Origin of the sequence: Xanthomonas sp. WHRI 8932A (genome assembly GCF_035012785.1) — a bacterium.
Taxonomy (GTDB): domain Bacteria; phylum Pseudomonadota; class Gammaproteobacteria; order Xanthomonadales; family Xanthomonadaceae; genus Xanthomonas.
The window spans coordinates 171,743-229,413 of the sequence record NZ_JAYGQQ010000002.1; the positions used below are offsets into that span (position 1 = coordinate 171,743).

Consider the following 57,671-nt stretch of genomic DNA (forward strand, 5'->3'; position numbering starts at 1 on the left):
CCTGTTCGTGCTCAGCGCACTGGGCCTGCTGATCAGTGCCAGCTCGCACAGCTTTGCGATGTTGCTGGTCGGCACGATTGTCACCGGCGCCAGTTCGGTGGCGGCGCAGATCCTGGTGCCGTTCGCCGCCACGCTGGCGGCGCCGCACGAGCGGGGGCGGGTGATCGGCACGGTGATGAGCGGCTTGCTGCTGGGCATCCTGCTGGCGCGCACCGCTGCCGGGCTGCTGGCCGGCGTGGGCGGCTGGCACACGGTGTACTGGATTGCCGCCGGCCTGCTGCTGATCACCGCCGCGCTGCTATGGCGCGGGCTGCCGCGGCATCCGGGCAATGCGCAGTTGTCGTATCCGCAGTTGGTGGGATCGGTGTTGACGCTGCTGCGCGACGATGCGGTGCTGCGCGCGCGCGCGGTGCTGGGTGGGTTGATCTTTGCCGGCTTCAGCATGTTCTGGACCACGCTGGCGTTTCTGTTGTCCGGTCCGACGTATGGCTATGGCACCGCGGTGATCGGGTTGTTTGGCTTGATCGGTGCGGCCGGTGCGTTGGCAGCCAATCGTTCCGGGCATTGGTCCGACCACGGCCATGGCGATCGCGTGAGTTGGGGTGGGCTGGTGATGTTGCTGGTGTCGTGGGGGCTGCTGGCGTTTGCGCCGCACTCGATGGCGTTGCTGATCGTGGGCGTGCTGCTGCTGGATATCGCCGTACAGGGCGTGCACATCGCCAATCAGAGCGTGATCTATCAGCGCAATCCGGATGCGCGCAACCGCATCACCTCTGCCTACATCACCTGCTACTTCATCGGCGGCGCGCTGGGGTCGACCTTGAGCACCGCGGCGTACGCGCAGGCCGGCTGGAGCGGTGTGGTGATCGGCGGTGCGCTGCTGGCCGTGGCGGCGTTGGGCTGGGTGGGCTGGAGTGTGTCGCGCAACACCTGGAAGTAGCAGCGGCTAACACAGCGACTGCGCTTACCGTCAGGCGGGCGTCGCCGGTGCTCGGTGCGGTAGGTACCATCCGTGCATTCCGGTTCTGCGTGCGCCGTCCGCACGCACCTCAAGGCGGCTCGCTACGGTGTGTTAGCCGCTCCACGTGCTGCCGCTACGTAGTGACGCGTCCTTGCACGCTTCACGGATGCGAGCATCTGAAAAGCTTGGCTTTTGCGGTGTAGCGCGCAAGTGTTGCGCCAACGCCGCCGGGCTGTGCGGCGTAGTCGATACCGGCCGCACCCGCACTGTCGTTAAACGCCGCTAGTGTTTGCTCACCGCCAGACGCGCCGCACTCTCGGCTGGCGCATCGGTCACCGCCACCGCAGCAGCGCGCAGCTTGGGCAGCAGGCGCAAGGTGAGTGCGAGTTGGTCGCGCACCAGACGCTGCTTGGGCGGCAACTGCACGGCGTGCTGTTCCAGCGCATCGGCCATGGCCAGTTCTTCGGTTTCGTCATGCGCCGGCAGTGGGTGGCGTTGGCTCAATGCGGTAGCGATGTCGCCAAGGGCACGCTGCAGATAGTCGCCGGCCCGGGCGATGGTAGGGTCGTGTTCGCCATCGAGTGCGGCGCGGTGCGCGCCTAGCGCCGACAGGTAGCCCAGCAAGGTATTGGACAGTGCGAGGAAGCGGAAACCCGCATCCAGATTGCGTCGAAAGCGGCCCGGCTCGCGCAGCATGTTGGACAGCGCCACCGACAACGCCGCATCGGCGTTGTGCATGTCGCGGCGTGCGATGCGGTAGGGCAGATCGTCGCGCATGCCGCTCGCGTATTGCTCCAGCACCTGGGTGAGATAGCGCGCGCAGCTGGCCAGCACCGTGGCCATCACCTGGTTGAGCCGGCGGCCCTGCCAGTCGGGCAGGATCAGGAACGAGGCGGCCGCGGCGATGGCGCAGCCGATCACGGTGTCGATCAGCCGCGGCCAGATCAACACGAAACCATCGCCGAGCAGGTTGAAGCAGAACAGCGCCATGACCGTGATGCCGGCGGTGGCAAGCATGTAGCGATCGGTGCGCGCAATGAAGAACACCAGCGCCGCGACCAGGGCCAGCAGTAGCTGTACTTCGGTGCCGGGAAACAGCTGCATCAGTGCCCAGGTGGCGACCAGGCCGATCAAGGTGCCGGCGATACGCTGCACCAGCCGCAGGCGTGTGGCACCGTAATTGGGCCGGCACACGAACGCGGTGGTGAGCAGGATCCAGTAGCCGTTGTCGGCATGGATGGATTGCATCACCGCGTAGCCGGCGACCAGCGCGATGGCCATGCGCAGGCCATGCCGGAACAGCACCGAGCCGGGCGTGAGTTGCTGGCCGAGCCGCGCGGCCATTTCGCGCAAGGTGTGCGGCGAGGAATCGCGCAGGCGGGTGTCGAGGTTGTCGCTGGTGGAATCGGATTGCGCCGCTTCGGAGAGCTTGCGTTCGATGGTCTGCAGATTGGTGACCAGCAGTTCCAGCGCGCCGAGCAGGCGCGCCAGTGCGGGGTCGGCGCGCGCATGCAGATAATCCAGCGACTGGCGCAGGTCTTCGGTGGCCAGACGGCTGTTGTCGCCATAGTCGAACGGCTGCCGCAGCCGGATCGCCTCGCCCAACGCGGTGCAGGCCTTGCCCTGCAGTGCGAGCAGCCGCTGGCAGCGGTACAGCACATCGCTGTGGAAGAACGCATCGGTCAGCGCTTCGTAGGGATAGTGCGACGAACTGGCGCGTTCGTGGAATTCCTGCGCCATGTAATACAGGCGGAAATACAGGCCCGATTGCACGCCCGGCCGCCCCGAGCGCCCGAAGCGGCTGATGATCGCGGTCTTGGCGGCATTGAGTGCGCCGACGACCTTGGCGTTCTGTTCGGCCAGCGCCAACCGGCGCGCATGCAGGTCGCTTTGCCGCACCGGTTCGAACAGGTCGGCCTTGCGCTTGAGATAGAGGCCCAGCTCGAAGAACAGCCGCGACAGCCGCTCGCGCACCGGGCGATTGGCGAACAGGATGGTCCACAGGATCGACAGCACGCCGTACCAGGTGGCGCCGATCAACAGCAACGCCGCGCCATGCCAGGCCACCAGCGGATCGTGGCTGCCGTGCTGGTCCATGCCGATCATGGCGTAGATCGACAACGCCACCGTGGCCTGCGCGATGGAGGCGTAGCGCTCGCCCAGTGCGCCCAGCAAGGTCAGCGAGAAAGTGGCCACCGCCATGCCGATCACGAACGCCAGCGGGTACGGGAACAGCAGCGTCACTGCCGCCGCCGCTGCGGCAAAGCACAGCAACGACAGCAGCACCGATTTGATGCGGCCCAACCAGTTGTCGTCGGTTTCGGCGATGGCGCTGGCGATGGTGCCCAGAAACAGCGCCGGGACTGCGGTGAGTTGCTGCCAGTGCCAGCACACGCCCATGGCCACCGCCAGCGCGATGAACACACGTAGGCCGTAACTGGCCTTTTCATGGGCCCACAGGCGGCTGAGGCGGGATTCGAAGGAAGTGGTGGCCACGGTCTCTGATGGGCAAGCGTGCCCGGGCATTATTGCCGCAGGCACGCGCCACCGGTGTGGAGAGCGGCTAGTTCTTTGTCAGTAGCCGGCATGTGTGCGGACTGGAGCGGAGTGCGCGATTGCGCCGCCGCCCCGCTGCACGGCCGTCTACCGCGCTTGGCGACCTTGCAACCTGTGGTTGCGAATTTGAAACCCGCCTTGTGGCGACCACCAGCGAGCTGTTGCTCTGTTCGGCCGACAACCAGCGGATGTCCGTGCTTGCCCCCATCCGCCCTTCGGGCACCTTCCCCCGCCGGCGGGGGAAGGGCGCGGCTTAGCAACTAACAAAACTATTGCGCTCCCCGCCAGGCGGGCGCGGCCGGTGCTCGGTGCGGCATGTACCACTCGTACACTGCTGTTCCTCCGCGCCGCCCACGCCCACCTGACCACTGCTCGCTACGTTTTGTGAGCCGCTCTTAGCCCTGCGCCTCGTGCTCGCGGGCGATCGCACGCCAGCCGATATCGCTGCGCTGGAAGGCGTTGGGCCAGTGGATCGGCTGCAGGCCGTCGTAGGCGGTGCGCTGTGCGTCCTGCACGCTGTCGCCCAATGCGGCAACGCACAGCACGCGGCCACCGGCGCTGATCACCTCGCCTGCGGCATTCAATGCAGTGCCGGCATGGAAGACCTTGGCGCTGGCCGGTACCTGGTCCAGGCCGGTGATGACCTCGCCGGTGACCGGGGTTTCCGGATAGGGCTTGGCGGCGATCACCACGCCCAGCGAGGGGCGCGGGTCCCACTGCGCCTGCGCGGTGGCGAGTTCGCCATCGATGGCCGCTTCGAGCAGATCCACCAGATCCGACTGCAGCCGCAGCATCACCGGTTGGGTTTCCGGGTCGCCGAAGCGCACGTTGAATTCGATCACCTTGGGCGCGCCGTGCGCATCGATCATCAGCCCGGCATACAAGAATCCGGTAAACGGCACGCCGTCGGCGATCATGCCCTGCACGGTCGGCTCGACCACTTCGCGCATCACCCGCGCATGTACCTCGGGCGTGACCACCGGGGCCGGCGAGTACGCGCCCATGCCGCCGGTGTTGGGGCCGGTGTCGCCATCGCCGACGCGCTTGTGGTCCTGGCTGGTAGCCATCGGCAAGGCGTGGGTGCCATCGACCATGGAGATGAAGCTGGCTTCTTCGCCATCGAGGAATTCTTCGATCACCACCCGCGCGCCGGCATCGCCGAACGCATTGCCCGAGAGCATGTCGCGCACCGCGTCTTCGGCCTCGCTCAGCGTCATTGCCACGATCACGCCCTTGCCGGCGGCCAGACCATCGGCCTTGACCACGATGGGCGCGCCTTTCTCGCGCACGTAGGCGAGTGCGGCGTCCACTTCGGTATGCACGGCGTAGTACGCAGTGGGGATGCCATGACGGGCCAGAAAATCCTTGGCGAAGGCCTTGCTGCCTTCCAGCTGCGCGGCCTTGGCGGTGGGCCCGAAGATGCGCAGGCCTGCGGCGTGGAAGCGGTCGACCACGCCGAGCACCAACGGCACTTCCGGGCCGACCACGGTGAGCGCGACGGCTTCGAGCTGTGCCAGTGCGAGCAGGCCATCGAGGTCGTCGACCTTGATCGCGACATTGCGGCACTTGGCCTCGGTGGCGGTGCCGGCATTGCCTGGCGCCACGAGCACCTCGCTCACGCGCGCGGATTGCGCGATCTTCCAGGCCAGGGCGTGTTCGCGGCCGCCGGAGCCGATGACAAGGATTTTCAAGAGAGCTGCTCGCTAGGACGGGGGAAAGGGCGCGCTACTTGCAGCCTTCGCGCTGCAGAGCGTTGGGGAAGGGGTAGGTCCAGGTCTTGGGGTCGAGTGCGAACACATGCCTGGTGTCCAACGTCTGCCCGCAATCGCTGCCGTGTTCGTGGATGCGCAGCGGCCAGATGCGTGCCTGTGCGTTGCTGCTGTCCACGTCCAGGGTGAAGTCCACATCGAACGCTTCGGCCATGCATTGCGCCTGGGTTTGATCCGGCTCGCGGGCCTGGTCGTCGCAGTCCAGCCCGCCGCTATTGTCGATATGCGCGCGCAGCGAACCGGCGCCGACCAGCCCCTTGGGGCCGGGCACGACCAGATCCTGCGATTCCAGCATCAGGCCCTGACCCATCCAGAAACTGTGCACGATGAAACCGTAAAAATCGCTGCCCAGCCGTAGTACGTCCACGCTGCCAGGATTGCCATCGCTGCCAAAGGTGTCGGACAGTTTTTCGGCCACCACCTTGAACGTGTCGCCGTCGCTGCGCAGCACGAAAAAGTCGATCAGACCGGGATTGCCGTGGCCGCCATCGCTGAGGCTGTGGCACACCGCCAGCAGCTGCTGCACCTGCTCGCCGACCACCACCGGCTGCTCGGCGCAGACCTGGCTGTCGGCCTTGAAGCCATCCGCCTCGCCGCTCCATTGCGCGGCCAGACCGGCCTTGGCGCCATAGCGCGTGCGCAAAAAACCGTCCAGGCGCTCGGTGCGGCTCAGTTGCGTGGTGGCGGCCGCAGCAGGGGTGGGCGCTGCTGCGGCGGCGGGCGCTGCTGCAGGCGCGGGATCCTGCTTGCATCCACCGAGCAAGCCGGCAGCAGCCACCAGGGCGGCGAGGGAGCGCAATCGGTACATGGACCTGTCCTTGTCGTTCGGCTCAGTGCCGGAAATGGCGCACACCGGTGAACACCATGGCGATGCCGTGTTCGTCGGCGGCAGCGATCACTTCGCCATCGCGCATCGATCCGCCCGGCTGGATCACCGCCTTGATGCCGGCAGCAGCAGCAGCGTCGATGCCGTCGCGGAACGGGAAGAACGCATCCGATGCCATCACCGAGCCGGCCACTTCCAGCTTGGCTTCTTCGGCCTTGAGCGCGGCGATCTTGGCGCTGACCACGCGGCTCATCTGCCCGGCGCCCACACCAATGGTGCGGCTGTCCTTGGCATAGACAATCGCGTTGGATTTGACGTACTTGGCCACGCGCCAGGCGAACAGCAGATCGCCCAGTTCTGCATCGCTGGGCGCGCGCTGGGTGACCACGCTCAATTCGCCCAGCGACATGCCGCGGTTGTCGGCCGACTGCATCAGCAGGCCAGAGCCAATCCGCTTGGTGTCGTAGTTGTTGAGGCCGGCGCCGTGCGGAATCTTGAGCACGCGCACGTTGGCTTTTTTGGTGGCGTATTCGAGCGCGCCGGCCTCGTAGTCGGGGGCGATCAGTACCTCGACGAACTGGCGATCCAAAATGGCCTTGGCGGTCGCCGCATCCAGGGTCTTGTTGAAGGCCAGGATGCCGCCGAACGCGCTGGTCGGGTCGGTAGCGTAGGCCAGCTCATAGGCATCGCCGCAGGCCACGCCCACGGCTACGCCGCAGGGGTTGGCGTGCTTGACGATCACGCAGGCCGGCACATCGAACTGACGCACGCATTCCCACGCCGCGTCGGCGTCGGCCAGGTTGTTGTAGCTCAGCTCCTTGCCCTGCAACTGCTGGAAGGTGGCCAAGGTGCCCGGCACCGGATACAGGTCGCGGTAGAACGCGCCGGATTGGTGCGGGTTCTCACCGTAGCGCAGGTCCATGACCTTGATGAAGTTGGAATTGATCTGCGCCGGGAACGGGCTGCGCGTGGGGATGTTTTCCGCACTGTCGGCCACTGCCGAGAGATAGTTGCTGATCGCCGCGTCGTATTGCGCCACACGGTTGAACGCAGCCACCGACAGCGCAAAGCGCTTGGCGGCCGACAGCTGGCCGTCGTTGGCTTCCAGCTCGGCAAGCAGGTCGGCGTATTGCGCCGGGTCGGTGGCCACCGCCACGCGGGCGAAATTCTTGGCTGCGCTGCGCAGCATCGCCGGCCCGCCGATATCGATGTTTTCCACCGCGTCGGCCAGCGTGCAATCGGCCTTGGCGGTGACCGATTCGAACGGATACAGGTTGAGCACCAGCAGATCGATCGGCGCGATGCCGTGTTCGGCCATCACCGCCTCATCGATGCCGGCGCGGCCGAGCAGGCCGCCGTGCACCAGCGGATGCAGGGTCTTGACGCGGCCGTCCATCATTTCCGGGAAACCGGTCAGATCGGCAACGTCCTTGACCGGCAGGCCGGCGTCGCGGATCGCCTTGGCGGTGCCGCCGGTGGACAGCAGCTCGACCTTGCGCGCCACCAGCGCGCGGGCCAGGTCGATCAGGCCGGTCTTGTCGGAAACGGAGAGCAGGGCCCGGCGCACGGGCAGGAAATCGGAGGCCATGAGTGAGGGAACAGTCGTTGCGGGGCAGCCGATATTGTAGGCTGCGCCAGCGCTCGAATGGACTCAACCACTGGTATGGCCTCGATCTATGCTCTGAAAGGACGCTTCCAGGACCTGCTGCGGCCCATGGTCGGCGCGCTGTACCGCGGCGGCATCACCGCCAACCAGGTGACGCTCATCGCCGCAGCGGTGTCGGTGATGGTGGCCGCGGTGGTCTACCGCGCCGGCGCCAGCTGGCCGCTGCTGTATCTGTTGCTGCCGCTGTGGATGCTGCTGCGCATGGCGCTCAATGCAGTGGATGGCATGTTGGCGCGCGAGTTCGGCCAGCAGTCGCGCCTGGGCGCCTACCTCAACGAGCTGTGCGATGTGGTGGCCGATGCGGCGCTGTACTTGAGCCTGCTCGGCGTGCCGGGCGTGGGCGCGCACTGGCTGTGGATCTTTGCGCTGCTGGCGGCGCTGACCGAATACACCGGCGTGCTCGGGCTGATGGTCGGTGCCAGTCGCCGTTACGACGGGCCGATGGGCAAGAGCGACCGCGCCTTCGTGATCGGCGTGGTGGGGGTCGGCCTGGCCTGCGGGCTGCTGGGCGCGCGCGGCGTCACCTGGGTCGCCATTGCCTTAAGTGTTGCCTGCAGTGCCACGGTGTGGCGGCGGGTGCGCGCCGGGCTGGCCGAGGCAGCGGCGCGCTGATCGACATCGCGACGCGCCGTGCGCTGCCGCGTCTCATTGGCGCTGCACGGCTCTCAACTCTTTCTCACTGATTTCAGGATGATCCGATGCGTGATGTCGTAGAGCGCGAATTCGCCAGTTTCGATGGTGCGCAGCTGTTTTATCGGCACTGGCCGGCGCAGCTGGCAGGTGCTGCACCCAAGGCGGTGGTGTTGCTGCATCGCGGGCATGAGCACTCCGGCCGGGTGATGCATCTGGCCGAAGAATTGAATCTGCCCGATGCGCAGTTCTTTGCCTGGGACGCGCGCGGCAATGGCCGTTCGCCGGGCGTCCGCGGCGATGCACCGGGCTTCGATGCGCTGGTGCGCGACCTGGACAGCTTCATCGCGCATCTGGGCACCACGCACGGCATCGCGGTGCAGGACATCGCGGTGATCGCGCAGAGCGTGGGCGCGGTGGTCGCAGCGACCTGGGTGCACGATTACGCCCCGCCGCTGCGCGCGCTGGTGCTGGCCTCGCCGGCGTTCAAGGTCAAGTTGTACGTGCCGTTCGCACGTGCCGGGCTGGCGCTGATGCATGCGCTGCGCGGCAACTTCTTCGTCAACAGCTACGTCAAGCCGCAGTGGCTCACCCACGATGCGCAACGCGTGGAAAGCTATCGTACCGACCCGCTGATCACCCGTCCGATCTCGGTGCGCGTGCTGCTGGGTCTGTATGCAGCGGCCGACCGCGTGGTGGCCGATGCGCAGGCGATCACCGTGCCGACGCAACTGCTGGTGTCCGGCTCGGACTTTGTGGTGCATCGCGGCCCGCAGGATCGGTTTTACGAGAACCTGCGCTCGCCGATCAAGCAGCGGCATTGGCTGCCCGGTTTCTTCCACGACACCCTGGGCGAGCGCGACCGCGCGCTGGCCATCGCGCCCATTCGCAGCTTTATCGAAGCGCGTTTCGCACAGCCGCCAGTGCGCGCGGACTTGCGCGATGCGCATCGCGCCGGACCCAGCTTCGAAGAAGCCGAACGGCTGGCCTGGCCGCCGCAACGCAACAGCCTGCAGGACCTGCGCTGGCGCGGCGTGCGTGCCGGGTTGCGCCTGGGCGGCACGTTGTCCGAGGGCATTGCGTTGGGCCTGCAGACCGGCTTCGATTCCGGTAGCACGCTGGATTACATCTACCGTAACCAGGCGCGTGGACGTGGCCCGCTGGGGCGCATGATCGATCGCAATTATCTCGATGCGATCGGCTGGCGTGGCATCCGCATCCGTGGCGCGCATCTGGGCGAACTACTGCGCGATGCGGCAGGCCGCTTGCGCCAGGCCGGCCAGCCGGTACGCGTGCTCGATGTTGCTGCGGGCCACGGCCGCTATGTGCTGGAAGCACTGGGCAGCGGTACGCAACGTGCCGATGCCATCGTGCTGCGCGATTTCAGCCCGCTCAACGTCACTCAGGGCGGTGCGTTGATTGGCACGCTCGGCGCCGGCGACATTGCCCGCTTCGAACAAGGCGATGCGTTCGACCCGGCCGCATTGGCCGCAGTGCAGCCGGCGCCCACCCTGGCGGTGGTGTCGGGGTTGTACGAACTGTTTGCCGACAACGACCAGGTGGCGCGCTCGCTGGCCGGCCTGGCCGCCGCGGTGCAGCCGGGCGGCTATCTGCTCTACACCGGCCAGCCGTGGCATCCGCAGCTGGAATTCATCGCGCGCGCGCTCACCAGTCACCGCGATGGCGTGGCCTGGGTGATGCGCCGGCGCAGCCAGCAGGAGATGGATGCGCTGGTGGAGGCGGCAGGCTTCCGCAAGGTGGCGCAGCGGATCGATGCATTCGGCATCTTCACCGTGTCGATGGCGCAGCGGATCGACGCATGATGCACGGCGCGCGCCCGAGTGGTCGTGCCGCGCTGTGGTTGGCGCTCCTGGGGCCGTTTTTCTTCCTCAGTTATGGCCTGGCCAATACGCTGGCCGGGCGTGCGGTACAGGTGCCGTCGGTGGTGTTCGGCTGGGAACACGGCATGCCGTTCTGGCCGTGGACCATCGTGCCGTATTGGACGATCGATCTGTTCTACGCCGCCTCGTTCTTCGTCTGCCGGACTCGCCGCGAACTGGATACGCATGCGTTGCGTCTGCTCAGCGCGCAAGTGCTGTGCGTGGCCTGTTTTGTGCTGTGGCCGTTGCGGTACAGCTTCGTGCGCCCGGACACGGACGGTGTGTTCGGCTGGTTGTTCGCCGTGCTGCTGGGCTTCGACAAGCCGTTCAATCAAGCGCCGTCGCTGCACATCGTGTTGTTGGTGGTGCTGTGGGTGCGCTATGCGCAGCATCTGTCCGGTGTGTGGCGCTGGCTGTTGCACGGTTGGTTCGGCTTGATCGGCGTGTCGGTGCTGACCACGTATCAACATCATTTTCTGGATATCCCCACCGGCCTTGCCGCGGGTTGGCTGTGCGTGTGGCTGTGGCCGGAGCGGATCGCCGCACCGTTTGCGCAGGCGCACCTGGCGCGCGATCCGCGGCGTTGGCGTTTGGCCGCGTTGTACCTGGTCGGTGCAGTCGCCAGCGCCGTGGCGGCGTTGTACATCGGCGGCGTCGGGTTGTGGATGCTGTGGGTGAGCCTGTCGCTGGGCCTGGTCGCGCTGAACTATGCAGTGCTTGGCGCGCTTGGCTTTCAGAAACGCGCCGATGGTGGCTTGAGCCTGGCCGCGCGCTGGTTGTATGCGCCGTATCTGCTGGCGGCCTGGTGCAACTCGCGGCTATGGACCCGCCGCGACCCGCTGCCGCGTGTGGTCTGCGATGGCGTGTGGCTGGGCCGCATTCCGCTGCCCGGCCAGCGCGCTGCGTTCGCCGCAGTGGTGGACGTCAGTGCGGAGGTGTCCTTGTACGCAGCGCGTGCGCACGATCGCACGCTGCCGATGCTGGATCTGGTGGCGCCCACGCCCGCGCAGCTACGCGCCGCCGCCGACGCAATCGAATCCGCGCGCGTGCATGGCCCGGTGCTGGTGTGCTGCGCACTGGGTTACTCGCGCAGCGCCGCCAGCGTTGCGACCTGGTTGGTGCGCAGTGGCTGCAGTAACGATGTGGACGCGGCCATCGCGCAACTGCGTACCGCCCGCGCTTCGATCGTGCTGGGCGTACAGCATCGCGCTGCCATCATGGCGGCGTGCACGGGTCAGCTAGAGAACGACGGCGTGGCCATGCGGAGCCTCCAATGAATACCTCTCTGATGACCTTGGCAGCCATGCGCGCGGTGTTGCGCCAGGGCGCGGCACTGGACCGGTTCTCGTTGCTGCTGCTGGCCGCCGCGATTGCCTTGCTGGGCGTTGCCGAAGCGCCGCCATCGATACAACTGAGCTTTGCGCTCAGTGCAGCGGCCGGGCTGATGCAACGCTATTGGGCATTCCGCGTCGGCCTGGATGCCGACCTGCTGGAAGCCGTGATCGCACAGATCGCGCGCGGCAACGACGAGACAAAGGCTGCGCAACAACTCGATACGGCCCTGCATGCCATCGGCCTGCGCGCGACGCTGCCACCCACCCGCGATTGGTCGGCGCGCTGGAGCGGCATGCGCCGCTTGCTGGGCTGGCAACTGGCGAGCGTGGCGGCGCAGTTGCTGTGGATGGTCGCAGCACTGGCACTGCGGGTGTTCGGATGAGCAACGCGCACGCCTCCGGTCAGCCCGAACCGATGCAGGCCACCGCGGCGCAGCTGGCGCTGTGGCAGCGCTTGCAGGCGTACCGTTTCGGCAGCGGTGCCGATGCGTTGCCGGCGTTCGTGCGACGTGTCGCCAAGCAGGCCCACTGCAGCGTGGCGCAGGCGCAGCTGGCGGTGGACGAATACCGACGGTTCTGTTTTCTGGCCTGCAGCGACACCCACGATGTCACGCCCAGCCCCTTGGTCGATCAGGTCTGGCACACCCATCTCACCGACACCCGCGAGTACTGGCAGCAGTTCTGCCCGCAGGTGTTGCAGACCACGCTGCATCATCAGCCCGGACGTGGCGACAGCGACGACGCTGCGCGTTTCCAGACGCAGTATCGGCAGACCCTGGAGCGGTACAGCACGCACTTCGGCACTCCGCCGACGCAGGTCTGGCCTGCGCCACCGCCGCAGTCTGCAGCCACGCCAGCGCAGCAGCACGATGCCGAAGCCAGCTTGCGCGCCCTGCGCGGCGAGCCGATGCGCGCGCGGCGCGGTGCCGGCCTCGGTACGCTGCTGGTCTGGGCCGTGGCGACGCTGGTGATTGGCGTGGTTGCCGGCAACGGGGAGGCCGCCTCGCCGCTGCACTGGCGCGGCAGCAGTTTTCTGGCGTTGTTTGTGGCGGGCATCGGCCTGGCCTGGTCGGCTTCGGCGTGGTTGCGCCGCCAGTTGCGCAGCATCGGACGCGCCTCGCCGGTGCACGCGGTCGATACGATGGAACTGGCCTGCCTGAGCGGTGGCGCCGGGCGTGTGGCCGATCTGCTGTTTGCCCGCTTGCTGGCCTGCGATGCGGTGCATCTGCAGCGCGATGAAGATGCGCAGGCGCGCAAGTGGGTGCATTGCGATCCCACCGTTGCAGTGCCGGCGGCGCTGCAACCGGCACTGCAGTGCGTGCGCGATGGAGAGGATCCGGTGCTGGCATGGCAGACGCTACGCACGCTGGCCGCACCGGTGCAGCAGCGGCTGATCGACAAGGGGTTGTTGCTGGATCGGCGTATGGCGCTGCTGGTGCGCGGGATAAGCGCCGTGCCGGTGGCCGCACTGTGGACCCTGGGCGCGTGCAAGCTGGTGATCGGGCTGCAGGGTGGGTATCCGGTGGGCTATCTGCTGGCCTTGATGGTGCTGGTCAGCATGGTGCTGCTGGGATTTTTGCTGGTGCCGGTGCGCCGCAGCGGGGCCGGCGACGCGCGCCTGCACGAGCGCAGATCGGAAGTCAGGCCCGATGCGGCGCGCACTGGCAACGACCCCGGCGAAGCGGTGGCGTTGTACGGCACCGTCGCCTTGGTGGGCACGCCCTGGGTGAGCTACCACACGCTGCGCGCCCCCACATCCAGCAATACCGACAGCAGCGGCAGCAGTTGCAGCGGTGGCGGCGACAGTGGTGGCGGCGATAGCGGTGGAGACGGTGGCGGTGGCGGTGGATGTGGTGGGTGCGGTGGAGGAGGCGACTGATGCAACGCAAGCAGACCCTGTTGCAACGACGCCAGCGCTGGGCACGCGCCTTGCGCGGACGCGGTGCAACGCCCAATGGCGTGTCGTGGGCCGGCATCGCCTTCGCCGCGCTGGCCGGCGTGATGTTCTACATCGCCTTGAGCGCACCGGCGCGCGAAGGCGCCGCCCCCCTGTTGCTGGCCTTGCTCGGCCTGCAGGGGCGGCTGTGGTGCAACCGCCTGGATGGCGTGCTGGCGCGACAGGCGCGGCTGGTGTCGCGCGCCGGCGAGGTCTACAACGATGCGCCGGACCGGCTGTCGGATGTGCTGGTCTGCGTCGGGCTGGGCTACGGCTTGCAGGCCAGCGTGCCGTGGGCCGCGCAACTGGGCTGGGCGGCGGCATTGTGCTGTGTGGCCACCGCCTACGTGCGCATGCTCGGCCTGGCCTGTGGCACCGCCGAGCCACGGCAGGGGCCGATGGCGCGCGTGCAGCGCATGCACTGGCTGTCGCTGATGACCGTGCTGGCGATGCCGTTGCAGTGGATGGGCCAGCCGCGTATCGCGGCCTGGGTGTTGATCGGCGCGCTGGCGGTGTTGATCGCCGGTGCGCTACTGACGGTGGTGCTGCGGCTGCGCATGATCGTGCGCACATTGGAGTGGACATGATTGCCCGTTTGATTGCGCGTGCCTGCAGCGGCGCCATCCGTACCTTGACCGGCGCGCGCGCCTTGTGGCGCGGCTGTGCGCCGTCCAACGAGCGCCGCGTGTATTACGGCAACCACGCCAGCCATGGCGATTTCGTGCTGATCTGGTCCTCGTTGCCGGCCAGCCTGCGCCACGAAGTGCGCCCGGTGGCCGCAGCCGATTACTGGCAACGCACCGCGTTGCGGCGCTATCTGATCCATGCGGTGTTCAATGGCGTGCTGGTCGAACGCAACCCGGCGCAACGCACCCGCGACCCGATCGAATGCCTATGTGACGCGGTGGATGCCGGCGATTCGCTGATCCTGTTTCCCGAAGGCACGCGCAACCCGGACGAAGGCGTGCTGCCGTTCAAAAGCGGGCTGTATCACCTGGCGCGGCAACGCCCGGAACTGGAGTTCGTGCCGGTGTGGATCGACAACCTCAAACGCGTGATGCCCAAGGGCAAGTGGTTGCCGCTGCCGTTGTTGTGCACCACCACGTTTGGTGCGCCGCTGCGGCTGGATGCCGATGAAGACAAGGACGCGTTCCTGGCGCGCGCGCGCGAGGCGTTGCTGGCGTTGTCGCCGGACCAACTGGAGGCGCGCGCATGAATCCTTATGCCTTCAGCGGGCAGTTGCAGCAGTCCTCGATGCATCAGCAGACGCTGTGGTTATTCAGCGGTATCGCACTGGTGCTGATCATCACCACGCTGATTTCCGAAACGCTGCGTTGGCGTGCGCGCGAACGCCCGAGCGCGGTGCTGGACAACCTGGTGGCGCGGATCCGTGCGTGGTGGGTGATGGCGGCGGTGGTCGGCATCGCGTTCGTGTTCGGGCGCGCCGGTGTTATCGGCTTGTTCGCGCTGGTGTCGTTGTTCGCGCTGCGCGAGTTCATCACCCTGACACCGACGCGGCGCGGGGATTACTACGCGTTGTTGGCCGCGTTCTACATCGTGCTGCCGTGGCAATACGGGCTGGTGTGGACCGGCTGGTACGGCATGTACACGCTGCTGATTCCGGTCTACGCGTTCTTGGTGTTGCCGATCCTGGCCACCATCGGCGGCGATACCACGCGCTATCTGGAACGCACGGCCAAGGTGCAGTGGGGCTTGATGATCAGCGTGTTCTGCATCTCGCACGTGCCCGCATTGCTGAATCTGGAAATCCCCGGGTATGCCGGGCGCAATCTGTTGTTGATCGCGTTCCTGGTGATCGTGGTGCAGTCGTCGGACGTGCTGCAGTACGTCTGGGGCAAGTTGGCCGGCCGCCATCTGATCGCGCCGAAATTGTCGCCGTCCAAAACGGTGGAAGGCTTCATCGGCGGCGTGCTGTCGGCCAGCCTGCTCGGCATGGCGCTGTGGTGGATCACCCCGTTCGCGCCGTGGCACGCGTTCGCGCTGGCGCTGGTGGCCAATCTGATGGGGTTCTTCGGCGGTCTGGTGATGTCGGCGATCAAACGCGATCGCGGCATCAAGGACTGGGGCCACATGATCGAAGGCCACGGCGGCGTGCTGGATCGGCTGGACTCGGTGTGCTTTGCCGCACCGGTGTTCTTCCATCTGATCCGCTACGGCTGGGCGTAATCGCGCAGTAAAACTTTGCACAACAGCAGGTCAGCAACGCGGCACTGCTTCCACGATTCGCCAATCCCGATTCCCGGCTTACGTCAGCCCGTACTCTTTCAACTTCTTGCGCAACGTGGCGCGGTGGATACCCAGCATCGCCGCGGCGCGGCTCTGGTTGCCTTCGCAGTGATTGAGCACTTCGACGAACAACGGGATCTCCATTTCGCGCAGCACGATTTCGTACACATCGTCCGCGTCGCTGCCGTCCAGATCGCGTAGGTAACGGCGAACGGACTGGGCCACGTGTTCGCGCAGCGGCGACTTCGGGGCGCCACGACTGGTGTCAGGACGAGAGGGGGCTGCGTTCAAAGAAAGTTCCCAGTGTCACGAGGCCGGGGCGCGGGCCGGCGAGGGGGAGTGAGTCTAGCGCGTGACCTCACCGCTCGCCACGCCCATGTGGCGATCGGACGAGGTTGTGTCCGCTTAGCGGAAGTCGAAACTGAAGGCAGCGGTACTGGCAGCCGGTTCGCGCACGCGAAATGCCACCTGCACGGCCTGACCCGGCGCCAGCGTGTCGTGCTCGGCTGGCGCCTGGCCCAGGTACTCCTGCGGCGACAGCACCCGGGTGCCGATCACCCGCCCATCGGCATCGGACAGCGACAGCTGCAACCAGGGCCAGGCCTGCGCCCAACGCGCATCGTTGCGGAAACTGGCCTGGATCTGCAGCACGCCGGCGAGGCCCGGCAGCGGGCGCACATCGCGATTGAGCAGGGTCAGCGTGGCTGGTTCGCGCCACGCCGGCAGCGTGCAACGCATCACCGCGCAGGCAGCGGTGACCAGCGGCCGCCAACGCGCGTCGCCGGCCAGGTGCGCACGGTCGGCAATGACGATCTGCAGTCCCAGCAGCCCGACCAGACCGATCAACAGCACCCACTGCCGCCCGCTGGCGCGCAGCCGAGGGCGGCTGAGCCCGCGGCGTGCGAAGGCAGGCGCTGCCACCGCAGCGGTGGGCAAGGGGTGCAATTGCGCTGCGTGGGCGCGCGCCTCGCTGGCGCTGGTGTCGCGCTGCGCGTGGTCTGCGATGTCGGCAGTGGACGTGGCGTTGCTGTCGTCATCCAGCGCCTCACTGTCCTGCCGGTCTGCGGCGTCGCGTGCGCTGTTGGACGCGGTCTCGGCAGCGGTCTCGTAGAGCGTTTCGTCGGCCGCCTGCCGCTCGACCGGCAGCTGCGGCGCCCCGCGTTCAATCGGCGCGGTGTCCTGCAGCCCGGCGTCGTCTGCAGCAGTGCTGCCGTGTTCGTTGGTGGGTGGCGGCGTCTGCGGCAGCGCGGTGCGTGGCGCGCTCACGGCCGGCCCGCCTGGTGCAGCGGCCTCGGACGTCGGCGGCGCAGGCACCGGTTGCAGCACGGGCGCAGCTGGCGTCTCAGTCGCGGGCATCGGCACCACCTGCTCCGCAGGCGCGGTGGCCGGCAGCACCGGCGGTTGAATCAACGTCGGTGCAGGCGGCGGCGTTGCCCGCAGAAAGGTGGCAAGGGGGCGGCGCGGTGGCGGAGTCTCTGACATCGGCAGGCGTGCAGCGGGAAGACCGCTATTCAACCACGGGGACGGCGATGGGCGAACGCCCGGATGGGGAAGTGCGACGCGTGCTTCCTGGCGCAGTGCCTTGGCAACGATGCCGCGACGCTACCGAGGAAGACAGATTCACCGAAAGTAGGTGTCTGCGGCTCAGCGCTTTAGCAGCGATGCGGCGACGTCAACGAGGAACAGATGCAGGGCCAGTCGTTGTCTGCCTATGGCAAGCGCCAACACCACCGCAGCTCACGCCACGGCGCAGCAAACCGCTGTTTCGATTCCCGATTCCCGATTCCCAGCCTTACCGCCTGCGCCGTGTCTTGCCCTCGGCCAGCAACAGATCCAGCAGCCCGCTGCGCTGACGCGGCGCCAGGGTGTCGAAGCGCGCCAATAGCACGCGTTGCTGGTCGTCCAGGCGGCGGTACTGGGCCGGTTCCTCGGCAATCGCCGAGACCGGCGGGCCGAACACGCGATCGCCGCGGCCGGTGGCCAGGTATTCGAACGCCATGCCGCTGCGCTTGGCCAGACCGATCAGGTTCTCCACCGACGGGGCGGTGCCTTCGGCCATTTCCCACTGCGCCACCGCGCTGCGGGTAACACCCAGCTCGCCGGCCAGGGCTTCCTGGGTCAGCTTGGTGAAGCTGCGGGCTTCGCGTACTCGTTCGTACAGCTTGCTCACACGGCACCGGATGGGAGGCAGGCAGGGCCGGGAGATATAGCCCTAGCAGCACTTGGGGATAGTTCGTATGTCTTTCATATCGGCATATGTTTGCGATACTGTCGCGATGACATCGATGACGTGATCGCAGCGAACTCAAGGAGGATGTTCATGGTCGAGCCTGTCACTCCAACACCGGACCATCGCGATGGCCGGATACCGCCGCCAAGCGCGCCGTGGCCTGCCGATTCGCCACTGGATCCGGCGATCAGGCGCTTTCGCGGTGCGGCCTGCTATCAAGTCTGGCGACGCGCCCAGGATTGGGCCGCCATCGTCGAGGGCGTGCACTGGTCAGCGGCGCTGGCGCCCCGGGTCTGGGCGTTGCGCTATCGGCACTGGCCGTTGCTGGGGATGGGGGCGACGCTCGCTGGTTTGGCCGCAGGCATGGCGCTGGCCGGTGCGCAGGTGTGGTCAGCGTGGTCGGCGGGCGTCTGGGTGGCGCTGTTGCTGGCCGAGGTGGTGCTGCGTGTGTATGCGGCCCGGCATGCCGAGCGCTGGCGCAGTGCGGCGTTGCAGCGTGCCGGCTGGCAGGCGGTGACCCGCCTGCGTGCGATCAGTGTGGCCGATGCGGTGACCACCGCGCAGATTCGCGCCGGCCGCCCGCGCCGGTGAGCCGGCCCAGGATCAGCTGCGGCGAACGCCGTCGATGCGCATCCAGTCTTCGTCGCGTTCGCAACGCAGTTGCTCGAACCACGGTGCATAGCGCTGCAGCAGGTCGTCTTCCTGGCCGTGCAGGATGCCCGACAGGGCAATGCGGCCACCCGGCGCCACGCGCGCGGCCAGGGTGTCGGCCAGCGCATCCAGCGCCGAGGCCAGGATGTTGGCGACCACCACCGGATAGGTCTGCACCGGCTCGTCCTGGGGCAGATATACCGCCAGCTGCGCGGCCACGGCGTTGCGTTCGGCATTGTCGGCCGTTGCCAGCAGCGCCTGCGGGTCGTTGTCCACCCCCACGGCGCTGCTGGCACCCAGCTTCAGCGCGGCGACCGCCAGAATCCCAGAGCCGCAGCCGAAGTCCAGCACGCTGCGCCCCTGCAACTCGCCGCTGCCGGCCAGGCGATCCAGCCAGCGCAGGCACAGCGCGGTGGTCTGATGCGTGCCCGACCCGAACGCCAGGCCCGGATCCAGCCGCACCACGGCGGCCTCCGCTGTGTCGGCCGCCTCGGGCAGGTCGTGATTCCACGGCACGATGAAGGTGCGCGCACCGAACTGCATCGGCTTGAACAGATCCATCCACGCGCGTTCCCAGTCGCTGTCTTCGACCATGCGCAGCGCCACCTGGCTCCAGTCCAGCTCCGGGTCGAACGCTTCCAGTGCCGCAAGCACCTCCAGCGCGTCGCTCTCGCCATCGAACAGCGCGGTCAGCACCAGCGCATTCCAGAGCGGCATCTCGCCCACGCCGGGCTCCAGGATGGCGCGCTCGTTGCTGGTATCGGCATCGGCATCGAGCAGGGTCACCGCCAGCGCGCCGACTTCCTCTAGCGCGGTCTGGAAGCGGGACTGAGTGGTATCGGAGCAGGGCAGGGTCAGTTCAAGAAACGGCATCGTGGCAGTCGGCAATCATCAAGGCGTGCATCGTAGACGATTCGTGCCGACGGGCTGACACGGTGCCCCAGGCGGGGCGCACGGTTCGTTGGAGGATGGCGGCACCGGAATCAAGCAGCGATGCGCAAGATCGGTCAATCAAAGCTAGTGACCGATCTGCGTTGCTGTGGGCACCAGATGGCAATGTGTGCCTGAAGGGTGCTGCACGCACGTCGCAACAACGCCGCGCTCGGCTCGCGATCCGGGCAGTGGTGTAGCGGCCGCGCAAGCGTCATGCATCGACAACGCGCCAAGGCGGCGCCAAGCACCCAGTGCGCCACATCACGCGTCACCCATTCCGTCTGTCAGACCGATCCGGCTAGCGCGCCGGCTGCCACGCATTCCGTTTGTCAGGTAGAAACCTGCGAGTGCGCCGGTATCGCGACGTGTCTACATGCAATACGCACCTGCACCTGCACCTGCACCTGCACCAGGAGCGCGATGCGGCCAGACATCCGCGGCGCGCACGTAACAGGCGCATCGTGCGAAGAGCGCCAAGAAGTGCAGCGAGTGGCCGACAGGCGGATCTGGGCGCCCCGCAGAAACCGGTGTGTACGCGTGGTACCTGCCGCACCCAGCACCGGCCGCGCCCGGTTGGTGGTCCCGTAGTCGTTGTCATCGGTCGCTCTCGCGATCACTGCAGGCACAGCCTATCGGTACCGCACGCGCTGGCCGCGCCCGCTTGGCGGCCGCTGCCGACACAGCCGGGTGCTAGACTCCGCGCCGTTGCTGCGGGCGTCTTCCGCAGCTGGGTTGCCGCTGTCATGCCGCTTGTCCGTGCCCGCCATCTCTGGCTGTTGCTCGCTCCCGTCGCGCTCGCGGCGGCAGCCTGGTGGCAGCTGCGCGCGCAACCGACGGCGCTCGCCACTGCAGTGCCCGCCGCCAGTGCCACTTCCGCGCGCGCTGCTGCTGCAACGCCAGCGCGGCACACCTCTTCCGAACGCGGCAACGCGCTGCATCTGCCGTATCGCGATGCGGTGGATGCGCAGCCGGATCTGTATCGCTACGCGCAGCAGTTGCAGCAGAAGGTGCGCGCCGGCGATGCGCAGGCTGGCTGGCGCCTGAGCCGGGTCTACGATTACTGCGCGCCGTATGCAGACAGCCCGGCCGGCTACGCCGCCGACAGCGACTGGATCGCCGCGCACCAGACGCCTGGCGTGGCCGCGATGCATGCCGCGCGCGATCGTGTCGCGCAGCGCTGTGCCGGCTTCGCTCCCAGCGATGGGCTGAGCCCGCGCCTGGTGGCGCAACAACGGCTGCGCGCCGCGCGCGGTGGCAGCCTGGCCGCCGAAGCCGCGTTGCTGGCCCTGGGCGAACCGCTGCAGGCAACCCCCACCTACAAGCGCGCGCTGGTGCAGCGCGTGCTGGCCTCGCGCGACCCGGAGGCCTATCTGGCGCTGGCGCCTGCGATGGGCGCGCGTGCCAGCGGCGATGACAGTCTGGAAGGGTATGTGGCCGGCGATCAGTTCGCCGAACTCGCCTGGCAGGTGGCCGCGTGCCGCCTGGGTCTGGACTGCAGTGCCGACAGCACGCTGGTCACCAGTTATTGCGCCAACGCGGGCATCTGCTCGCGCGATAGCGCACAGGATTTTGTGTCGTTCGTATTCGACGCCGCGGTGCCGCGGCAGGGAGCAGACAGGGTGGATGAGATGGTCGATACATTGGTGTCCGATCCGGGAGCGCAGTCATGAATTACCGTCGGTTGGCGCATGGCGCCAAGTTCTGGTTCTGGGTGGCGTTATTCGTGGCGTATTCGGCCGCGGCGGTGGGCATCGTGATGATCGATACCGCTGATCACCGCTACCAGCCGCTGTCGATCAAATCGACCACGGTCGGCGCCGACGCGCAGCAGCGACAGCATGGCGCCAGCCAGGTGGCCGCGGTATATCGCGCCAGCAGCGCAATGCCGTTCTCCACCTTGTCGGCCGGCTCGATGTTTCAGGTGGTCTGGCCGGATGGCTCCACCGAAACCATGATGGTGGTCGACCCGGCATCGTCCAGCGGCATCGTGCCGGTACCGGGCAGCCAGCAGGCGCCTGCGCCGCGGCGTTGAACGATGCAGCGCATCGCGCCCGAATGCGAGCGTGATGCGCATCCGCGCGTACGACTGAAGGTCTGCGCAGCGAATCCGGTGGCACCCCGGATCCCGTAGGAGCGCACCCAAGCGGACGAGGTTCCACCGATAAAACGCGGTCGCGCCCGTGTGCGCTCCTACGCATCGGTCGGCTGGCCGCATGGTTTTGCCGGTGCGCGGGTGTCGTCGAGCTGCGTGCCTGGCCTGCGTGATGCACTGCCGGCGCGATGTACTGGGAACCAACGCAACAAGCCCGGTTTCCCGGGCTTGTTGCGTGGTGCAATGGCGCCTGCGATCAGGTCAGTGCAATCGACTTGTTCTTGCGCTCGGCCAGGCGTTTTTCCAGGTAGTGGATGTTCTGCCCACCGGCCTGGAAGCCCTTGTCGCGCATGATGCGCTGCTGCAACGGGATGTTGGTCTTGATGCCGTCCACCACCATCTCGCTCAACGCTACGCGCATGCGCGCGATTGCGGTCTCGCGGTCGGGCCCGTGCACGATCAACTTGCCGATCATCGAGTCGTAGTTCGGCGGCACCTTGTAGCCGGCATAGATGTGCGTATCCACGCGCACACCCGGGCCACCGGGCGGATGGAAGGCGGTGATCAGGCCCGGGTTGGGCATGAAGGTTTCCGGGTCTTCGGCATTGATGCGGCACTCGATCGCATGCCCGCGCAGCACGATGTCGCTCTGCTTGATGCTGAGCTTGTGGCCGGCGGCGATACGCAGCTGCTCGCAGACCAGATCGATGCCCGTGATGCGCTCGGTGACCGGGTGCTCCACCTGGATACGGGTGTTCATTTCGATGAAGTAGAAACGCCCGCCTTCGAACAGGAATTCGAAGGTGCCCGCGCCGCGATAACCGATGCGGATACAGGCATCCACGCAGACCTTGCCGATTTCAGCGCGCAGTTCTTCGGTGATGCCCGGTGCCGGCGCTTCTTCCACCACTTTCTGATGGCGGCGCTGCATCGAACAATCGCGTTCGCCCAGATGGATCGCACCGCCCTGGCCATCGGCGAGCACCTGGATTTCCACGTGACGCGGATTTTCCAGGAACTTCTCCATGTACACCTGATCGTTGCTGAAAGCGGCCTTGGCTTCGGACTTGGTGGTTTCGATCGCCGCCTTCAACGCCGCTTCCGAATGCACCACGCGCATGCCGCGTCCACCGCCACCACCGGCGGCCTTGATGATCACCGGGTAGCCGATCTCGCGCGCCACCTTGGTGTTGGCCACGATGTCATCGCCCAGCGGGCCGCCCGAACCGGGCACGCACGGCACGCCGGCGGCCTTCATCGCACGGATCGCTTCCACCTTGTCGCCCATCAGGCGAATGGTGTCGGCCCTGGGGCCGATGAAGATGAAACCGGATTCTTCTACGCGCTCGGCAAAATCGGCGTTTTCCGACAGAAAGCCGTAGCCGGGATGGATGGCCTGCGCATCGGTGACCTCGGCCGCAGCGATCAACGCCGGGATATTGAGGTAACTGTCGCTGGAGGCGGCTGGGCCGATGCACACCGACTCATCGGCCATGGCCACGTGCTTGAGGTTGCGGTCGACCGTGGAATGCACCGCGACCGTGCGGATGCCGAGCGTATGGCACGCGCGCAGGATGCGCAGCGCGATTTCGCCTCGGTTGGCAATGACGACTTTATCTAGCATGGGATTCGGGATTCGAGAGTGGGGATTCGTAGAAGGCGCCGGTCTCGCGGAGGTGTCGCGATTCGTCCAGCGTGCGGATCAATGCATTGAGCCTGGCAAATGTGCGATTCAACAGATCGAGCGTGGCCGCGTCGGGCGAACCGAACTGCAGGCGTGCGGCGATCTGCAGTTGCGTATCCAGTTCCGCCAGCGAGCCGCGCGCCATCGAGAGATAGCGCAGGTACTCGGCCGTGGGACGCCGTGCAGCGCCCTCGGCGATGTTGGACGGAACGCTGATCGCCGCGCGCCGCATCTGTGCGGTCAGTCCAAAGCGTTCCGAATCGGGAAAGTCGTGGGTCACCCGGTACATCGCTTCCACAAGCGACATCGCATCGCGCCAGACCATCAGGCGCTCGTGCGGTCTCTCTTGCGAATCCCGGATCACGACTCTCCAATCTCCGCCGCTCAGCCAATCACAAACAACGGCTGATCGAATTCCACCGGCTGGCCGGTTTCGCCGAGGATGGCGACGATGGTGCCGGAGACGTCGGCTTCGATCGGGTTGAACATCTTCATCGCCTCGATGATCGCCAGGGTGTCACCGGCCTTGACGGCCTGGCCCACGGTGACGAACACCGGCTTGTCGGGGGAGGGTGAGGTGTAGAACGTGCCGACCATCGGCGCGCGCAGCACATGGCCTTCCGGCAACGCGGCAGCCTGCTTTGCCCCCCCGGTGGAGGCCTCGGTGGGCGACTGCATCGCCATGGAGGCCGCTTGCGGCGGCGCGGCGGGGGCCGGTGCGTACTGCTGCATCGGCGCGCTCACCACCTGGGTGCCCTTGGGCACACGCGCCAGACGCACGCTTTCTTCGCCTTCCTTGATCTCGATTTCGGCGAGATTGGATTCTTCGAGCAGGTCGATCAGTTTCTTGATTTTGCGGAGATCCATAAGGGCCTCTTGAGGTGAATCGGTGGAGAGTGTCGGCGGGGTGCCGGCGGAATGGGGTCAGACCGTCGGCGTGGGCGCCGTGGTCGTTGCTGCAGGTGTCATGCGTCGCGCTCCAGGCGCGCGATCGCCGCTTCCAGCGCCAACCGGTAGCTGTCTGCGCCGAAGCCGCAGATCACGCCGTCGGCCTTGTCGCTGAGATAGCTGTGGTGGCGAAATGGCTCGCGCGCATGCGGATTGGACAGATGGATCTCCACGAACGGCAGGCCCACGCCCAGCAGCGCGTCGCGCAGCGCCACCGAGGTGTGGGTGAAGGCGGCCGGGTTGATCAGAATGTAGGCGGTGCCGTCCTCGCGGGCGGCGTGAATGCGCTCCACCAGCACATGCTCGGCGTTGGACTGCAGGCAGGCCAACGTGTGTCCGGCTGCCTGCGCGCGGTCCACCAGGGCTGCATCGATCTGCGCCAGCGTGGTGCGCCCGTAGACCTCCGGCTCGCGGGTACCGAGCAGGTTGAGGTTGGGGCCGTGCAGCAGCAGCAGGTGGGCCATGAGATCCAGCAGAGCGGAAAGGCCGGAAGTCTGCGCGATGTGGGCGATGCTGTCCAGATAGCAGAAGTTATAGCTGTTTTAAACAGTTGTTTGATTATTCCGCGGCGCCGTCGCTTTGGCAGGGCGTGCGGGTGCTTGACGCGGAACGGATATCGGTGCGCCGCTGGCTTTCCTGCGTCATGCCGCGCTTGATTGGAATCTTGCACCGGCTCCACCGGCACCGGAGCTCAACGAGTCGGCACTCCCCCGGTGGTTCGGTCTCGCCTTGCCTGCATCGCTGATGCTCATGCAGGCAAGGCGGCCTGCCTTTGACGCACGTTTGCTTGGAGTCAGCCGTGCGCTTTGAGTTGAAGCATCGGGAAATGCGCGTAGTGACCAATGCCTGCCCGAATGATCGGGTCCTGTGCGGTCAACTCGCTGATGTCCTGGTCGTCCTGAAGTTGCCAGAGTGCCACGCCATAGCTACCGGCAGGGTCCAGCACCGGGCCATGCGCAACGATCCTGCCGTTGTGCAGATGATCTTCCAGCCAGGCGCCATGCGCTTGCATTTGCCCGGCCTCCTGCTCGGTCATCGTCGGCAGGAAATCGGCGCGTGGCGGGATCCACTTGGTCAGGAATGCTTTCATTTTGATGTCCAGTTAGAGCGGAGGGAGGGGAGGGGGGGGGCGTGGCGCCTGGCTGGCGGATGCCTACAGGCCCATGATGGTTTTTACAATGGCGAACTGGCTTGGCCAGTAGTGGGAGTACTTGGGCAAATCGTCTGCAACATCGATCTTGCGACGGTTATAGAACGCATGCAGCTGGACGGGCGGCAGCCTGGCCTTTTCGACAACGTGCTGCGATGGCACAAATACCAACTTCAAAGGTCCGGCGCCCATCGTCTCCATGGCCGGCTTTCTGCAATTGGCGCAGACGGCGCGATCAAGATTGGGCGGGCGGCGGTACTTCTTGTGGACGAGTGCGTCGGCGCCGGTCATGGTGAGCTGATGCGCCAGCAGCACCGAAACATCGGAAAAAGCCTCGCCTGTGAAGTTCTGACAGAACAAGCAGTGGCAAATGAAACGGGCGCGTGGTGCCTGACTGGCCACGTACGAAAACTGTCCGCATGCGCAGCGGCCATGCAGATGCGGTTGGGTGTGTCGGCTCATGTGCGTTCTATCCGAATGAAGTGGAAGACAACAGGGATGTGATTGCAGGGGCGCAGGGTGGATGTAGCGGCCGCCCTGTCCTGGATAGAAGCGCAGCACGTGCGCTGCATTCGCGTGCAGATGCCGTTGGCGCGACGGCATGCGGACTGCCTTGCGGGCGGCAGTGGATCAGTCGTCTCCACCGCCGGCATTCGGCGCTGGCACCTCTCGGAAATTCAGTACATCGGCATTGCCGGTGCGGTCGATCTGTATCGCTTTCATCGAGGTGCACTCAGCAGATCGGTGCATGACGCGGGTGTCCAGCTGCGGGCACCCGCGCGTGTCGGTTTTGCGCTTTGGTTTTGTGCTTAGGCAGGAAACTCGTTGAACTTGCGCAGCGTGCTGTCGACCATCCGCTCGGGCATGAAGCGGCGCAGCGTACTTACCTGCGTGGATTGCTTGCCGGCCGAGTAGCGCAGTTTCGGTTTGGTCGCCGTGGCGGCCTTGACCACGGTGTCGGCCACGACTTGCGGCAGATCGCCCGATTCCACCCACTTGCGCATCAGCGTTTCGCTGCGCGCGCGCTCGGTGGCGTAGACCGGCAGCGGCTGGTCGGCGCGGGTCAGGTTTTCTTCGAACGCGGTGCGGGTCACGCCGGGCTCCACGAGCAGGGCGCGGATGCCCAAGGCGCGCACTTCGTGATCGAGCGATTCGGTATAGCCCTCGATGGCGTGCTTGGTCGACGCGTAGTAGGCGTTGAACGGCGAGGGGATCAGGCCAAGGATGGAGCTCATATTGATGATGCGGCCGCTGCGCTGCGCACGCATGATCGGCAGCACCGCATTGACCACACGGGCAACGCCGAACACGTTGACGTCGAACAGGCGCTGGGCCTGGGCAATGGACGAATCTTCCGCGGCGCCGATCAGGCCGATGCCGGCATTGTTGACCACCAGATCGAGACGGCCGGCTTGTTTGACGATCTCCTGGATCAGCGTCTGCACCGAGGTCTCGTCGGTGACGTCGCAGACCAGCATGGTCACGCCCGGCGTGCTGGTTGCCGGCTTGCGGCTGGTTCCGAAGACGCGGTAACCCGCAGTGACCAGTGCCTTGGCGGTGACTTGGCCGATGCCGGAGGAGGCGCCTGTGACCAGGGCAACTGCATTTTTCGCGTTGTTCATTTGTCGAGTCTCGGATGAGGTGTGGTGGTTCCGGAGCGGCGACGCCAGTCCGGTGAGTGATGTAGGTAAGCGGGTCGCCGCAGGTGATCGGATGAGTCGAAGCACCTCAGTTGGCCTAATGATGTCGGTAGTAATCTAAGTTGTCAATAGTTTGATTACGATCAACATCAATGAAATACTGACTGCCCTTGTCGTCCATCGCAGAGACATCCACTCATGAAAGTCACCAAGGCCCAGGCGCAGGAAAATCGCGCCCATATCGTCCAGACCGCCGCCGCGCTGTTCCGGGAGCGGGGCTACGACGGGGTGGGGATTGCCGAACTGATGTCTGCCGCCGGTTTCACCCAGGGCGGGTTCTACAAGCACTTCCGTTCCAAGGCCGACCTCATGGCCGAGACGGCGGCCAGCGGCATCGCGCAGCGCCTGGCCAACGACAAACATGCGGATCTGTCGGCGTTCGTCGATTCCTACCTGTCCCGCGACCACCGCGACGATCGCGGCGCGGGTTGCACGATGGCGGCACTGAGCGGTGACGCTGCGCGCCAGGGCGAGGACATCCGGGCGACGTTTGCGCAGGGCATCGAGAACAGCCTGGCGAACTTCGTCGACAGCGAGGCGGGCCCGCAGGATGCGGGCCAGGCGCGGGAAACGATGCTCGACACGTATGCGCGCGTGGTTGGCGCGGTGATGTTGTCGCGCGCGTGTCCGGACGACTCGGCGCTGGCCGAGGAGATCCTGCAGGTCAGCCGCGCGCGCATCCTGGCCGCTCTCGGAGCGCAGCAGGACGGGTGAGCGTGGAATCGGCCGACGTGGGCAATGCGCCGCTCACGCGGGGCGCATCAAGCGCCTTTTTCGGCGCAGCAGGCTGTTTTCAGCGCGCCGCGCGCAGCAGCGCATCCTCGGTGATCGCGTTGGTCAGCACCGTGGGCAGGATGGCCGGCGGGGCGCCGGGGCCGTACACCACGTACAGCGGCACGCCGACTGCCTGGTGCTGGTCGAGGAAGGTGCTGATGGCAGGGTCGACATTGGTCCAGTCGCCTTTCATGTAGACCGCGTCCACGCGGCGCAGCGCATCGCGGAACTCGGCGCTGCCGAGCACGTTCTTTTCGTTGGCCTTGCAGGTCACGCACCAGTCGGCGGTCATGTTGACGAACACCACCCGGTTGTCGGCGCGCAGACGGTCCAGCAGCTGCGGCGAGAACGCGACCGCGCCTTCGCTGGCAGCGGTGGCGGCCGGCAAACGCAGGCGGGTGACGCCCACCACCGGCACGATGGCCAGCACCAGCATCGCCACCGCCAGGCGCATGCCCGCGCGGTTGCTGTTCCAGCGGCTGCGTTCGAAACACCACAGACCCAGCGCCAGCAGGGTGGCGCCGACCAGCATCAGGGCCAGCGCATCCACGCCGCGCTGTTTGCCCAGCACCCACAGCAGCCAGATCGCGGTGAGATACATCGGGAACGCCAGCACCTGCTTGAGCGTTTCCATCCACGCACCGGGCGTGGGCAGGCGCCGCGCCAGCGACGGGATGAAGCCGATCAACAGGAACGGCAGCGCCAGGCCCAGGCCCAGCGCCAGAAACACCAGCATCGCCAGCAGCGCAGGCGCGGTGAAGGCATAGGCCAGGGCGGTGCCCATGAACGGGGCGATGCAGGGGCTGGCGACCACACAGGCCAGCACACCGGTGAAGAAATCGCCCAACGGGCCATTGCGCGCGGCCAGCGACTGGCCGATGCCGCCCAGATTGCTGCCCAGCGTGAACACGCCCGACAGGCTCAGGCCCACCGCAAACATCAGATACGCCAGCGCCGCCACGAACCACGGCTGTTGCAGCTGGAAGCCCCAGCCGGCCGCCTGGCCGGCCGCACGCAGGGCGATCACCAGCCCACCGATGGCGGCGAACGACACCAGCACGCCCAGCGAATACCAGATGGCATGGCTGCGCGCGTGGCTGCGACTCTCGCCGCTGTGGGCCAGGCCCAGCACCTTCAGCGACAGGATCGGCAGCACGCACGGCATCAGGTTCAGCACCAGCCCGCCGAGCAGCGCCAGCGCCAGCATCGCCAGCAGGCCCTTGTCGGTGTGCGGCGGCTGGGTGCGCTGCGGGTTGTCGGCTGCCGCTGTCGGCGCGGGCTGCGTCTTGCCGCCCGATGCCGTTGCCGGGGCGGGCCCGGGCGGCGTTTGCCCGGCGGCCAGCGGCGAGATCATCAGCGGAGCGGCTTGCGCCTGGTTCTGCGGCGACACCGTGCCGGCGGGCAGGTCCAGCGTCACGCGGCGGGTCATCGGCGGGTAGCAAATGCCATCGGTCTGGCAGCCCTGGAAGGTCGCCACCAGGGTCACCCGCGCCGGGTCGGCACGCTCGCGCAGCAGCGGCAAGGTGACTTCGGCCTGGTCGAAATACACCACCACATCGCCGAAGTGTTCATCGCGGTGGGTCTTGCCCTGTGGCCAGCGCGGCAGCCCGGTGCGCACGCCACTGCTGCCTTCCACCGCCAGCGAGGTGCGGTCGCGGTAGAGGTAATAGCCCGGCGCCGGGGTGAAGCGCAGCAGCAGGCTGTTGCCGTCGCCGACGATGGCTTCGAAGGTGAAGGCTTGCTCGGCCGGCAGCGGCAGTGCATCTACGCCGGCAGTCTGGCCGGGCGCCCCGAACAGGCGCGGGCCGGGCGCGGCGCGCGGCACCAGCGCCCCCAGATTCTCGCGTTGCGGCGTGGAAGCGGCTGCACCACCCGCTTGCGCGCCGGGCAGGGTCACGCGGATCTCGCGCCGTTGCGGCGGGTAGCACACCCCGGCATCGGCGCAGCCCTGGTATTGCACCTGCAGGACCGCGGTTTTCAGCGCCGGATCGGCCTTGCCGGACAGGGTGGCCTGCAGTTGCTTGCGGTAGGTCTGCACCTGGCCGAAGAACTCGTCGTGCTTGCTCTCGCCTTCCGGCGGGGTCAGGTCGCCGGCAGAAAAGCCTTGCCCGGATTTGACGCTGATGCGGTGCCGGTACAAGTAATAGCCGGGCGCGATTTTCCAGGTCAGGCCGATGCTGTCGCGGCTGTCGGCCTGGGCGCTGAGCACGAAAGCCTGGTTGACCGGCAGCAGGTCGGCCTCGCTTACCGCCTGCGCGGCAGGTGCCACCAGTGCGAGCGAGGCGGCGATGACAGGAGCGGACAGCAGTGCGCAGCGGGCGATCCAGCGGGACAAAGACTTCATGGACGTCAAATTTCCTTGCGGGTGTCGGCCCGGACCCAATCGAGATACGCCGGCAGCCCGGCGCTGGCTTGGACAGCGACCGCCTCCGGCAGTTCATACGGATGCAGTGCCTGCAGGCGCGCGATGGCGTCTGGCAGGCGGTCTTCCCAGGTCTTGATCAGTAGCTGCACTTCGGTGCTGCGCGCGATCGCCCCGTTCCAGCGGTAGAGCGATTGTGCGCCGGGCAGCTGGGTGACGCAGGCGGCCAGTCGTTCGTCGAGCAAGGCATGCGCGATGCGGTCGGCGCTGTCGGCGTCCGGGCAGGTACTGAACAACAGATGGAGGGAAGAGGCGTTCATTCGGCCCGGCAGTGTAATCCCCTGCCTGCGGGGGATCGACCGCACATTCCGGAACAAGGCGTCAACTTCGCTGGATTGCCGCTGCAGACGGGCGATGCGTTAGCGCCGCCGTGGTCGTTGGGTAGCCAAAGCGGCGCGCTGGGCTGCTTTGAGGGCATCGGCATGCACGCCGACGAACGCAGTACGTCGGGTGACTCGCCAGCGTTGAATGCAGCGCTGTGCGATGCGTGCCTGGACCGCGCGCCGCGCCAACACCAGGTTCGCGCAGAGCAGCGAGGCGACGAACAGCTAGCAAACCGACTGTGCTCGCCGCCAAGCGGACGCGGCCGGTGCTCGGTGCTGAGTGCGGTATGGACCACGCGTGCACTCCGGTTTTGAGCGCGCCGCCCACGCCTATCTGACCACTGCTCGCTACGTGGTGTTAGCCGCGCCAATCCGCGATCAGCAAGAGAGCCCCGCTCCGACAGCAGAGATGGGTTGGAGCGACCAACGTCCCAGGTCCGGCAGGGCTGCGTGCCGGGTCTGCGGACTGCATGACCGACTGGCGCTAACGCCGGTATTCGCGGCACCTGCGCCATCGGCCAACGTGCACTGCAGGGCGGCAAGGGACGTGCGATTGGCGAGATGCTGCCGGTCGACGATCGCGGGCACTGGCACTGGCACTGGCACTGGCACCTGGACAGCGCGCCGTCGCTGTCGGTCTCCGCTGAAAAGCGCTCCAGCCACACCGGCCCGACGCAGCACGCGCCGGGCCGGTGGGTCTCAGTTGGCCAGCTGGCAGCTGGCCGGCTTGGCCGAATTGAACAAGCCGGCGGTAGCCCATTCGGGGTGATCGACGAACGGGTTGCGGTTGCCCTGGAAGCTGAAGACCACCTGGTTGCGCGCACGCTCGGCATCGTCCGGCGGGTCGGCCTGGTGCCAGGCCAGTAGCGTCGACAACAGGCCCATGTACGCTGGCGAGGACGAGGTCTGCACGATCCGGCTGCGGTCGTCGGTGAGCTCCAGATCCGGTTCGGACTGGCCGGTGGACGCGTCGGTGCCGCCTTCGTAGCGGATCGCCATGTACATCACTGCGCGCGCCATGTCGCCCTTGCGCCGTCCCCACACCTCGAAGGTGCCGCCGTTGCCGTCGGGCGTGCGTACCCAGTTGGAATTGCCCGGATAGCGCCCGCTGCCGCCGCCACTGCCGTCGTTGACCTCGGTTACCCGCTCGCCGCAACTGCTGGTGCAGGTGGCGTAGGGCTTGTTGCCGCGGTCGGCGTTGAAGGTGGTGTCGGTCAGATACAGCATGTGGGTGTCGGTGTAGGGCGCATACGGCAGGCCGCGGTCGCCGGTGGCGCTGCCGAAGCCCAGCGAGTTGGGCCAGGTGTGCTCGCGGTTGTAGGTCAGGCCGCTGCCGGTGCCGGCCCGGTCGCTGACTTTGGCGTAGCTGCGGTTACGGTAGGCGTCCAGGATGCGGCCGCTGTTGTTGGGGTCCTCGTCGGCCATCTCCAGGATGGTCCAGGTGCTGGTGCCGGTCCCGCTGTAGGGATAGACCGTGTGGCCGCGAATGGTGGCATTGAGCGAGCAGCGCAACTGGCTGGGGCTGGTGGTGTTGACCCGCGAGTAGTAGCCGGTTCCGCCACCGCCGGCGGTCGCCACCGTGAAGGCGATCGACTGATTGGCCGCCGGGCTCAAGCCGCTGGCATCGCGGATGGCGCTGGCGGTGATCGCCAGGGTGCAGCGCTCGCCGCCGACCAGGGCGGTGTTGGTGGACAGGGTGAAGCGGGTGCCGCTGGTCGGGTAGCTCAAGGCCACCGTCCCGGAGGTGGCGCAACTCAGCGCAAAGGCGCCGCTGCTCAGCGTCACCGCCTCGCTGAAGCCCACCGCCAGATCGCCGGCCGCCGGGAAGCCGCTCGCGCCCTGGGTCGGCGTGGTGCTGGTGATCGTCGGTGCGCCGGTGGTGCCGCCACCGCCGCCGCTGCCGTTGAAGGTCTGGCCGCGGTTGCAGGCGCCGAAAGTCTGTGCCGCCGAGCCCGCCCAGCTGAAGTTGGCTGCCGCACTGCCGGTGCCGGTGAGCTGTAGCGAACTGCCGACCGCGCTGCTGTTGCTCTCGCTGACCGGCAGGTTTTGGCTGGTGACGCCGGCCGCCGGGCCGCCGCTACCGGTGATGGCGCCTTCGTAGCTGAGGAACTGCACCAGCTGGCCGCTCGGGTCCACCAGCGCCACGCCGTCGTTGGGCCCGTTCTGCACGCCGTTGCTGGCGTAGCTGACGGTGGCAATGCGCACCTGGCTACCGCAGCTGACCAGGCTGCCGGCCGGCACCGCCGTGTTGGCGTAGCTCACCGCTGCGCTGGGGGCACTGCCGTTGTACAGATGGATCCGGTAGCCGCTCAGCGATTCGCCGGCGGTGGCCACCACTTCCACGCCTTCGCCGGTATCGCCGGAGGCGCCCGCGTCGTCGTAATGCAGTTCGTTGATGAACACCGCGGCGTGGGCGGTGGGGACGGCCAGGACAATGGCGCAGGCCAGTGGAAGACTACGGAACGGCAACCTCATCGACAGCTCCTTGTGATCGGGGAATGCTGTCCCGACTGTAGAGCCTGTGCATGACAAACGGTGGAACCTGGTTCCATTTTTAGAGCGAGTAGCACCGGCTGCACAAACGGCCGGCGGGCGCAGCCGCTGCCCGGACTCGGCACGTGGCGACAGTCACCGGCGCTCTGTGGCGTTGGGTCGCACATCCAGCTCCTGCACGCCGCTCACGTTCGCCCCGACGACGGCTTGCTCGGTGTTTTTGCCGCGGTTCGCCCGCCGGATGAGACGGCCAGATGAAAATTTTTTGCCGCCAGCCCTTGAAAGCTGCCCGCCCAGCACAATCTCTGGCCCGCACCCGCTCTGTCGGGTTTTTTCCGCGCGCTGTGCTGGCAGTCGTCATATACGAGTGCTAACATCGCCGATAATTTCCAGACCAATCAATCACTTAAGAGGGTCTTATCTATGAGCATCAAGCCGCTTCACGACCGCGTTGTAGTCAAGCCGATCGAAGCCGACGAAGTTTCCGCCGGCGGCATCGTGATTCCTGACTCCGCCAAGGAAAAGTCCACCAAGGGTGAAGTCATCGCCATCGGCGCCGGCAAGCCCCTGGACAACGGCAGCCTGCGCGCGCCGGTGGTCAAGGTTGGCGACAAGGTCATCTACGGCCAGTACGCCGGCAGCAGCTACAAGTCCGAAGGCGTCGAGTACAAGGTGCTGCGCGAAGACGACATCCTGGCAGTCATCGGCTAATCAGGCGCTATGCGCCGGGAATCGGGAGTTGGGAATCGGGAATGAGCAAAGCGGCTAACGCCCTTCGCCATCCCACCCCGCCCCGATTCACGCTGTTGATCTACCGATTCCCCATTCCCTATTCCCCATTTCCGGAGTTACATACAAATGGCTGCTAAAGACATTCGTTTCGGTGAAGATGCACGCAACCGTATGGTGCGTGGCGTCAACATTCTTGCCAATGCCGTCAAGGCGACCCTGGGCCCGAAGGGCCGCAACGTCGTGCTCGAGAAGAGCTTCGGCGCCCCGACCATCACCAAGGACGGCGTCTCCGTCGCCAAGGAAATCGAACTGGCTGACAAGTTCGAGAACATGGGCGCGCAGATGGTGAAGGAAGTCGCGTCGCGCACCAACGACAACGCTGGCGACGGCACCACCACCGCCACCGTGTTGGCTCAGGCCCTGATCCGCGAAGGCGTCAAGGCCGTGGCTGCCGGCATGAACCCGATGGATCTGAAGCGCGGTATCGACCAGGCCGTCAAGGCTGCGGTCGTCGAGCTGAAGAACCTGTCCAAGCCGACCACCGACGACAAGGCAATTGCCCAGGTCGGCACCATCTCGGCCAACTCGGACGAATCGATCGGCAACATCATTGCCGAAGCGATGCAGAAGGTCGGCAAGGAAGGCGTGATCACGGTTGAAGAAGGTTCGGGCCTGGAAAACGAGCTGGACGTGGTCGAGGGCATGCAGTTCGATCGCGGCTACCTCTCCCCGTACTTCATCAACAACCAGCAGAGCCAGTCGGCCGACCTGGACGACCCGTTCATCCTGCTGCACGACAAGAAGATCTCCAACGTGCGCGACCTGCTGCCCGTGCTGGAAGGCGTGGCCAAGGCCGGCAAGCCGCTGCTGATCGTCGCTGAAGAAGTCGAAGGCGAAGCGCTGGCGACCCTGGTGGTCAACACCATCCGCGGCATCGTCAAGGTCGTGGCCGTCAAGGCACCGGGCTTCGGCGACCGTCGCAAGGCGATGCTGGAAGACATGGCCGTGCTGACCGGCGGTACCGTGATCTCCGAGGAAGTGGGTCTGGCGCTGGAGAAGGCCACGATCAAGGACCTGGGCCGTGCGAAGAAGGTGCAGGTCTCCAAGGAGAACACCATCATCATCGACGGCGCTGGCGATTCGGCCGCGATCGAGTCGCGCGTCGGCCAGATCAAGACCCAGATTGAAGACACCTCGTCCGATTACGACCGTGAGAAGCTGCAGGAACGCGTGGCCAAGCTGGCCGGTGGCGTTGCAGTGATCAAGGTCGGCGCATCGACCGAAATCGAAATGAAGGAAAAGAAGGCACGCGTCGAAGACGCCCTGCACGCTACCCGTGCAGCCGTCGAAGAAGGCGTGGTCCCGGGCGGCGGTGTGGCCCTGGTGCGTGCGCTGGTGGCCGTCGGTAACCTGACCGGTGCCAACGAAGACCAGACCCACGGCATCCAGATCGCCCTGCGCGCCATGGAAGCCCCGCTGCGCGAAATCGTGGCCAATGCCGGCGAAGAGCCGTCCGTGATCCTGAACAAGGTCAAGGAAGGCACCGGCAACTACGGCTACAACGCCGCCAACGGCGAGTTCGGCGACATGGTCGAGTTCGGCATCCTGGACCCGACCAAGGTCACCCGTTCGGCGCTGCAGAACGCAGCCTCGATCGCCGGCCTGATGATCACCACCGAAGCCATGGTGGCCGATACACCGAAGAAGGACGAGCCGGCAATGCCGGGCGGCGGTGGCATGGGCGGCATGGGCGGCATGGATTTCTGATCCAGCCGGCTTACGCCGACACGCAACACCGCAGTCAAAAGGAGCCCCGCAGCGATGCGGGGCTTTTTTTTTGTGTGCACCGCGACGCTCATCCCGCTTGCATGACGATGCGCTATCAGTGGCGCACGTAATGCCAGGCGCAGGAGCCATGGTCAGCCGCTCACTGACTGTTTCCGCCCGGTGGATCAGTTCTCCATGCGTCGCTCAGCAGGTCGATAAACCGACGGATCTTGGGCGACAGGTGACGCTTGCTTGGATAGACGACACGGATAGGCTCAGGAGCGGGCTCGAATGTTTCCAAGATCCTGACCAACGTTCCCAATGCGAGGTCATCTCGGATGAGATAGTCGGGAAGTTGGGCGATGCCCAGCCCTGCACAGGCTGAACGTTGCAAGGCTTCCCCACTATCCATGACAAGTCTGCTTGTACCCGAAAAGGATGTATCGCTTTTTCCAGTTCGGAACGTCCACGGTCTTGGTCGCCCTTCGTCTAGAAAGAAACAGCAATGATGCTGAGACAGATCGGGTGGGGCTTCTGGCGCGTTGTGCTTCGCTAAGTAACTGGGCGATGCACACGTCACCATGCGTTGGTGCGTGACGGTTCGACTGAAGATGCGCGAGTCTTCGCGTGCAGGTCCGGTGCGCACTGCAATGTCGATACCATCTTCAATCAGATCCACAAAGCGATCGGAATACTGCACAACTGCGCTGACGTTTGGCCAGGTGTCGATGAACTGCTCCACTACCGGAAGCACATACCTCATTCCCAGTGTTACAGGAACACTGATGGCTAGGCGGCCATACGGGGCTTCCGAACGCAGCGCCATCGCGGTCTCTGTTTCCTTCAGATCCTCAAGGATCAGAGAGCTTCTCGCATAGAGAACGTGCCCATCGTCCGTCAGGCTCAAGCTCCTTGTCGTCCGGTTCAACAGACGCATACCCAGTCTTTCCTCCAGACGAACAACGCGCTTGCCAACGGCCGAGCGGGTCAACCCCAAACGTTTGGCGGCCAGCGTGTAATTACCGCTATCAACGACTGTAACGAACGCGACAATGTCGTTGATGTTCGTGAGTTCCATCGAGGCCTCTAGGGATTGATCACCGGATCAGTGGGGAAACACATTCCCCAATCATGCGCCTAATCTTGGCATACCGGTTTTCAAGAACCAATGATCGACTGAGGGAGCTTCTGTGAACGAGAACGTCAAGGCAAGCGTCAGAGAGTGGGCTCAGAGCTTGGCAGAACTTGCCCCGGTAGTGACCGGGGAAAACAAAGAACTCACGATGAAACAAATCCGCGACAGTTACGTAGACATGCTGGCCAAGCAGTTGCCGCCAGCAGACGTGAGTTTCGAGAAGATCGATCTGAACGGCGTGCCCGCGACACTGGTGACTCCGGCAACGCAGAACACCGATGCCGTCCTGTTTTATATTCACGGCGGCGCCTATATCGTCGGTGCCCCGGATGGATATCATGGAATAGGCGGAAATTACGCGCAGATGCTGGGTGCACGGGTCTACATGCCCGATTACAGGCTTGCCCCCGAGTATCCTTTTCCCACGCCAATTGACGACACGCTAGCGGCCTATAAGGGACTTCTTGCGTTGGGCATCCCAGCCCAAAAAATCGTTTTCGCCGGCGAGTCGGCTGGCGGCGCGATGGTGATTTCCGTCATGGTGGCGGCACGCAACGCAGGCTTGCCTCTTCCTGCAGCCGGCACTGCGATTTCGCCTTGGGCAAATCTGGAGCACACCGGGGCATCGGTCACCAATCGCGAAGGACTCGATCCGCTGAATACCGGAGCGGGATTACGCTTCTTGGCTCGCACCTTCTTGGGCGATGCATTGCCGAATCATCCGATGGCATCTCCTGTGTTTGCCGATGTCACTGGCCTGCCACCGATCCAGATTCAGATCGGCGAGAACGAGTTGATGTTGAGCGACGCGATGCGCCTGGCGACTCATCTGGGCGACAACCGTGTCCGCGTCGATCTTGAAGTCTGGCCGGGCATGTTCCATGCGTGGCACTTTTTTGCAAACGCACTTCCAGAGGCTCGCCAAGCACTTGCGAGCTCAGTGCGATTCTTGAATGCGCAGCTCGAAAAGACTTCAAGCTAACGCTGTAAGGATGACCTCGCAGAAGATGCATGCTTGCAATCGACTGATGCTGCTGTTTCAGCACGCTGCTATCGGCGAAAAAGCCGGTAGCAGAGCGGCGTTGGATAGGAGGTTGCTGGCAAGTTGGCGTGACGCTGAGTGGCCAATTACCTTCACCATCCGCTGTTATGCGATGTCTGAGTCATCGATCTTTCATTGACTGCCAAGCGCGAAAGCTTCGCCTCGGTGACAAGCGATCCGCTGCTCGTGCGACGTACCCATTTGAGCGCAGCGCTTCATCGCATCCACACTTTCAAACATTTATCTTTCCAGAAAATTTTCAGGAGTTCTGTCTTGCACAGCCCATCTCGCAGCGATACGCCTGAAGGCACGGACAACGCTCGCATTGTCGGTGAGGAGCATGTTCGATCGGCTTGTGCGGACGCGCAGCAATTCCCTTGGTCTGATGCAAGCCTGCCAGCAGAGGTGCGCGCGTGGCTGGTGGTTCAGGCGATGACCGAGGACGAGAAATTTGCATGGTTGTCCGGGCCAATGGCAATTCCGATTGCAGGCAGTGACAAACCGGAAGGTGCGCTCGGATCAGCGGCCTACTACCCGGCAGTGCCGCGTTTGGGCATTCCTGCGCAACAGCAAACCGATGCAAGCCTGGGTGTAGGCAATCTGGCCAATGTGCGTCCTGGCGACAACGCCACAGCGCTGCCGTCGTCGTTGTTGCTGGGGGCGACCTTTAATCCAATCATGGCGCGCGAAACGGGCGCGATGGTTGGGCAGGAAGCCAGGGCCAAAGGGTTCAATGTGCAGTTGGCGGGCGGGGCGAATCTGGTACGTGAGCCACGTGGTGGACGCAACTTCGAATATGTCTCCGAAGACCCGCTGCTCACTGGTGTGATCGCTGGCAACTCCGTTGCTGGTATTCAGTCGCAAGGCGTGGTTTCGACTGTCAAACACTTTGCGCTCAACCCGCAAGAAACCGGGCGCGTGGTGGTGAACTCGCACATCGCCGATCAGGCGCTCCACGAGTCGGATCTGCTGGCATTCAAAATCGCGATTGAGATTGGTGAACCAGGCGCCGTGATGCCTGGCTACAACTTGGTCAACGGAGAGTGGGCCAGCGAAAATGCCTACCTCATCAACACCGTATTGAAGGGGGAATGGGGCTATCCGGGTTGGGTGATGTCCGACTGGGGGGCGACACACTCGGTGGAGAAGGCCGCACTTGCCGGGCTGGATGTTCAATCCGGAGCGAACCTGGACCCTGAACCCTATTTCGCCGAACCGCTGCGAACCGCCGTTAGCAATGGCTTGGTCCCCCAATCGCGTATCGACGACATGGTGCACCGTCAGCTGCGTAGCCTTTTTGCTGTCGGCGTCATCGACACTCCGCCCAAGCCAGGCGCCGCGATCGACTACGCCGCGCATCGCCTGTTGGCGCAGCGGTCTGCTGAGCAAGGCATCGTATTGCTAAAGAACCAGGCAGATGTACTGCCACTTTCGAGAGGCGCTAACCGCATCGTCGTCATCGGCACGCAGGCGGACATCGGCGTCGTGGCGGGCGGCGGCTCGTCTGCTGTCACTCCGATCGGCAGCGTGACCAAGCCTGGTTTCGAGTTCATGGGAACGGTGATGGAGAAGGTCTACCATCCCAGCTCGGTCTTGAACGCCATCAAGGCCGAAGCCTGCGCGGCGCAGGTTGTTTATGTGAGCGCGAACGATGCAGCCGCAGCCGTCACAGCGGCGCATGGTGCCGATGCGGTCATCGTCGTTGCCGAAGAATGGCGCTCGGAAGGTCAAGATGCCCAAGGTCTCTCGTTGCCTGATGATCAGGATGCATTGATCACTGCCGTGGCCAAGGCCAACGCAAACACCGTGGTCGTGCTGATCTCAGGTGGCCCGGTCACGATGCCTTGGTTAGACGACGTCGTTGGCGTGGTCGCAGCGTTTTATCCTGGCCTAGGCGGCGGAGAGGCCATCGCTGGCATCTTGTTTGGCCGCGTCAACCCTTCCGGGCGCCTCCCCATCACGTTCCCACAGAGTGTCGAACAGTTGCCGCATCCTGAGCAGCGAGATCCGTCGACCACGACGTCCAATCCGGGGGAGCCGATCAAGGGCGAGATCTTCTGCATGGATTACAACGTCGAGGGCGCCGACGTAGGCTATCGCTGGTTCGACGCGCGCTCGCTAACACCGCTGTTCCCGTTCGGATACGGGTTGTCGTATACGCGCTTTGAAACCCATGACTTTCACGTGAGTGACGAAGGTGGCAGGTTCGTCGCTCGCTTTGTTGTCAGCAATTCCGGCGACCTGACGGGAGCGTATGTAGCGCAGGTGTATGTGGCGGGCGAGGGCGCGATTAAGTTTCCAAAACGGCTTTGTGCCTTCGAGCGCGTCGAGCTTGCGCCGGGTGAGAGCAAAAAGTTGGAACTTGAGATCGATCCAAGATTCTTCGCCAGGTTCGACACCGCAGCGCGTCAGTGGGCGATTTCGGAGGGCACATACAGCGTTCGCTTGGCGGAAAACGCAGCCGATCCGGGGAAGTCTATGTCGTTGAACGTGAGCGCTCGCAACGTCAAGCCTTAGAAACACAAAGGTGCAAATCGGCGACTGTGGTCGCAGGCCGAACAAAAGCCCTAGCAAGCCGGCTACGGCACCCGCAACGCGCGTGCTTGTTTCCCGCACCGAGCAGCGCTGGGATCCAATGCTGTTTGTGGTCGGCACCTGGTCGGGCACAGTGCCTTCGGGTACTGGACAGCCACGACACATCCGACCGCGTGCTAGCCGTGCACGGGTCCTGCCGCAGTAGCACGCAAGCCGTTGTCGGGAAGGACCTGCAGACCAAGTGAAGGCAGCGTCGGCGCAGACCGTATGCTGCCTGGCGTGATCGCCCAACTCGCCAGGCCAGCTCCAGGAGAACGCCGATGCCCCGTCTGACCGCCCAGGATGTTCATCCCGCACTGCTCGAGCTCTACGACGGCTATGTGCACGGCACGCTGAGCCGGCGGGAGTTTCTCGATCGCGCGGCCGCTTTTGCGGTGGCCGGGTTGAGTGCGGCGGCGATCCTGGAATCGATGAGTCCCGACTACGCGCTGGCCACCCAGGTGGAATTCACCGACCCGGACATCGTGGCCGAGTACATCCGGTATCCCTCGCCCAACGGGCATGGCGACGTACGTGGCTATCTGGTGCGCCCGGCCAAGACCAGCGCGCCAGTGCCGGGTGTGGTGGTGGCGCACGAGAATCGCGGGTTGAATCCGTATATCGAAGATGTGGCGCGGCGCGTGGCCAAGGCCGGCTTTGTCGCGTTGGCGCCCGATGGCCTGAGTTCGGTCGGCGGGTATCCCGGTAACGACGAGAAGGGCCGCGCGCTGCAGCAACAGGTCGATCCCACCAAGCTGATGAATGATTTCTTCGCTGCCGTGGAGTTCTTGATGCGCCGCGAGAACAGCACCGGCAAGGTCGGCATTACCGGCTTCTGTTATGGCGGTGGGGTGGCCAATGCAGCGGCCGTGGCCTACCCCGAGTTGGCCGCCGCCGTGCCGTTCTATGGCCGTCAACCGACCGCCGAGGAGGTCGCACGCATCCGTGCGCCGTTGCTGCTGCATTACGCGGCGCAGGACGAGCGCGTCAACGCCGGCTGGCCGGCCTATGAGGCCGCGCTCAAGGCACAGCACAAGGTGTACGAGGCCCATCTCTACCCTGGTACCAATCACGGCTTCCACAACGATTCCACGCCGCGCTACGACAAGGCCGCCGCAACGCTGGCATGGGACCGAACCATTGCATGGTTCCGCCGCTATCTGGCCTGAGTCGATGGCGCGCGTCGCCATGCGGCGTTCGTTGCCCGGGCCCAGCGCCTGCACCCTGGCGTAGCTGCTCGATGCGGGCACATTGAGGCTGTGAGGGATCGGGTTGTCGCGACGACGCCAGACTGCCGGCAGAAGCGACGCACCGGGATTGCCGGCTGCTGAGCTGTCAGTCTCCTGGTCTGTGTGCGCGTCTCGTGCGCACTGTCAAACGCCAAGCGATCAGGAATCAATCGAATCTTGTCATTCAGAGGGCAGGCGGCCAGGCGAATAGCCGACCAAGCAGCCGACCAAGCAGCCGACCAAGCAGCCGACCAAGCCGAAGCGTGCGACGCATCCCCTGCGGAGTGCGCCGCACTTCGCGCAATCGCGATGCGAGCGCAAGCGTGTCCAGTGGGTTCGCAAACCCAGGATCGCGACCCAGATCACACTTGCGTGACAGTGTGTTGACACCGATGTCATCGCAGCTCTAGCGTCGCTGGGCAGGCGTTTGCGCCGCGTGGTCGGGGGGCCATCGGACAGGGGCGGCGGTGCATGCATCGCTGGCAGACGTCGTTGCAGCGCACTGCCACGCCGGCCGCGTCCGGCTTCTCCCGGGGATCTTATGAACTGCCGCAGTCATCGTCTTGCCTTGTCGATTTCCGTATCTCTTGCCCTGACGGCTGCCGCAGCGCCGCCGCTCATGGCCCAGCAAACCGAGCCGGACACACCGCGCGCTACCTCCACGCTGGACGCGGTCAGCGTCACCGGCTCGCGCATCAAGCGCGCGCAGGTCGAAGGCGCGCAGCCGGTGGTCACCATCTCTGCGCAGCAGATCCAGCAGGAAGGTTTCGCCACCGTCTACGACGTGCTCAACAGCATGAATCAGCAGGGCTCGGTGGAAGCCGATACGCAATGGGGCTCGCACACGCCCAACGCCTCGCCGATCAATCTGCGCGACCTGGGGCCGGGGCGCACCCTGCTGCTGGTCAATGGTCACCGCGTCGCCGATTACCCGCTGCCTTACGGCGGCGAAAGCAACTTTTCCAACTACAGCAACATCCCGTCTGCGGCGGTGGAGCGCATCGAGATCCTCACTGGCGGCGCCTCGGCGATCTACGGCTCGGACGCGGTGGCCGGCGTGGTCAACGTGATCCTCAAGCGCGACTACCAGGGCGACCAGGTGCGCCTGCGTGGCGGCACCGCCACCGAAGGTGGGCGCGACAGTTTCGATGTGTCGTGGGCGGGCGGACGCACCGGCGAAAACTGGAGCGTGACCTACGCCCTGCAGGCCACGCGGCGCGACCCCTTGAGCGGCCGCGATCGCCCCGAAATGGACGACTCGGACGACATGTCCTATTCCAACTGGACCGGCCAGAACCGCCTGTACGGCTTCAATCCATTCACTGGCCTGAGCCTGGTCGATGCCAACACCAACCAGCGTCTCGCCCCGCCTGCGGGCACCTGCGCGCGCTTCGGCGGCGAGTTCGTCGATGCGCAGCGGCTGAGCTACGACCAGAACAGCGGTGCGCTCACCAATACCGGCAACTATTGCGGCGTGGCGCGCGATTACGGCGACTGGGGCCTGGTCACCGGCAGCGAAGATTATTCGGCGTATCTCTACGGCACCTGGAAGTTCGGCGAGGCCACCGAGGCCTGGGCCACGCTGTCGGCCAACCGCAGCATCGGGCGCTGGACCTACGACCCGCCATACGCGTATCTGGGCCCGTTCCAGGACGCGGCCACCGGGCGTTCGTTGAACCTGATCCGTCAGCTCACCCGGCGCGAAGCCGGCGGTTGGGACCGGCTGGCCAACTACAACAAGGAGCAGTCCTGGGATCTCAGCGCCGGCCTGCGCGGGGTCTGGGCTGACCGCTTCGATTGGGAGTTGAGCGTGGGCCGCTCGCGCTACACCGTGGACGAATACATCCGCACCGTGGATACCGCGCGTGCCACCGAATACTTCCTCGGCAGCCCCACCGGCACCGCCGCCGATGGCTCGCCCATCTACGCGATAAACGAAGCGCGCCTGTACGCACCGCTGCCGTCGGACCAGTACGACGACCTGGTCGCCAAATCGCACAACGCCGCGTATTCCTGGGTAAATCAGGCCAGTTTCAGCCTCAGCGGCGATCTGGTGCAGGGCTGGGCCGGCCCGATCCGCTTCGCCACCGTGGCCGAAGTCGCCAAGCAGGGCTATCAACTGTCGCCGGACCCGTGCGCCAACGAGTGCTACCCGGTGGATGTGGTCGATAGCGGCGGCGGCGAACGCGTGCGAAGCTCGGCCGGCCTGGAATTCCAGATCCCGTTGCTGTCCACGTTGAGCGCGAATGTGGCCGGTCGCTACGACCGCTATGGCAGTTACCGGTCGTCGGCCGCCATCGCCACCGATGTCGGCACGCAAAGCGATACCACCTGGAGCGCGGGGTTGGAATGGCGCCCGGTCGAGAGCCTGTTGTTGCGTAGCACGCTGGCCACCAGCTTCCGCGCGCCGGACATGCACTACGTGCTCGGCGAACCCAGCTCCACCAACCAGACCGTGATCGATCAATACCGCTGCATTTCCTCAGGCGCCTACCTCACCGGCGGCTGCAACGACGAAAACAACGATATCTACTACACCGTGGATGTGAATCGTCGCGGCACCCCGGATCTACGCTCGGAAACCGGCCGCTCGTTCACCGGCGGAGTGGTGTGGGATATCGCGCAAGGGTTGTCGCTGAGCGTGGATTACTACCGCATCCAGCTGGAGGAAATGATCAAGGATCTGGACCGCGACGAGATCCTGTCGGCCGAAGCCGGCTGCCGCACCGGCACCACCGTCAGCGGTGGCGCCTGGAACAATCCCGGCGGTGCGGGCTATTGCGACACCATCACCTCGCGCGTGGTGCGCAATGCCGACGGCACCATCGCCAGCATCGAGCGCGGCCCGATCAACCTGGCGCAGATGGAAACCTCCGGCATCGATGCATCGTTGAAATATCGCCTTGCCACCGCGGGCTGGGGCAACTTCCAGCTGTCGCTGGATTACAACAACCTGATCGCCTATCGCGAACAGATCTACCGCACCGACAGCGACGAAAACCGCCGCGACGAACGCGTGCGCAGCCGGGTGCGTGGCAGCGTGCATTGGGACAACGGCGGCGCCTGGGATTGGACGGTGTACTTCCGCCGCCTCGGCTCGATGCGTGCGGTCAATTGGGGCACCTGCGCGCGCTTCGACGATGGCTACCAGCCCAGCGCATCGGACCAATGCCTGGTAACCGACACCGCCAACGTGCATCTGGGCGAGAGCAGCAAGCGCTACTTCGGTCGCGTGGGCCCGGCGATCTACTGGAACCTCAGCACCGGCTACAAGATCACCGACCACGCCAAGATCAATTTCTACGTCAACAACGTGTTCAACGAAGTGGGCTACGAGAACAAGGAGCGCTTCTACGGCTACGGGTTCTACAACACCACCTTGTTCAACCCGATCGGCCGCGAAGTCGCAGCGGAGTATGTGTTTACGTTTTGAGTGATGCAGGTAATGCATCGCACGTCACGGCATGAGTGCCGTGGCGTGTGATGCGTTGTTGATGCGACATGCTCAGGCAAGACGCGACGCCGTTCGCCGCAGGCTGGCCAACGCGCGCGTGGCGATTCCACGCATCTGTTCGCTCAGCGTGTCATTGGCGATGGCTTGCTGCCAGAACTGCTCGGCCATCGCGGCCGCGCGTCGCCACTGCGCGAATTGACCGACGGTGGGTGGCGGAATCTCGATATCTCTGTGCACCACTTCGCCACTGGATGCCGGCCGCAATGCCATTGGCAGCATGTCGTACACCGGGGCAAGCTGCAGCGGCAGGCTATCGGCGAGTATCAGCGCGGCATTGCCCAGGTGCATGTCGGTATTGCCGATGAGGGTGCCGAACCAGCTGATGACCTCCAGGCGCTCGGCATCTTCCGGACTCAGCCAACCATCGCGCTGGAGCAGTGGGGCAAGTGTTCGCCAGGTGTTGCTGTCCGCATCGCCGTAAAAAGCGGCGAAGAGCGACATCAGCGAGACGAATCCGCGCCGGCCTAACGCAGCAGTTCGATCAAAGCGTGTCGATTCGAGAAAGACGCGTCCGCCCGCCTGCACGATCTGCGTCGCCGCTGCAGCGATGCCACCGGCGATCAGGACTTGGCTCGCAAGGGATTCCAGGTACAACAGATCGGCCCAACGCCGCCCGGTCGGGTGATCGATCCGGTCGGAGAACTTGACGATCACGGGGCGACACGCGCCATGTTCTCTTAGCACTGCAGTGAACTTCGGCTGCTCGCCAGCGGCAGACGAGCCAACGGCCTCGCCGCGCAATGCCGCTTCGGCGCGGCGCAGATATGCATCAGGGCGAGCCTGCAGGGGGATGCACTCAGGCTGCTCGATCGCCTCCAAAGCCAGAGCCAGCGCGCGCTCGCCGATCAGCAGGTCGCCAAGCTGGTCGTGACCATCCGACAGCATGGACACCAGGTTGTCCCTGGGCGACCACAGCGCCAGATTGGCAGGCAGGTGCAATGGACCGGAGACACGCTGTGCCAAGTTGCGGCCGAGAAATCCTTGCGGCCGTTGGTCATCGATAAACCACGGCAGCGACTCGAAGATGCCGGTGTCCAAGGGTGGATGCAGCAGAACGGGGTTGCCCTGCAGGAGCTCCACAAAGAAATGGTCGTTGTGGAGCGCGAGCAGTTGGCCCAGTGGTACAACGCGGGCATCGGGATCGATCCGATAGAGCGGCCACACGCGCTCGCCCCGTATCTCACTGGTGGCCACGTAGCCGGTAGCGCGCGCCTTGCCATAACGCAGCACTGCAGTGCCTGCGCTGGCGACCAGGCGAGAGAGCGTAGGGCGGCTCACACCCAGACGCCTTGCCAGATCCGCCCCGCGCATGGGGCCGTTGACACGTAGCGTGGTGATCAGGCGGTCGACTGCGTCGAGGGAGGGCATGAGAGCCTTGCATGGTAACGATATGTGAAACGATACTAATTCATCTAGGCGGAGTTAAGCTTCTGATTAAAATATATTTTTTGCATTTTCGACCAGATTCTAGCGCTGGTCGATGAAACGATACAGAAAGCGCGGTGCCGGTTCGTGCACGGCTAGCGATCGGGTTGACGCTTGACTCCGATCCTGAGCTTTTCGTGCGGGTAATTGTTCGGCGTGACACCAGCAGAACTGGTCGTGGAGCTGTTCCAACGACGCATGCTGCCCGGCATCGTTTGTCGCAGTCGAGCGCACCCCAAATGCGGCAAGGGTTCAGCGCTTTGGTCGCAGCGACGTTGCTCGCATGACAGCCACGTGGGGTGACGATGTTGCTGGCAGGATCAAGCGATGTGCGCGTCATGCGCAACGACCTGAGCGGTGCCGACCGGCGCGGAATCCACGCCTGCACATGGTGGAGCATGTGCATCGCCAGCCGCGCCGCTGCAACGTTCCGTTGCCGATGAAACAGTGGCAACGCGCAAAAACGCGTGGTATCAATGCAACCCATGAACGCACCCCGCAGCCAGTTTTATTTTTGGTACTACGGTTTTCCGATGCCGCTGGCGGAGGAAGGATTGCGCTCACCCTGAAGGAAACTTCAGCAGCATTCCCGAAAAGCCGCCAGCGCACACTGGCGGCTTTTTTGTTGCCGCCTCGCCTGGCTCCCCGATGCAACCGCCGACCCGAGACACTGTTATGCCGCCTGTGACCGATGACCTGCGTATCCGCAAGATCGAAGCCCTCGCACCGCCTTCGCAGCTGCTGTCGCTGCTGCCCTGCGATGAGCGCGCCTCCGAAACCGTCACCAACTCGCGCGCCGCGCTGCACGAGATCCTGCATGGGCGCGACGACCGCCTGGCGGTGGTGATCGGGCCCTGCTCGATCCACGACCCGGTCGCGGCGATGGAGTACGCACACCGGCTGCGCCCACTGCGCGAGCAGTTCGGCGATGCGCTGGAGATCGTGATGCGGGTGTACTTCGAAAAGCCGCGCACCACCATCGGCTGGAAGGGCCTGATCAACGATCCGGACCTGGATGGCAGCTTCCAGATCAACAAGGGGCTGCGCGTGGCGCGCGGCTTGCTGCGCGACATCAACAACCTTGGATTGCCGGCCGGTGTGGAGTTTCTCGACATCATTTCGCCGCAATACATCGCCGACCTGGTGGCCTGGGGCGCAATCGGCGCACGCACCACCGAAAGCCAGGTGCATCGCGAAATGGCTTCGGGTCTGTCGTGCCCGGTAGGGTTCAAGAACGGCACTGGTGGCGACGTCAAGATTGCGGTGGACGCCGTAGGCGCTGCCTCGCATCCGCATCATTTCCTGGCCGTGACCAAGGACGGCCAGACCGCGGTGGCAGCCACGGCAGGCAATCCGGATTGCCATGTGATCCTGCGCGGCGGCAAGGTGCCCAACTTCGATGCGGCCAGTGTGGAATCGGCCAGCCAGGTGCTCAACACCTCCGGTCTGCCGGCACGGTTGATGATCGATGCCAGCCACGCCAACAGCGGCAAGAATCCCGACAACCAGCCCAAGGTGATCGATGACATCGCGCGGCAGCTGGAAGGCGGCGAGACGCGCATCGTCGGCGTCATGGTGGAAAGCCATCTGGTCGGCGGCCGCCAGGAACTTGTCGCAGGCTGCGAGCTGACCTACGGCCAGAGCATCACCGACGGCTGCCTGGATTGGGACACTTCGGTACAGGTACTGGATCGTCTGGCGACTGCAGTGCGCGCCCGGCGCGCGCGGCGGATTGCCGAGGCTGCGTAAGCGTGCGACATCGCGTTCGCAGGCCGATGCGACGTGTTGGTTGGCTTACGGATGCGGCACCAAGTGTCGCCCGGACCCGCATCCGGCGCGACGCGCCACCTTCTCCCTACGGGAGAAGGCCAGGAGCGTTGCTTATTCGGACAGGATGAAAGCAGCGCGCATCGACAGGATGAAAGCGCCTTTTGTCCGAGAAAACCAAAGCCACTGTGCCGGCGGGAGATGGTTGGGGTGACGTTGCTACGGTGCGGCGGAAAAAACGCATCCATCGCCTGAGCCGCCACCCGTGCGGCAAAAGAAAAACGCCGGACCGGCGCAGGGAGCCGGTCCGGCGGATTGAACAACACCACCCACTGGTGACCCGCCGCTGCGGTGGCTAGGAGGGAGAGACGTTCTGCACTGCCAGCGAGCGGGTAGGGACGTTATCGCCCCGGGGCATGGCCTGCGCATGTCGCTGCGTGGCGCCGGCAGACATGAAGTTTCGAAAGAGTTAAGCGGTGCCGCAGCGGTGCTTCACTTGCGTACATCGCTGCATGCATGGCCACGTAACCCAATAACCTGTGCATGCATGCAACGTCAGCCCAGCATGTCGCCAGGGTCGAGCCAGCGCTGGCGCCGCGCCAATGACTTAGTCAGCGTAGGCGGGGTGTGCGTGCCATCGCTATCGTGATTGGCGCATGCCATCTAGTGTTCCAGTGCATTGCGATAGCGCGGGGACACGCGATGTAACCCAATAACCTGTGCATGCATGCAACGTCAGCCCAGCATGTCGCCAGGGTCGAGCCAGCGTTGGCGCCGCGCCAATGACTCAGTCAGCGTATGCGGGGGTGTGCGTGCCATCGCTATCGTGATTGGCGCGTGCCACCTGGTGTTCCACTGCATTGCGATAGCGCGGGGACACGCGATGGTCGAGCGATTGGCGCGCGTGCTGATTGGGCGTAAGCACGCGCAGGTTGGCCACTGCTTGCCTTGTAGGTTCGCCGCTTTGATCCGCTGCGCTATCGCTATCGGCACCGCCTTAAGTGCCGGTGTCGATGAAGCCGCTCGTCGCCATGGCCTGGCCCGGTTGGCTCAGCTCGGCTGTCGCCACGGCAGACACCCCTCGGTCGCGCAGCAGCGCGTACAGGATGCGTTGCTCGGACAAGGCGGGCACAGCGGCAACGGGATGCCCGTTATCGCCCGCTGCAGGCATCTGGCTGCGTGCGACCTTGATGCAATGGTCACTGGCGTCTGCTGCCAGTGAGCACGCCATCTGGAATCGCTGCGTCCATTGTCAGCCGAACGCGGCCGCGAAGCGTCACTAGGTGCCGCGCATGCAGAGGCTGCAGCGGGCGTTCCAGAACCCACCTGACAGCGCCTCCACGGTGTCGCGCACCCTCAGCGTTCACGCCTCGCCGTCGGCGCACCCCCGATAGTGGCGGCAGACTCTTCCTCGCCTGCGCCCATGCCCTCTCTTCGCGAACGCTTTCAGCGCTGGCCCCGGCCGTGGCGGCTCGCACTGCTGGTGCTGTTGGCGCTGTACGCGCTGTATCTGCTGGCCGGCAATGTGTTTCTCAACACGCCGTTGTTCGATGCCACTACCAACCGGCAGCCGCACAAGTTCACCATGCAGACGGGCCCGGCACTGACGCTGTTCCCGGGCGAGGTGATGGCCTGGAATGTGCGGATGCGCGGGCAGGCCAACCGCACCGTGTATGTCTTCCATGCCGATCGCGCGCATGCACGCATCGCCCTGCTGGCCCTGTTCCGGCGTGAGGTCCGTCTGCCGTGGCTGCATGCCACCGGCCTGAGCGCGGACGTGGAAACCTCCGATACGCCCATCCCGCCGCCGCCACGTGGCGACCAGGGCTGGACGCTGCGCTTCGATGCGATCAGCAGCGACAGCATCCGCAGTGCGCGCGTGGGGAAACTGCTGATCGCAGGCAAGGGCCACGGTACGGTCGGCTTTCTGAAACAGCTCAAGGGCGGGCCATCGGAGCTGTTTCCATCCGAGGCCGGCTTTACCGATGCGGTGGTCAGCTTCGATGGGGTGCAGGTCTTCAATGGCGCGCAGCTGGATGCGCAGTTCCAGTTTCCGCGCCACTACCGCGATGAAGCGCCCGGCCTGCGCAAGCTCGGTATCACCCATGCGCGCCTGCAGTTGAACGCCAGCACGGTGGCGTTGAAGATCGATACCGGTGCCCCGCACGTGGACATCCGCAGCGGACCATCGGTCGCGCGCGTGGAGGCGGACATCACGCTGGACCGCGGCGCGCTGCAGCCGGGCAGTCACGCGGTGTGGCGGCTGCCGTTGTTGGCCGGTGTCGGTGCCACCGACCGCGGCATGCTGGCGTTGCAGCTGGACGTGGCGCAGGACATCCGCGTGCAGGCGCGGTTGCCGCGCGATGCAGACACCGGCAGCGAACTGCACGCCGATCTGCGTATTGCCGGCCGCAGCATTCCCTTCCAGGAGCCGGTGCAGATCTTGCCGCGGCTATCGGGACAGGTGCAGGGGCGCTGGAAGTTCGAATCCTTGAACTGGATCGCCGAGCTGTTCGTGCGTAAGCCGTGGTTTCAGCTGGAAGGCGGCGGCCTGGTGGAAGCCGATCTACGCCTGGCGCAAGGTCGGCTGACCAGCGGCAGCAGCCTGGAGATTCCACGCGTGGAGGCAGTGGCGCAGGTGTTCGACACGCGTTTGACCGGCATCGCCAGGGCGCGTGGCCGCATCGACGATGCCGCCACCCCGCAGGCGCATCTGGATGTGAGCATTCCAACGTTCCGCGCCGCGCCACGCGATGCGCCCAAGCAGATTCTGCTGGATGGTCGCGATCTGCAGCTGGCCATGCATGGCGATGCGGAACTGGCGCGCCTGCGCGACACGCTCAAGGCGCAGCTGCGTTTCAGCGATGCGAAGGTGCCCGACCTGACGGTCTACAACCGCTATCTGTCCGGTAAGGCCGTGCGCCTGCTCGGCGGCAGCGGCAGCCTGACCGGCGATGTTGCGCTCAACGCGGCCGGCGATGTCGGCAGCGGGCATGCGCATCTGCGTGGGCAGGGCGCGCATCTGGCGCTGGCCGGCGTGCAGATGCGTGGCGATGCCGACCTACAGGCGCAGCTGCAACGCGCCGACTTCAAGAACAAGTTCTTCGACCTCAGCGGGACGCGCGTACGTCTGCGCAACATGCGCGTGGGCGAGGACACCGCCGATACCAACTGGTGGGGCGAACTGCAGGTCGGTGCCGGCACCATCCAGGCCAGCGCACCGTTTCAGCTGGATGCCGACGCAGCGCTGCGCATGCGCGATGCCGCGCCGCTGCTGTCGGTCTTCGCGCAGCGGGCCGACTATCCGCGCTGGGTGGTGGGCTTGCTGGATTCGGGCGAGCTCGATGCCACCGGCCGCGTACGCTGGCGTAAGCAGCAACTCACGGTCGACGATCTGCAGGCAGAAAATGCGCGACTTTCGTTGCGCGCGCGCCTGGCGCTGGACGACGACACGCGGCGCGGCAATCTGTATCTGCGTTGGGGCGTACTCGGCGCCGGCATCGAACTGGATGGCAAGCAGCGGCAATGGCATCTGGCCGGCGCGCGCGAGTGGTACGACAAACAGCCAGGCCTGCTGCCGCCGGTATCCAGGCGGAAGTAAGCGCTTGGCGAAGCGTGCTGGCGTGGCCTGATGATAGGTGTGGCATCCATCTTGTGCGATGGCGTGTAGACCACAGTGCGGGCCGCGCGGCGTGTGCATCAGATGGCGAAGAGCGGCTAACAAAGCGGCTGCGCTCACTGCCAGGCGAGTGCGGGCGATGCTCGGATTCGGCATGGTGCACTCGTACATTCTGGTTCCTGTGCGCCGCCCGGACCCATCTGACGACTGCTCGCTACGGTGTGTTAGCCGCTCTAAGTCGTCCGGTTGCCTGATCAAGCATTGAGCGGAGCGTTCAACGCGTGGCGCCCACGCCAAGCGGCAGGCCTCGCCATCGCCATCGCCACGCGCCTACGCGTGCGCAGCCATGTGCCCACGATGCGCACCGCACTCACGGTCTGCTTGGCACACTGCGCGGCGCCGCCTGCGCGGTCTTGAAGGAGCCTGCCGTCATGACGATGCCTGTTCGCGCCCGCTGGCGCGCATTGCCCCGCGCGCTGCGTTGGCCGTTATCGGCCGTGATCGCGCTGTACGTGGGCTACCTGCTGCTGGGCAACCTGCTGCTCAACACCCCGCTCGGGCCGGCAGCGCTCAATCGCAAGCCGGACACCTTCGCCATGCAATGGGGCCCTGGCCTGACCTGGTGGCCGGGACGGGTGATGTTGTGGGATGTCGATCTGCAAGGCCGCTCCACCCGCAACCGCTGGAGCGTCAGTGCGCAGCGCATGAGCGGGCAGATCCGCATGTTGCCCTTGCTGCATCGGCAACTGCTGGTGCCGGAACTGCATGTGCACGGTGTGCGTGCCGGCCTGCAGTTGGCACCGTCCATGGCGGATGCCGTGGGCGCAGCTCCCGCTGCTGCCGCGGTGGGTGCACAGCTGGCAACCACGGCGATGGACACAACATCGAATGCATCCGCGACCGCTGCACCCGAAGAAGCCGCAGCGAATGCAACGCGCGCGACAGCAGCGCCTTCGACAGCAACAACAGCGAAAGCAACAACAGCGACAGACGCAGAACGTGTGAAGCCGACAGTAACAACAACAGCAACAGCGTCATCTCCATCGGATCAGGCGCGCAGTCCGCAATCCGCTAAGCCCCCTGCAAATCCAAACCCCGCCGCGCCGACCTGGACACTGCAGTTCGACCGCATCGATGCCGCGCAGGTACACGCGCTATCGCTGCGTCAATTGCGGATCGAAGGCCACGGCCAGCTGCAGCTCGGTCTGTTCAAGCAGCTGCGCGGCGGGCCGATGGAACTGTTCCCATCGCGTGCGGTGTTCGACAACGCACGCGTGCACTGGGGCAAGAGCGAACTGCTGCGCAACGGGCAGCTGCGCCTGGAGGCGAGCATTGCGCGGCATGCGCCCGACCAGGCACGCGGGCTGGCCTTGCTGCAGCTGACCGATGCGCTGGTGGCCGTGCATGGCGACACCGCCGCGCTGGATGTCATCCGTACTGCGCAGGGCCGCCACACGGTGACCACGCGGCCGGGTAAGGGGCGTGCGGATGGCGAGTTGCGCTGGACGCGCGGCGCGTTGCAACCGGGCAGCCAGCTGCACTGGCGTGCGCCTCTGCACGACAGCACGCGCACGCCTGCCGCCTTGTTGGGCGAGCTGGCGGCGCAGCTGCAAGTGGACGACAACATGCGTTTGACCGTGAGCATGCCCGAGCCTGCCGATGCGGGGTTGACGCTGGATGCCGATCTGCGCGTGCAGGGCCGGCAGTTGCCGCTGCAATCCATGCGCGACCTGCTGCCGCGCACCTCCGGGCATGCACGGCTGCATTGGCAGCTAGCCTCGCTCAGCTGGATTCCTGCGCTATTTCCGGATGTGGACTGGCTCACCCTGGAGGGCGATGGCCTGGTCGATGCGGACCTGCGCATCGCGCGTGGCCAGCTCGGTGCCGGCAGCCGGCTGCGGGTGCCGCATGTGCGCGCGCATGTCGGCGTGATGGGGCACGCGATCGATGGCCAGGCCAGTGCGGATCTGCGCGTGGATGCCGATGCCAACGGCCAGCTGTTGCCCGCGCTCGCACTGCAGATGCAGCAGTTTTCAATCGCGCACAGCGACGCACCTGCGCGTCCGTTCGTGCAAGGCCGCGATCTGCGTCTGGATCTGCAGACGCGCGCCGATGCACGCAACCTGGCGACATTGCGCGATGCCACGCGTGCGCATCTGACCTTTGCCAATGCGCGTGTGCCTGATTTGCGCGCATACAACCGCTATTTGCCGCAGCAGCAGCTGCGGTTCGATGGTGGCAACGGGGTGCTTAGCGGCGATCTGCAGATCGAGCCCGGTGGGCGTATCGGCAAGGGCGGATTGCGTCTCGGTGCACGCGCGGCGCGCCTGCAGTTTGCCGGGCTCGCATTGCGTGGCGACGTGGATGCCGATCTGCGCCTGCAGCGTGGCGATCTGCGTGCAGAAAATTTTCGCCTCGATGCCAGTACGGTGCAGCTGCGCAATGTCGGATTTACCGGTCCGGATGGACAGCGCCGCGATGGCTGGTGGGCACGCATCGTGCTGGACGACACGCGTATGCAGTGGCGGCAGCCGGTCGGTGTAGATGGACGCGTGCGTATCCAGGTACGCGACCTGGCGTTTTTGATGGCGCTGTACGCGCGCGACCGCTCCATTCCCAACTGGATGCTGCGGTTGGTGGATGCAGGGCAGGCGCAGGTCGTCGGTCGTGTGCATTGGCAAGGCGATACCGTCATCGTCGATCGACTGCAGGCGCGCAACGCACGTTTCCAGGTCGATGCACGCTTGCGCCTGCAAGGCACGCAGCGCAGCGGCAGCTTGCTCGCGCGCTGGGGTGTAGTGAGTGCGGCAGTCGGCCTGCGCAACGACACCCCCGAGTGGCATCTGCTACGTGCGCCGGAGTGGTATCAGGCGCAGCCGGACCTGTTGCGATGACAACCGGACGCGGCAGCGTTACGTGAAGAAAACTGGGCCAGTTCTGTACCGTCTGGTGTTGTTTTGCAGTGCAGCGTGCAAGTCGGATTCGGGGCGCGCACTATGATCCTGCATCCCGACGTGGGGGAGGGAGCAAAGCCCGCTGGCAGTTCGCTGCAAGCGGGCTTTTTTATTGCCTGACGTTTGACTAGTCAAGCATTTGCAGCTCCGCAAAGTCCGGGATTTACCGCAGTTCCCGCATCCACAGCGTGCTGCCGCCGCTGATGAACAGCCGCCGCTGATCCTGATCGAAGCTGCAGTGACGCGGTGCGCGGGGTCGGTACCAGCCCCAACAGGTGTCCCTCCGGAACGAAGATGCACGCGCCTGCGTCGGAGCTGCTCCGGAGCCATCCTTGCCGGTCCACCCAGAAGGCATCGGCCAGGCCGTTCGGCACCCCTGCAAAGCGGCGTCGATCGTGCAGTGCACCATCGCACCAATCCAATGCGGTGATCTCGAGCTCGCCAGGGCCGTCCTCAGGGGTTTGCGACACTTACAGCACGCGCGTCGGGCGAAGACGTCAGGCCATTGGGGTGATCCAGCCTGGTCATGCGCTGCAGCGGGCCAGCATCGGGCGGCCGCCGATAGACCGCCGTGGTGGTCCAGTTCCTGCGGGCCAGGGTAGCTCTGGCGGGCTTGAGCAGGCCAAACGGTGGGCCGGCGAACCAGATCGCGCCGCCACGCGCCACGCTCGGCGCGTTGGGCGACTTCAACCGTTCGCCCGCGAAACGCCCGACCAGCAAATGCGCCCGTCCAGCCGCATCGCTGCGGGTGATTGCGCGGCGGCCATGCGCGCAAGGCACCAGCCGTTGTTGCGCATCCACCGCATTGCCGTTGCTGAAGGCGATGGCGTCCAGTAGCACGCCCACTGCGCCGTCTTCGCGCCAACCGAGCACGCCGCGGTCCGCCACCTCGCTCCACACCAGTGTGCGTTGCGCCTCGCATCACACCGGGCCTGGCCTGGTCGTACAGGTTTGCAGGCGCACTCGCCTGCGTCACGCATCGCGCAGGCGAATGCGCAGGCAGCACGCCGCATCCGGATGATGGCGCGCGCACACATGCCGCCACCGTGCAGGGATGCCAGAATCGACGTATGTCGCTGCCCATCACATCTGCTTCTCCTGCGCTCACCGCTCTGATCGAGCGGGCCGTGGCGCGTGTCCGCCAGGCTGTCCCTGCCGAGCAGCCGTGGCCTGGCGGCGATCTTGCGCAAGCGCTCGAACAGGTCGCGCTTGTCAGCGACTTCGCGCTAGAAACCCTGGCGCGCCAGCCGGCACTGCTGCTGCACCTGGCCCAGGCCGATCCGCCACCGCTGCCGGTGCCAACGCTCGACCCGGCGCAGCCACAAGCCTGGGCGGCGCAGTTACGGCGCTACCGCGCCGCTGAATCCACCCGCCTGGTGTGGCGCGACGTGCTGGGCCTGGACAGCGTGGACGCCACACTTGCCGGTGCGACCCGGTTGGCAGAAGCCTGCCTGCAATGTGCGCTGCAGGCGCTGGAGCAGCAGTTCGACAGCCGCCATGGGCAGGTGATTGCCGAGGACGGCAGCGTGCAGCAGCTGGTGGTCTTCGGGCTGGGCAAACTCGGCGGCGGCGAGCTGAATTTTTCTTCGGATGTGGATCTGGTCTACGCCTACCCGCAGGGCGGGCAGTCCACTGGCGCGCGCCCGTTGGCGGCCGAAGAATACTTCGCGCGATTGGGCCAGCAACTGGCCAAGTTGCTCGACGAAACCACCGCCGATGGGTTCAGCCACCGCGTGGACCTGCGCCTGCGCCCGTTCGGCACCGCTGGCCGCGTGGCGTTGTCGTTCACCGGCATGGACCAGTACTTCCAGCGCGAAGGCCGCGACTGGGAACGCTATGCCTGGCTCAAGGCGCGCGCCGTGGCCGGGGACATCGCTGCCGGCGAGGCCTGGCTGGAAACACTGCGGCCGTTCGTCTACCGGCGCTATCTGGATTTCACCGCACTGGACGGCTTGCGCGAAATGAAAGCCGCCATCACTGCGGAAGTGGCGCGGCACGACCGGCTGGACGACATCAAGCGTGGGCCCGGCGGTATTCGCGAGATCGAATTTCTTGCGCAATCGCTGCAGCTGATCCGCGCCGGACGCGAGCCCGCGCTGCGCGAGCGGCGGCTGTTGCCCGCATTGCAGGCGCTGGTTGCAGCAGGCCAGATCGAAGCGGACAACGGTGCGGCCTTGACCGAGGCGTATCGCTTTTTGCGCCGTCTGGAAAACCGCCTGCAGATGTTGCGCGATGCGCAGACCCATGCGTTGCCGCAGGCGCCGCTGGACCGCGAGCGGATCGCATTGGGCTTGGGCCATGCGGACTGGCCGGCGCTGCTGGACGCGCTGGCCCCGCATCGCAGCCGGGTGGCGGCGGAGTTTGCCGAGTTGCTGGCGCCACGCGTGCGTGCCACCGCGCCGGATGCGCTGGCCGATTACTGGCGCGCACTGCCCGAGGGCGACGCGGCGCCGCTGCTGGGCATCGGCTTGCACGATCCCGCCAACGCGCATCAGGTATTGAGCGATTTTGCGCAGTCGTCCGGCGTGCATGCACTGTCCGATAGTGCGCGCGTAAGGCTCGATCGCGTCATGCCGGCACTCCTGCACGCAGCCACGCGCGCCAGCCAGCCCGATGCGGCCGTGCGGCGCATGCTGGGTCTGTTGCAGGCCACCTTGCGCCGCACCAGCTATCTGGCGCTGCTGGACGAACAACCCAGTGCGCTGGCA

At 65.5% G+C, this 57,671-nt stretch carries 45 protein-coding genes and 4 other RNA genes (2 of these 49 running past the window's edge); 27 read left to right on the forward strand and 22 right to left on the reverse strand.

Annotated features, from left to right (window positions below; genetic code table 11):
• Together VC212_RS03560 and VC212_RS03565 are read left to right on the forward strand one after the other, a co-directional pair.
• Positions 1–940, forward strand: partial view of an MFS transporter gene (locus VC212_RS03560; RefSeq protein WP_323514472.1) — the 3' portion only. Its footprint begins 251 nt before the window's first position; the window shows 940 of its 1,191 coding nt (coding positions 252–1,191); its start codon lies off the left edge, out of view; the stop codon is at positions 938–940.
• A 61-nt stretch (positions 941–1,001) separates the two neighbouring features.
• Positions 1,002–1,078: non-coding RNA, sX9 sRNA (locus VC212_RS03565), on the forward strand.
• Positions 1,079–1,243: 165 nt separating this feature from the next.
• Here VC212_RS03565 and yccS read toward each other — a convergent pair.
• Positions 1,244–3,457: a YccS family putative transporter gene (yccS, locus tag VC212_RS03570; protein ID WP_323514471.1), complete on the reverse strand. Its 2,214-nt coding sequence runs from the start codon at positions 3,455–3,457 to the stop codon at positions 1,244–1,246.
• A 375-nt stretch (positions 3,458–3,832) separates the two neighbouring features.
• Here yccS and VC212_RS03575 point away from each other — a divergent pair.
• Positions 3,833–3,908, forward strand: a non-coding RNA gene (locus VC212_RS03575) — sX9 sRNA.
• A gap of 4 nt (positions 3,909–3,912) precedes the next feature.
• Here VC212_RS03575 and purD read toward each other — a convergent pair.
• From purD to purH, 3 genes are read right to left on the reverse strand one after another with little or no spacing between them, the layout of a single operon-like run.
• Positions 3,913–5,208 (reverse strand): phosphoribosylamine--glycine ligase, encoded by a 1,296-nt coding sequence (gene purD, locus VC212_RS03580; protein ID WP_323514469.1) that lies wholly within the window; start codon positions 5,206–5,208, stop codon positions 3,913–3,915.
• 34 nt (positions 5,209–5,242) lie between these two features.
• Positions 5,243–6,094, reverse strand: coding sequence for a hypothetical protein (locus VC212_RS03585; protein WP_311238996.1), 852 nt, complete (start codon positions 6,092–6,094; stop codon positions 5,243–5,245).
• A 22-nt stretch (positions 6,095–6,116) separates the two neighbouring features.
• Positions 6,117–7,700 carry a bifunctional phosphoribosylaminoimidazolecarboxamide formyltransferase/IMP cyclohydrolase gene (gene purH, locus VC212_RS03590; RefSeq protein ID WP_323514468.1) on the reverse strand — a complete coding sequence of 528 codons (1,584 nt, stop codon included), beginning with the start codon at positions 7,698–7,700 and terminating at the stop codon, positions 6,117–6,119.
• Positions 7,701–7,775: 75 nt separating this feature from the next.
• Here purH and VC212_RS03595 point away from each other — a divergent pair, with 75 nt between their 5' ends.
• The 8 genes from VC212_RS03595 to VC212_RS03630 all read left to right on the forward strand — a co-directional run bounded on the left by VC212_RS03595 (position 7,776) and on the right by VC212_RS03630 (position 15,745).
• A complete protein-coding gene (locus VC212_RS03595) occupies positions 7,776–8,390 on the forward strand; it encodes a CDP-alcohol phosphatidyltransferase family protein (RefSeq protein ID WP_323514573.1) in 615 nt (204 codons plus the stop codon).
• A gap of 86 nt (positions 8,391–8,476) precedes the next feature.
• Entirely contained in the window at positions 8,477–10,231 is a 1,755-nt protein-coding gene (locus VC212_RS03600; protein ID WP_323514467.1) for a bifunctional alpha/beta hydrolase/class I SAM-dependent methyltransferase, read from the forward strand.
• The gene (locus VC212_RS03605; RefSeq protein ID WP_323514466.1) at positions 10,228–11,565 is read left to right on the forward strand and encodes a phosphatase PAP2/dual specificity phosphatase family protein; all 1,338 of its coding nucleotides are present in this window, start codon (positions 10,228–10,230) and stop codon (positions 11,563–11,565) included. The genes VC212_RS03600 and VC212_RS03605 overlap by 4 nt, the downstream gene beginning before the upstream one ends.
• A complete protein-coding gene (locus VC212_RS03610; protein WP_323514465.1) occupies positions 11,562–12,005 on the forward strand; it encodes a hypothetical protein in 444 nt (147 codons plus the stop codon). The genes VC212_RS03605 and VC212_RS03610 overlap by 4 nt, the downstream gene beginning before the upstream one ends.
• The gene (locus tag VC212_RS03615; protein ID WP_323514464.1) at positions 12,002–13,501 is read left to right on the forward strand and encodes a TIGR04222 domain-containing membrane protein; all 1,500 of its coding nucleotides are present in this window, start codon (positions 12,002–12,004) and stop codon (positions 13,499–13,501) included. Before VC212_RS03610 ends, VC212_RS03615 begins: the two co-directional genes overlap by 4 nt.
• Entirely contained in the window at positions 13,501–14,145 is a 645-nt protein-coding gene (locus VC212_RS03620) for a CDP-alcohol phosphatidyltransferase family protein (protein WP_323514463.1), read from the forward strand. Before VC212_RS03615 ends, VC212_RS03620 begins: the two co-directional genes overlap by 1 nt.
• Complete coding sequence (locus tag VC212_RS03625) at positions 14,142–14,774, forward strand: lysophospholipid acyltransferase family protein (protein WP_055853173.1); 633 nt, start codon at positions 14,142–14,144, stop codon at positions 14,772–14,774. The genes VC212_RS03620 and VC212_RS03625 overlap by 4 nt, the downstream gene beginning before the upstream one ends.
• Positions 14,771–15,745, forward strand: coding sequence for a phosphatidate cytidylyltransferase (locus VC212_RS03630; RefSeq protein ID WP_323514461.1), 975 nt, complete (start codon positions 14,771–14,773; stop codon positions 15,743–15,745). Before VC212_RS03625 ends, VC212_RS03630 begins: the two co-directional genes overlap by 4 nt.
• A gap of 78 nt (positions 15,746–15,823) precedes the next feature.
• Here VC212_RS03630 and fis read toward each other — a convergent pair whose 3' ends face one another.
• The 3 genes from fis to VC212_RS03645 all read right to left on the reverse strand — a co-directional run bounded on the left by fis (position 15,824) and on the right by VC212_RS03645 (position 17,975).
• On the reverse strand, positions 15,824–16,096 hold the full coding sequence (gene fis, locus VC212_RS03635; protein ID WP_002804983.1) for a DNA-binding transcriptional regulator Fis: 273 nt from the start codon (positions 16,094–16,096) through the stop codon (positions 15,824–15,826).
• Positions 16,097–16,210: 114 nt separating this feature from the next.
• Positions 16,211–17,287 carry a DUF3426 domain-containing protein gene (locus VC212_RS03640; protein WP_323514460.1) on the reverse strand — a complete coding sequence of 359 codons (1,077 nt, stop codon included), beginning with the start codon at positions 17,285–17,287 and terminating at the stop codon, positions 16,211–16,213.
• A 310-nt stretch (positions 17,288–17,597) separates the two neighbouring features.
• Complete coding sequence (locus VC212_RS03645; protein ID WP_055853170.1) at positions 17,598–17,975, reverse strand: helix-turn-helix domain-containing protein; 378 nt, start codon at positions 17,973–17,975, stop codon at positions 17,598–17,600.
• A gap of 144 nt (positions 17,976–18,119) precedes the next feature.
• On the opposite strand from VC212_RS03645, the gene VC212_RS03650 reads away from it, so the two are divergent.
• Positions 18,120–18,626, forward strand: coding sequence for a hypothetical protein (locus VC212_RS03650; RefSeq protein ID WP_323514459.1), 507 nt, complete (start codon positions 18,120–18,122; stop codon positions 18,624–18,626).
• 12 nt (positions 18,627–18,638) lie between these two features.
• Here the strand turns inward: VC212_RS03650 and prmA are convergent, their stop codons facing one another.
• A complete protein-coding gene (gene prmA / locus VC212_RS03655; RefSeq protein WP_323514458.1) occupies positions 18,639–19,559 on the reverse strand; it encodes a 50S ribosomal protein L11 methyltransferase in 921 nt (306 codons plus the stop codon).
• 803 nt (positions 19,560–20,362) lie between these two features.
• Between prmA and VC212_RS03660 the strand changes: the two genes are divergently transcribed.
• Complete coding sequence (locus VC212_RS03660) at positions 20,363–21,289, forward strand: hypothetical protein (protein ID WP_115552796.1); 927 nt, start codon at positions 20,363–20,365, stop codon at positions 21,287–21,289.
• Positions 21,286–21,651 (forward strand): hypothetical protein, encoded by a 366-nt coding sequence (locus tag VC212_RS03665; RefSeq protein WP_311239392.1) that lies wholly within the window; start codon positions 21,286–21,288, stop codon positions 21,649–21,651. The genes VC212_RS03660 and VC212_RS03665 overlap by 4 nt, the downstream gene beginning before the upstream one ends.
• Positions 21,652–21,967: 316 nt before the next feature.
• Here VC212_RS03665 and accC read toward each other — a convergent pair whose 3' ends face one another.
• The 7 genes from accC to VC212_RS03700 all read right to left on the reverse strand — a co-directional run bounded on the left by accC (position 21,968) and on the right by VC212_RS03700 (position 27,115).
• Positions 21,968–23,335, reverse strand: a complete 1,368-nt coding sequence (gene accC / locus VC212_RS03670; protein WP_055853158.1) for an acetyl-CoA carboxylase biotin carboxylase subunit — start codon at positions 23,333–23,335, stop codon at positions 21,968–21,970.
• A complete protein-coding gene (locus VC212_RS03675) occupies positions 23,325–23,720 on the reverse strand; it encodes a four helix bundle protein (protein WP_323514457.1) in 396 nt (131 codons plus the stop codon). The genes accC and VC212_RS03675 overlap by 11 nt, the downstream gene beginning before the upstream one ends.
• 59 nt (positions 23,721–23,779) lie before the next feature.
• Entirely contained in the window at positions 23,780–24,262 is a 483-nt protein-coding gene (accB, locus tag VC212_RS03680; protein WP_055853153.1) for an acetyl-CoA carboxylase biotin carboxyl carrier protein, read from the reverse strand.
• Between the two features lie 98 nt (positions 24,263–24,360).
• On the reverse strand, positions 24,361–24,807 hold the full coding sequence (gene aroQ, locus VC212_RS03685) for a type II 3-dehydroquinate dehydratase (RefSeq protein ID WP_055853151.1): 447 nt from the start codon (positions 24,805–24,807) through the stop codon (positions 24,361–24,363).
• Between the two features lie 329 nt (positions 24,808–25,136).
• Positions 25,137–25,433, reverse strand: a complete 297-nt coding sequence (locus VC212_RS03690) for a YciI family protein (protein WP_115512714.1) — start codon at positions 25,431–25,433, stop codon at positions 25,137–25,139.
• 63 nt (positions 25,434–25,496) lie between these two features.
• Positions 25,497–25,955 (reverse strand): GFA family protein, encoded by a 459-nt coding sequence (locus VC212_RS03695; RefSeq protein ID WP_323514455.1) that lies wholly within the window; start codon positions 25,953–25,955, stop codon positions 25,497–25,499.
• A gap of 347 nt (positions 25,956–26,302) precedes the next feature.
• Positions 26,303–27,115, reverse strand: coding sequence for an oxidoreductase (locus VC212_RS03700; RefSeq protein ID WP_323514453.1), 813 nt, complete (start codon positions 27,113–27,115; stop codon positions 26,303–26,305).
• Between the two features lie 216 nt (positions 27,116–27,331).
• Here VC212_RS03700 and VC212_RS03705 point away from each other — a divergent pair, with 216 nt between their 5' ends.
• Positions 27,332–27,907 (forward strand): TetR family transcriptional regulator, encoded by a 576-nt coding sequence (locus tag VC212_RS03705; protein ID WP_323514452.1) that lies wholly within the window; start codon positions 27,332–27,334, stop codon positions 27,905–27,907.
• Between the two features lie 79 nt (positions 27,908–27,986).
• Here VC212_RS03705 and VC212_RS03710 read toward each other — a convergent pair whose 3' ends face one another.
• Both VC212_RS03710 and cutA read right to left on the reverse strand, forming a co-directional pair.
• Positions 27,987–30,311: a protein-disulfide reductase DsbD gene (locus VC212_RS03710; RefSeq protein WP_323514451.1), complete on the reverse strand. Its 2,325-nt coding sequence runs from the start codon at positions 30,309–30,311 to the stop codon at positions 27,987–27,989.
• A 5-nt stretch (positions 30,312–30,316) separates the two neighbouring features.
• On the reverse strand, positions 30,317–30,649 hold the full coding sequence (gene cutA / locus VC212_RS03715) for a divalent-cation tolerance protein CutA (RefSeq protein ID WP_055853136.1): 333 nt from the start codon (positions 30,647–30,649) through the stop codon (positions 30,317–30,319).
• Between the two features lie 350 nt (positions 30,650–30,999).
• On the opposite strand from cutA, the gene VC212_RS03720 reads away from it, so the two are divergent.
• A non-coding RNA gene (locus VC212_RS03720) (sX9 sRNA) lies at positions 31,000–31,076 on the forward strand.
• Positions 31,077–31,411: 335 nt separating this feature from the next.
• Here VC212_RS03720 and VC212_RS03725 read toward each other — a convergent pair.
• Entirely contained in the window at positions 31,412–33,187 is a 1,776-nt protein-coding gene (locus VC212_RS03725; protein ID WP_323514450.1) for an endonuclease, read from the reverse strand.
• A 441-nt stretch (positions 33,188–33,628) separates the two neighbouring features.
• Here VC212_RS03725 and VC212_RS03730 point away from each other — a divergent pair, with 441 nt between their 5' ends.
• Together VC212_RS03730 and groL are read left to right on the forward strand one after the other, a co-directional pair.
• Positions 33,629–33,916, forward strand: coding sequence for a co-chaperone GroES (locus VC212_RS03730; protein WP_055853130.1), 288 nt, complete (start codon positions 33,629–33,631; stop codon positions 33,914–33,916).
• Positions 33,917–34,063: 147 nt separating this feature from the next.
• Entirely contained in the window at positions 34,064–35,704 is a 1,641-nt protein-coding gene (gene groL / locus VC212_RS03735) for a chaperonin GroEL (protein WP_055853127.1), read from the forward strand.
• Positions 35,705–35,864: 160 nt separating this feature from the next.
• Here the strand turns inward: groL and VC212_RS03740 are convergent, their stop codons facing one another.
• Positions 35,865–36,782 carry a LysR family transcriptional regulator gene (locus VC212_RS03740; protein WP_323514448.1) on the reverse strand — a complete coding sequence of 306 codons (918 nt, stop codon included), beginning with the start codon at positions 36,780–36,782 and terminating at the stop codon, positions 35,865–35,867.
• A gap of 112 nt (positions 36,783–36,894) precedes the next feature.
• On the opposite strand from VC212_RS03740, the gene VC212_RS03745 reads away from it, so the two are divergent.
• The 4 genes from VC212_RS03745 (at position 36,895) to VC212_RS03760 (ending at position 45,117) form a co-directional block, all read left to right on the forward strand.
• Positions 36,895–37,821, forward strand: a complete 927-nt coding sequence (locus VC212_RS03745) for an alpha/beta hydrolase (protein WP_323514446.1) — start codon at positions 36,895–36,897, stop codon at positions 37,819–37,821.
• Positions 37,822–38,016: 195 nt separating this feature from the next.
• Positions 38,017–40,398, forward strand: a complete 2,382-nt coding sequence (locus VC212_RS03750) for a beta-glucosidase (RefSeq protein ID WP_323514445.1) — start codon at positions 38,017–38,019, stop codon at positions 40,396–40,398.
• Positions 40,399–40,736: 338 nt separating this feature from the next.
• Positions 40,737–41,624: a YghX family hydrolase gene (gene yghX / locus VC212_RS03755; RefSeq protein WP_115561136.1), complete on the forward strand. Its 888-nt coding sequence runs from the start codon at positions 40,737–40,739 to the stop codon at positions 41,622–41,624.
• Positions 41,625–42,303: 679 nt separating this feature from the next.
• Positions 42,304–45,117 carry a TonB-dependent receptor gene (locus VC212_RS03760; RefSeq protein WP_323514444.1) on the forward strand — a complete coding sequence of 938 codons (2,814 nt, stop codon included), beginning with the start codon at positions 42,304–42,306 and terminating at the stop codon, positions 45,115–45,117.
• 72 nt (positions 45,118–45,189) lie between these two features.
• On the opposite strand, the gene yjjJ is transcribed toward VC212_RS03760, so the two are convergent.
• Positions 45,190–46,566: a type II toxin-antitoxin system HipA family toxin YjjJ gene (gene yjjJ / locus VC212_RS03765; protein ID WP_323514443.1), complete on the reverse strand. Its 1,377-nt coding sequence runs from the start codon at positions 46,564–46,566 to the stop codon at positions 45,190–45,192.
• A 732-nt stretch (positions 46,567–47,298) separates the two neighbouring features.
• Between yjjJ and VC212_RS03770 the strand changes: the two genes are divergently transcribed.
• Positions 47,299–48,372 carry a 3-deoxy-7-phosphoheptulonate synthase gene (locus tag VC212_RS03770; protein WP_055853104.1) on the forward strand — a complete coding sequence of 358 codons (1,074 nt, stop codon included), beginning with the start codon at positions 47,299–47,301 and terminating at the stop codon, positions 48,370–48,372.
• A 1,015-nt stretch (positions 48,373–49,387) separates the two neighbouring features.
• On the opposite strand, the gene VC212_RS03775 is transcribed toward VC212_RS03770, so the two are convergent.
• On the reverse strand, positions 49,388–49,621 hold the full coding sequence (locus VC212_RS03775; protein ID WP_323514442.1) for a hypothetical protein: 234 nt from the start codon (positions 49,619–49,621) through the stop codon (positions 49,388–49,390).
• A gap of 192 nt (positions 49,622–49,813) precedes the next feature.
• Between VC212_RS03775 and VC212_RS03780 the strand changes: the two genes are divergently transcribed.
• From VC212_RS03780 to VC212_RS03790, 3 genes are all read left to right on the forward strand, one after another.
• Positions 49,814–51,991, forward strand: coding sequence for a hypothetical protein (locus VC212_RS03780; RefSeq protein ID WP_323514441.1), 2,178 nt, complete (start codon positions 49,814–49,816; stop codon positions 51,989–51,991).
• 172 nt (positions 51,992–52,163) lie between these two features.
• A non-coding RNA gene (locus tag VC212_RS03785) (sX9 sRNA) lies at positions 52,164–52,239 on the forward strand.
• Positions 52,240–52,440: 201 nt separating this feature from the next.
• The gene (locus VC212_RS03790) at positions 52,441–54,903 is read left to right on the forward strand and encodes a hypothetical protein (protein WP_323514439.1); all 2,463 of its coding nucleotides are present in this window, start codon (positions 52,441–52,443) and stop codon (positions 54,901–54,903) included.
• 513 nt (positions 54,904–55,416) lie between these two features.
• Here VC212_RS03790 and VC212_RS03795 read toward each other — a convergent pair.
• Positions 55,417–55,851 (reverse strand): hypothetical protein, encoded by a 435-nt coding sequence (locus tag VC212_RS03795; RefSeq protein WP_323514438.1) that lies wholly within the window; start codon positions 55,849–55,851, stop codon positions 55,417–55,419.
• Between the two features lie 182 nt (positions 55,852–56,033).
• On the opposite strand from VC212_RS03795, the gene glnE reads away from it, so the two are divergent.
• On the forward strand, positions 56,034–57,671 hold the 5' portion of the coding sequence (gene glnE, locus VC212_RS03800; protein ID WP_323514437.1) for a bifunctional [glutamate--ammonia ligase]-adenylyl-L-tyrosine phosphorylase/[glutamate--ammonia-ligase] adenylyltransferase. It continues 1,188 nt past the right edge of the window; 1,638 of the gene's 2,826 nt are visible here — the first part of the coding sequence; it begins with the start codon at positions 56,034–56,036; its stop codon lies beyond the right edge, outside the window.

Excerpts from the sequence above, each read along its gene's own strand:
- VC212_RS03585 (WP_311238996.1), bottom strand. The coding sequence starts at position 6,094 with ATGTACCGATTGCGCTCCCTCGCCGCCCTGGTGGCTGCTGCCGGCTTG.
- purH (WP_323514468.1), bottom strand. The coding sequence starts at position 7,700 with ATGGCCTCCGATTTCCTGCCCGTGCGCCGGGCCCTGCTCTCCGTTTCC.
- VC212_RS03595 (WP_323514573.1), top strand. The coding sequence starts at position 7,776 with ATGGCCTCGATCTATGCTCTGAAAGGACGCTTCCAGGACCTGCTGCGG.
- VC212_RS03600 (WP_323514467.1), top strand. The coding sequence starts at position 8,477 with ATGCGTGATGTCGTAGAGCGCGAATTCGCCAGTTTCGATGGTGCGCAG.
- VC212_RS03605 (WP_323514466.1), top strand. The coding sequence starts at position 10,228 with ATGATGCACGGCGCGCGCCCGAGTGGTCGTGCCGCGCTGTGGTTGGCG.
- VC212_RS03610 (WP_323514465.1), top strand. The coding sequence starts at position 11,562 with ATGAATACCTCTCTGATGACCTTGGCAGCCATGCGCGCGGTGTTGCGC.
- VC212_RS03615 (WP_323514464.1), top strand. The coding sequence starts at position 12,002 with ATGAGCAACGCGCACGCCTCCGGTCAGCCCGAACCGATGCAGGCCACC.
- VC212_RS03620 (WP_323514463.1), top strand. The coding sequence starts at position 13,501 with ATGCAACGCAAGCAGACCCTGTTGCAACGACGCCAGCGCTGGGCACGC.
- VC212_RS03625 (WP_055853173.1), top strand. The coding sequence starts at position 14,142 with ATGATTGCCCGTTTGATTGCGCGTGCCTGCAGCGGCGCCATCCGTACC.
- VC212_RS03630 (WP_323514461.1), top strand. The coding sequence starts at position 14,771 with ATGAATCCTTATGCCTTCAGCGGGCAGTTGCAGCAGTCCTCGATGCAT.
- VC212_RS03640 (WP_323514460.1), bottom strand. The coding sequence starts at position 17,287 with ATGTCAGAGACTCCGCCACCGCGCCGCCCCCTTGCCACCTTTCTGCGG.
- VC212_RS03650 (WP_323514459.1), top strand. The coding sequence starts at position 18,120 with ATGTTCATGGTCGAGCCTGTCACTCCAACACCGGACCATCGCGATGGC.
- prmA (WP_323514458.1), bottom strand. The coding sequence starts at position 19,559 with ATGCCGTTTCTTGAACTGACCCTGCCCTGCTCCGATACCACTCAGTCC.
- VC212_RS03660 (WP_115552796.1), top strand. The coding sequence starts at position 20,363 with ATGCCGCTTGTCCGTGCCCGCCATCTCTGGCTGTTGCTCGCTCCCGTC.
- VC212_RS03665 (WP_311239392.1), top strand. The coding sequence starts at position 21,286 with ATGAATTACCGTCGGTTGGCGCATGGCGCCAAGTTCTGGTTCTGGGTG.
- accC (WP_055853158.1), bottom strand. The coding sequence starts at position 23,335 with ATGCTAGATAAAGTCGTCATTGCCAACCGAGGCGAAATCGCGCTGCGC.
- VC212_RS03675 (WP_323514457.1), bottom strand. The coding sequence starts at position 23,720 with ATGGTCTGGCGCGATGCGATGTCGCTTGTGGAAGCGATGTACCGGGTG.
- accB (WP_055853153.1), bottom strand. The coding sequence starts at position 24,262 with ATGGATCTCCGCAAAATCAAGAAACTGATCGACCTGCTCGAAGAATCC.
- aroQ (WP_055853151.1), bottom strand. The coding sequence starts at position 24,807 with ATGGCCCACCTGCTGCTGCTGCACGGCCCCAACCTCAACCTGCTCGGT.
- VC212_RS03690 (WP_115512714.1), bottom strand. The coding sequence starts at position 25,433 with ATGAAAGCATTCCTGACCAAGTGGATCCCGCCACGCGCCGATTTCCTG.
- VC212_RS03695 (WP_323514455.1), bottom strand. The coding sequence starts at position 25,955 with ATGAGCCGACACACCCAACCGCATCTGCATGGCCGCTGCGCATGCGGA.
- VC212_RS03700 (WP_323514453.1), bottom strand. The coding sequence starts at position 27,115 with ATGAACAACGCGAAAAATGCAGTTGCCCTGGTCACAGGCGCCTCCTCC.
- VC212_RS03705 (WP_323514452.1), top strand. The coding sequence starts at position 27,332 with ATGAAAGTCACCAAGGCCCAGGCGCAGGAAAATCGCGCCCATATCGTC.
- VC212_RS03710 (WP_323514451.1), bottom strand. The coding sequence starts at position 30,311 with ATGAAGTCTTTGTCCCGCTGGATCGCCCGCTGCGCACTGCTGTCCGCT.
- cutA (WP_055853136.1), bottom strand. The coding sequence starts at position 30,649 with ATGAACGCCTCTTCCCTCCATCTGTTGTTCAGTACCTGCCCGGACGCC.
- VC212_RS03725 (WP_323514450.1), bottom strand. The coding sequence starts at position 33,187 with ATGAGGTTGCCGTTCCGTAGTCTTCCACTGGCCTGCGCCATTGTCCTG.
- VC212_RS03730 (WP_055853130.1), top strand. The coding sequence starts at position 33,629 with ATGAGCATCAAGCCGCTTCACGACCGCGTTGTAGTCAAGCCGATCGAA.
- groL (WP_055853127.1), top strand. The coding sequence starts at position 34,064 with ATGGCTGCTAAAGACATTCGTTTCGGTGAAGATGCACGCAACCGTATG.
- VC212_RS03740 (WP_323514448.1), bottom strand. The coding sequence starts at position 36,782 with ATGGAACTCACGAACATCAACGACATTGTCGCGTTCGTTACAGTCGTT.
- yghX (WP_115561136.1), top strand. The coding sequence starts at position 40,737 with ATGCCCCGTCTGACCGCCCAGGATGTTCATCCCGCACTGCTCGAGCTC.
- VC212_RS03760 (WP_323514444.1), top strand. The coding sequence starts at position 42,304 with ATGGCCCAGCAAACCGAGCCGGACACACCGCGCGCTACCTCCACGCTG.
- yjjJ (WP_323514443.1), bottom strand. The coding sequence starts at position 46,566 with ATGCCCTCCCTCGACGCAGTCGACCGCCTGATCACCACGCTACGTGTC.
- VC212_RS03770 (WP_055853104.1), top strand. The coding sequence starts at position 47,299 with ATGCCGCCTGTGACCGATGACCTGCGTATCCGCAAGATCGAAGCCCTC.
- VC212_RS03775 (WP_323514442.1), bottom strand. The coding sequence starts at position 49,621 with ATGGCGTGCTCACTGGCAGCAGACGCCAGTGACCATTGCATCAAGGTC.
- VC212_RS03780 (WP_323514441.1), top strand. The coding sequence starts at position 49,814 with ATGCCCTCTCTTCGCGAACGCTTTCAGCGCTGGCCCCGGCCGTGGCGG.
- VC212_RS03790 (WP_323514439.1), top strand. The coding sequence starts at position 52,441 with ATGACGATGCCTGTTCGCGCCCGCTGGCGCGCATTGCCCCGCGCGCTG.